General features: G+C 39.6%; 56 protein-coding genes and 1 pseudogene (1 of these 57 running past the window's edge). 36 read left to right on the forward strand and 21 right to left on the reverse strand.

Annotated elements, in window-relative coordinates:
* Positions 1-65: 65 nt before the first annotated feature.
* Both T391_RS08790 and T391_RS08700 read left to right on the forward strand, forming a co-directional pair.
* Positions 66-140, forward strand: a pseudogene (locus T391_RS08790) (hypothetical protein); the annotation flags it as partial.
* A gap of 2 nt (positions 141-142) precedes the next feature.
* Positions 143-292, forward strand: a complete 150-nt coding sequence (locus T391_RS08700; RefSeq protein ID WP_244874350.1) for a hypothetical protein — start codon at positions 143-145, stop codon at positions 290-292.
* 237 nt (positions 293-529) lie between these two features.
* Here the strand turns inward: T391_RS08700 and uvrB are convergent, their stop codons facing one another.
* Positions 530-2,494 carry an excinuclease ABC subunit UvrB gene (uvrB, locus tag T391_RS0104190; RefSeq protein WP_027327277.1) on the reverse strand — a complete coding sequence of 655 codons (1,965 nt, stop codon included), beginning with the start codon at positions 2,492-2,494 and terminating at the stop codon, positions 530-532.
* Positions 2,495-2,599: 105 nt separating this feature from the next.
* Here uvrB and T391_RS0104195 point away from each other — a divergent pair, with 105 nt between their 5' ends.
* From T391_RS0104195 to T391_RS08395, 14 genes are read left to right on the forward strand one after another with little or no spacing between them, the layout of a single operon-like run.
* On the forward strand, positions 2,600-2,824 hold the full coding sequence (locus tag T391_RS0104195; protein WP_027327278.1) for a hypothetical protein: 225 nt from the start codon (positions 2,600-2,602) through the stop codon (positions 2,822-2,824).
* On the forward strand, positions 2,814-3,089 hold the full coding sequence (locus T391_RS0104200; protein ID WP_027327279.1) for a hypothetical protein: 276 nt from the start codon (positions 2,814-2,816) through the stop codon (positions 3,087-3,089). Before T391_RS0104195 ends, T391_RS0104200 begins: the two co-directional genes overlap by 11 nt.
* Positions 3,086-4,918, forward strand: coding sequence for a primosomal protein N' (locus T391_RS0104205; protein WP_027327280.1), 1,833 nt, complete (start codon positions 3,086-3,088; stop codon positions 4,916-4,918). Before T391_RS0104200 ends, T391_RS0104205 begins: the two co-directional genes overlap by 4 nt.
* A 34-nt stretch (positions 4,919-4,952) precedes the next feature.
* The gene (locus T391_RS0104210; RefSeq protein WP_027327281.1) at positions 4,953-5,279 is read left to right on the forward strand and encodes a hypothetical protein; all 327 of its coding nucleotides are present in this window, start codon (positions 4,953-4,955) and stop codon (positions 5,277-5,279) included.
* Positions 5,279-5,869 (forward strand): 16S rRNA (guanine(966)-N(2))-methyltransferase RsmD, encoded by a 591-nt coding sequence (gene rsmD / locus T391_RS0104215; RefSeq protein ID WP_027327282.1) that lies wholly within the window; start codon positions 5,279-5,281, stop codon positions 5,867-5,869. Before T391_RS0104210 ends, rsmD begins: the two co-directional genes overlap by 1 nt.
* Positions 5,851-6,360, forward strand: coding sequence for a flagellar basal body-associated protein FliL (gene fliL / locus T391_RS0104220; RefSeq protein WP_027327283.1), 510 nt, complete (start codon positions 5,851-5,853; stop codon positions 6,358-6,360). Before rsmD ends, fliL begins: the two co-directional genes overlap by 19 nt.
* Positions 6,357-6,764 (forward strand): holo-ACP synthase, encoded by a 408-nt coding sequence (gene acpS / locus T391_RS07935; RefSeq protein ID WP_051420599.1) that lies wholly within the window; start codon positions 6,357-6,359, stop codon positions 6,762-6,764. The genes fliL and acpS overlap by 4 nt, the downstream gene beginning before the upstream one ends.
* Positions 6,761-7,045, forward strand: a complete 285-nt coding sequence (locus T391_RS0104230) for a YggT family protein (RefSeq protein WP_027327284.1) — start codon at positions 6,761-6,763, stop codon at positions 7,043-7,045. The genes acpS and T391_RS0104230 overlap by 4 nt, the downstream gene beginning before the upstream one ends.
* An 8-nt stretch (positions 7,046-7,053) precedes the next feature.
* Positions 7,054-8,709, forward strand: a complete 1,656-nt coding sequence (locus tag T391_RS0104235; RefSeq protein ID WP_027327285.1) for a lytic transglycosylase domain-containing protein — start codon at positions 7,054-7,056, stop codon at positions 8,707-8,709.
* The gene (galU, locus tag T391_RS0104240; RefSeq protein ID WP_027327286.1) at positions 8,706-9,536 is read left to right on the forward strand and encodes a UTP--glucose-1-phosphate uridylyltransferase GalU; all 831 of its coding nucleotides are present in this window, start codon (positions 8,706-8,708) and stop codon (positions 9,534-9,536) included. Before T391_RS0104235 ends, galU begins: the two co-directional genes overlap by 4 nt.
* Positions 9,526-9,906 carry a hypothetical protein gene (locus tag T391_RS07940; protein ID WP_034583834.1) on the forward strand — a complete coding sequence of 127 codons (381 nt, stop codon included), beginning with the start codon at positions 9,526-9,528 and terminating at the stop codon, positions 9,904-9,906. The genes galU and T391_RS07940 overlap by 11 nt, the downstream gene beginning before the upstream one ends.
* The gene (locus T391_RS0104250; protein WP_027327287.1) at positions 9,903-12,041 is read left to right on the forward strand and encodes a heavy metal translocating P-type ATPase; all 2,139 of its coding nucleotides are present in this window, start codon (positions 9,903-9,905) and stop codon (positions 12,039-12,041) included. Before T391_RS07940 ends, T391_RS0104250 begins: the two co-directional genes overlap by 4 nt.
* A 2-nt stretch (positions 12,042-12,043) precedes the next feature.
* On the forward strand, positions 12,044-12,247 hold the full coding sequence (locus tag T391_RS0104255) for a heavy-metal-associated domain-containing protein (protein WP_027327288.1): 204 nt from the start codon (positions 12,044-12,046) through the stop codon (positions 12,245-12,247).
* A complete protein-coding gene (locus T391_RS08395; RefSeq protein ID WP_027327289.1) occupies positions 12,234-13,196 on the forward strand; it encodes a glycosyltransferase family 2 protein in 963 nt (320 codons plus the stop codon). Before T391_RS0104255 ends, T391_RS08395 begins: the two co-directional genes overlap by 14 nt.
* On the opposite strand, the gene T391_RS0104265 is transcribed toward T391_RS08395, so the two are convergent.
* The 8 genes from T391_RS0104265 to T391_RS0104300 are packed head-to-tail and all read right to left on the reverse strand — an operon-like array spanning position 13,179 to position 21,515.
* Positions 13,179-14,735: a glycosyltransferase family 2 protein gene (locus tag T391_RS0104265; protein WP_034583836.1), complete on the reverse strand. Its 1,557-nt coding sequence runs from the start codon at positions 14,733-14,735 to the stop codon at positions 13,179-13,181. The two genes, T391_RS08395 and T391_RS0104265, sit on opposite strands and share 18 nt — an antisense overlap.
* Positions 14,716-16,008 (reverse strand): O-antigen ligase family protein, encoded by a 1,293-nt coding sequence (locus T391_RS0104270; RefSeq protein WP_027327291.1) that lies wholly within the window; start codon positions 16,006-16,008, stop codon positions 14,716-14,718. The genes T391_RS0104265 and T391_RS0104270 overlap by 20 nt, the downstream gene beginning before the upstream one ends.
* Complete coding sequence (locus T391_RS0104275) at positions 15,980-16,708, reverse strand: glycosyltransferase family 25 protein (RefSeq protein ID WP_027327292.1); 729 nt, start codon at positions 16,706-16,708, stop codon at positions 15,980-15,982. Before T391_RS0104275 ends, T391_RS0104270 begins: the two co-directional genes overlap by 29 nt.
* Positions 16,689-18,344, reverse strand: a complete 1,656-nt coding sequence (locus T391_RS0104280) for an ABC transporter ATP-binding protein (protein ID WP_027327293.1) — start codon at positions 18,342-18,344, stop codon at positions 16,689-16,691. Before T391_RS0104280 ends, T391_RS0104275 begins: the two co-directional genes overlap by 20 nt.
* An 8-nt stretch (positions 18,345-18,352) precedes the next feature.
* Positions 18,353-19,939 (reverse strand): arginine--tRNA ligase, encoded by a 1,587-nt coding sequence (gene argS / locus T391_RS0104285; protein ID WP_034583838.1) that lies wholly within the window; start codon positions 19,937-19,939, stop codon positions 18,353-18,355.
* On the reverse strand, positions 19,939-20,163 hold the full coding sequence (locus T391_RS0104290; RefSeq protein WP_027327295.1) for a twin-arginine translocase TatA/TatE family subunit: 225 nt from the start codon (positions 20,161-20,163) through the stop codon (positions 19,939-19,941). Before T391_RS0104290 ends, argS begins: the two co-directional genes overlap by 1 nt.
* 42 nt (positions 20,164-20,205) lie before the next feature.
* A complete protein-coding gene (gmk, locus tag T391_RS0104295; RefSeq protein WP_027327296.1) occupies positions 20,206-20,808 on the reverse strand; it encodes a guanylate kinase in 603 nt (200 codons plus the stop codon).
* The gene (locus T391_RS0104300; protein ID WP_027327297.1) at positions 20,805-21,515 is read right to left on the reverse strand and encodes a hypothetical protein; all 711 of its coding nucleotides are present in this window, start codon (positions 21,513-21,515) and stop codon (positions 20,805-20,807) included. Before T391_RS0104300 ends, gmk begins: the two co-directional genes overlap by 4 nt.
* Before the next feature lie 77 nt (positions 21,516-21,592).
* Between T391_RS0104300 and T391_RS0104305 the strand changes: the two genes are divergently transcribed.
* A complete protein-coding gene (locus T391_RS0104305; protein ID WP_051420600.1) occupies positions 21,593-22,123 on the forward strand; it encodes a phospholipase D-like domain-containing protein in 531 nt (176 codons plus the stop codon).
* Here the strand turns inward: T391_RS0104305 and fliR are convergent.
* From fliR to T391_RS0104320, 3 genes are read right to left on the reverse strand one after another with little or no spacing between them, the layout of a single operon-like run.
* Positions 22,120-22,896 carry a flagellar biosynthetic protein FliR gene (gene fliR, locus T391_RS0104310; RefSeq protein ID WP_027327299.1) on the reverse strand — a complete coding sequence of 259 codons (777 nt, stop codon included), beginning with the start codon at positions 22,894-22,896 and terminating at the stop codon, positions 22,120-22,122. The two genes, T391_RS0104305 and fliR, sit on opposite strands and share 4 nt — an antisense overlap.
* Before the next feature lie 39 nt (positions 22,897-22,935).
* The gene (locus T391_RS0104315) at positions 22,936-24,918 is read right to left on the reverse strand and encodes a methyl-accepting chemotaxis protein (protein ID WP_027327300.1); all 1,983 of its coding nucleotides are present in this window, start codon (positions 24,916-24,918) and stop codon (positions 22,936-22,938) included.
* Positions 24,919-24,951: 33 nt separating this feature from the next.
* On the reverse strand, positions 24,952-26,055 hold the full coding sequence (locus T391_RS0104320) for a DegT/DnrJ/EryC1/StrS family aminotransferase (protein ID WP_027327301.1): 1,104 nt from the start codon (positions 26,053-26,055) through the stop codon (positions 24,952-24,954).
* 91 nt (positions 26,056-26,146) lie between these two features.
* Here T391_RS0104320 and htpG point away from each other — a divergent pair, with 91 nt between their 5' ends.
* The 5 genes from htpG to T391_RS0104345 are packed head-to-tail and all read left to right on the forward strand — an operon-like array spanning position 26,147 to position 32,152.
* Positions 26,147-28,000 (forward strand): molecular chaperone HtpG, encoded by a 1,854-nt coding sequence (gene htpG / locus T391_RS0104325; RefSeq protein ID WP_027327302.1) that lies wholly within the window; start codon positions 26,147-26,149, stop codon positions 27,998-28,000.
* 43 nt (positions 28,001-28,043) lie between these two features.
* On the forward strand, positions 28,044-28,790 hold the full coding sequence (locus T391_RS0104330; protein WP_027327303.1) for a hypothetical protein: 747 nt from the start codon (positions 28,044-28,046) through the stop codon (positions 28,788-28,790).
* Positions 28,790-31,171, forward strand: coding sequence for a heavy metal translocating P-type ATPase (locus T391_RS0104335; RefSeq protein ID WP_051420601.1), 2,382 nt, complete (start codon positions 28,790-28,792; stop codon positions 31,169-31,171). Before T391_RS0104330 ends, T391_RS0104335 begins: the two co-directional genes overlap by 1 nt.
* 43 nt (positions 31,172-31,214) lie before the next feature.
* Positions 31,215-31,799: a phosphatase PAP2 family protein gene (locus tag T391_RS0104340; RefSeq protein WP_027327305.1), complete on the forward strand. Its 585-nt coding sequence runs from the start codon at positions 31,215-31,217 to the stop codon at positions 31,797-31,799.
* Positions 31,800-31,804: 5 nt separating this feature from the next.
* Positions 31,805-32,152, forward strand: a complete 348-nt coding sequence (locus tag T391_RS0104345; protein WP_158654542.1) for a fluoride efflux transporter FluC — start codon at positions 31,805-31,807, stop codon at positions 32,150-32,152.
* 15 nt (positions 32,153-32,167) lie between these two features.
* Here the strand turns inward: T391_RS0104345 and lpxD are convergent, their stop codons facing one another.
* A complete protein-coding gene (gene lpxD, locus T391_RS0104350) occupies positions 32,168-33,127 on the reverse strand; it encodes a UDP-3-O-(3-hydroxymyristoyl)glucosamine N-acyltransferase (RefSeq protein WP_027327307.1) in 960 nt (319 codons plus the stop codon).
* Between the two features lie 57 nt (positions 33,128-33,184).
* On the opposite strand from lpxD, the gene T391_RS0104355 reads away from it, so the two are divergent.
* Both T391_RS0104355 and pdxA read left to right on the forward strand, forming a co-directional pair.
* Positions 33,185-33,961, forward strand: coding sequence for a pyridoxine 5'-phosphate synthase (locus T391_RS0104355; protein WP_027327308.1), 777 nt, complete (start codon positions 33,185-33,187; stop codon positions 33,959-33,961).
* Positions 33,958-34,893, forward strand: a complete 936-nt coding sequence (gene pdxA, locus T391_RS0104360; protein WP_027327309.1) for a 4-hydroxythreonine-4-phosphate dehydrogenase — start codon at positions 33,958-33,960, stop codon at positions 34,891-34,893. Before T391_RS0104355 ends, pdxA begins: the two co-directional genes overlap by 4 nt.
* Here pdxA and ccsA read toward each other — a convergent pair.
* Genes ccsA through T391_RS0104380 form a run of 4 tightly spaced genes read right to left on the reverse strand, consistent with a single transcriptional unit; the run spans position 34,883 to position 40,488 of the window.
* Positions 34,883-37,627, reverse strand: a complete 2,745-nt coding sequence (gene ccsA, locus T391_RS0104365; RefSeq protein WP_027327310.1) for a cytochrome c biogenesis protein CcsA — start codon at positions 37,625-37,627, stop codon at positions 34,883-34,885. The two genes, pdxA and ccsA, sit on opposite strands and share 11 nt — an antisense overlap.
* Positions 37,624-38,217: a thioredoxin family protein gene (locus tag T391_RS07950; RefSeq protein ID WP_051420602.1), complete on the reverse strand. Its 594-nt coding sequence runs from the start codon at positions 38,215-38,217 to the stop codon at positions 37,624-37,626. Before T391_RS07950 ends, ccsA begins: the two co-directional genes overlap by 4 nt.
* On the reverse strand, positions 38,214-39,167 hold the full coding sequence (gene hemH, locus T391_RS07955; RefSeq protein WP_051420603.1) for a ferrochelatase: 954 nt from the start codon (positions 39,165-39,167) through the stop codon (positions 38,214-38,216). Before hemH ends, T391_RS07950 begins: the two co-directional genes overlap by 4 nt.
* Before the next feature lie 46 nt (positions 39,168-39,213).
* On the reverse strand, positions 39,214-40,488 hold the full coding sequence (locus tag T391_RS0104380) for an adenosylmethionine--8-amino-7-oxononanoate transaminase (protein ID WP_104692895.1): 1,275 nt from the start codon (positions 40,486-40,488) through the stop codon (positions 39,214-39,216).
* A 128-nt stretch (positions 40,489-40,616) separates the two neighbouring features.
* On the opposite strand from T391_RS0104380, the gene T391_RS0104385 reads away from it, so the two are divergent.
* From T391_RS0104385 to ftsZ, 3 genes are read left to right on the forward strand one after another with little or no spacing between them, the layout of a single operon-like run.
* Positions 40,617-42,068 (forward strand): peptidylprolyl isomerase, encoded by a 1,452-nt coding sequence (locus T391_RS0104385; protein WP_027327312.1) that lies wholly within the window; start codon positions 40,617-40,619, stop codon positions 42,066-42,068.
* Between the two features lie 43 nt (positions 42,069-42,111).
* On the forward strand, positions 42,112-43,461 hold the full coding sequence (gene ftsA, locus T391_RS07960; RefSeq protein ID WP_084340122.1) for a cell division protein FtsA: 1,350 nt from the start codon (positions 42,112-42,114) through the stop codon (positions 43,459-43,461).
* Positions 43,462-43,485: 24 nt separating this feature from the next.
* Complete coding sequence (ftsZ, locus tag T391_RS0104395; protein WP_027327313.1) at positions 43,486-44,625, forward strand: cell division protein FtsZ; 1,140 nt, start codon at positions 43,486-43,488, stop codon at positions 44,623-44,625.
* Here the strand turns inward: ftsZ and T391_RS08400 are convergent.
* The 4 genes from T391_RS08400 to recO all read right to left on the reverse strand — a co-directional run bounded on the left by T391_RS08400 (position 44,607) and on the right by recO (position 49,235).
* Complete coding sequence (locus T391_RS08400) at positions 44,607-45,749, reverse strand: CCA tRNA nucleotidyltransferase (protein WP_051420604.1); 1,143 nt, start codon at positions 45,747-45,749, stop codon at positions 44,607-44,609. The two genes, ftsZ and T391_RS08400, sit on opposite strands and share 19 nt — an antisense overlap.
* Positions 45,742-47,073 carry an adenylosuccinate lyase gene (purB, locus tag T391_RS0104405; protein WP_027327314.1) on the reverse strand — a complete coding sequence of 444 codons (1,332 nt, stop codon included), beginning with the start codon at positions 47,071-47,073 and terminating at the stop codon, positions 45,742-45,744. Before purB ends, T391_RS08400 begins: the two co-directional genes overlap by 8 nt.
* Before the next feature lie 108 nt (positions 47,074-47,181).
* Entirely contained in the window at positions 47,182-48,534 is a 1,353-nt protein-coding gene (gene gdhA, locus T391_RS0104410) for an NADP-specific glutamate dehydrogenase (RefSeq protein ID WP_027327315.1), read from the reverse strand.
* Between the two features lie 80 nt (positions 48,535-48,614).
* A complete protein-coding gene (gene recO / locus T391_RS0104415) occupies positions 48,615-49,235 on the reverse strand; it encodes a recombination protein RecO (protein ID WP_027327316.1) in 621 nt (206 codons plus the stop codon).
* Between the two features lie 212 nt (positions 49,236-49,447).
* Between recO and accD the strand changes: the two genes are divergently transcribed.
* The 9 genes in view from accD to T391_RS0104460 are tightly spaced (at most 53 nt apart) and all read left to right on the forward strand, a layout consistent with a single transcriptional unit that may run on beyond the window.
* A complete protein-coding gene (gene accD / locus T391_RS0104420) occupies positions 49,448-50,323 on the forward strand; it encodes an acetyl-CoA carboxylase, carboxyltransferase subunit beta (RefSeq protein WP_027327317.1) in 876 nt (291 codons plus the stop codon).
* Positions 50,289-50,738, forward strand: a complete 450-nt coding sequence (locus tag T391_RS0104425) for a 23S rRNA (pseudouridine(1915)-N(3))-methyltransferase RlmH (protein WP_027327318.1) — start codon at positions 50,289-50,291, stop codon at positions 50,736-50,738. The genes accD and T391_RS0104425 overlap by 35 nt, the downstream gene beginning before the upstream one ends.
* Before the next feature lie 11 nt (positions 50,739-50,749).
* Complete coding sequence (dksA, locus tag T391_RS0104430) at positions 50,750-51,103, forward strand: RNA polymerase-binding protein DksA (protein WP_027327319.1); 354 nt, start codon at positions 50,750-50,752, stop codon at positions 51,101-51,103.
* A gap of 7 nt (positions 51,104-51,110) precedes the next feature.
* Positions 51,111-52,088 carry a LapA family protein gene (locus T391_RS0104435; RefSeq protein WP_027327320.1) on the forward strand — a complete coding sequence of 326 codons (978 nt, stop codon included), beginning with the start codon at positions 51,111-51,113 and terminating at the stop codon, positions 52,086-52,088.
* A gap of 53 nt (positions 52,089-52,141) precedes the next feature.
* Positions 52,142-53,176, forward strand: coding sequence for a hypothetical protein (locus T391_RS0104440; protein ID WP_027327321.1), 1,035 nt, complete (start codon positions 52,142-52,144; stop codon positions 53,174-53,176).
* Entirely contained in the window at positions 53,173-54,009 is an 837-nt protein-coding gene (locus T391_RS0104445) for a hypothetical protein (protein ID WP_027327322.1), read from the forward strand. The genes T391_RS0104440 and T391_RS0104445 overlap by 4 nt, the downstream gene beginning before the upstream one ends.
* Complete coding sequence (mshL, locus tag T391_RS07970) at positions 54,006-55,562, forward strand: pilus (MSHA type) biogenesis protein MshL (RefSeq protein ID WP_051420605.1); 1,557 nt, start codon at positions 54,006-54,008, stop codon at positions 55,560-55,562. Before T391_RS0104445 ends, mshL begins: the two co-directional genes overlap by 4 nt.
* The gene (locus tag T391_RS07975; RefSeq protein ID WP_051420606.1) at positions 55,540-56,949 is read left to right on the forward strand and encodes a GspE/PulE family protein; all 1,410 of its coding nucleotides are present in this window, start codon (positions 55,540-55,542) and stop codon (positions 56,947-56,949) included. The genes mshL and T391_RS07975 overlap by 23 nt, the downstream gene beginning before the upstream one ends.
* A protein-coding gene (locus tag T391_RS0104460; protein WP_027327323.1) for a type II secretion system F family protein crosses the window boundary here: on the forward strand, positions 56,939-57,671 show its 5' portion. It continues 440 nt past the right edge of the window; only the first 733 of its 1,173 coding nucleotides appear in the window; the start codon lies at positions 56,939-56,941; its stop codon lies beyond the right edge, outside the window. The genes T391_RS07975 and T391_RS0104460 overlap by 11 nt, the downstream gene beginning before the upstream one ends.

The raw sequence follows: 57,671 nt of genomic DNA on the forward strand, positions 1-57,671 counted from the left end.
AACACTTATGGACTTATCCTAGAAGTCCAAAGCAAAATGCTCACAATGAAAGATTTAATAGAACAATACAAGAGAGTTTCATTCAATACAACCAAGATTTACTCTTTAAAAAACCAAAAAGATTTGAAGAGAAGTTGAGAGAATGGCTAGAGATTTACAATACAAAAATCCCCCACAAGAGTTTGAACTACAAGACACCAATGGAGTGTGTGATAGAATGGCAGAATTCAATGGAGAAAAAGTGTCAAAGGTTATGAACTTTTACAATTTATTGAAACTTTGGCTAGATTGAGTATAATGCCTCTTGTTTTTGAAAAATCGAGCTATTAAATTAGCTCAAGAAAGGCTCTTAGAAGCTCAGCCAAAGCGACTAAGAGCTTTATGATGTGGATAAATAGATCCATAGTTACCACCTCCTTTCACAAGGAAGCGTCCTTCTTCAACACTCGCTTAAATTATCTCATTTTTTGTGTTTCTTTGTAATTATTGTGTATTTGCTGGGCAATATCAGATTTAGCTCTCAAAAAAATTAGCGTAGTCTTGCAATCTCATCTCTCAGTCTTGCTGCCTCTTCAAACTCTAGCTTTTTGCTAGCCTCAAGCATCTTGGCTTTGAGCTCTTTGATGATAGCTTCCTTCTCAGACTTGGGAATCTTAGCTTTTTTGGCATAGATACTTGCACTGCTTTCAAGCTTGAGCTCATCTTCTACTTCACGCTTGACACTTGTGGGAGTGATTCCATGTCTGGCGTTGAACTCCATCTGTTTTGCTCTTCGATAGTCTGTTACTTCGCAAGCTCGCCTAATAGATCCTGTCATTTTTTGAGCATAGAGAATGACTTTTCCATTGAGGTTTCTAGCTGCCCTCCCCATAGTCTGAATCAAACTTGTCTCACTTCGCAAAAATCCCTCTTTGTCCGCATCCATAATCGCCACTAAACTCACCTCAGGAAGATCTAACCCTTCTCTTAGAAGATTGATCCCTACAAGCACATCAAACTCTCCAAGTCGCAATGATCTGATCAAGTGATTGCGCTCAATTGCATCGATTTCGCTGTGCATATATTGGATCTTGATCCCTTGGTCTGCATAATATTTGCTCAGCTCTTCAGCCATTTTTTTGGTCAAAACTGTGATCAATACTCGCTCTCCTCTATCAATCACGCTTTTCATTTCTTCTAAAAAGTCCAAAACCTGATTTTGGCTATCTCTGATCTCATAAAGCGGATCAAGCAAGCCTGTGGGGCGGATGATCTGCTCAGCGATATTTTCTCCACTCAAATCTAGCTCAAGTTTAGCTGGAGTGGCTGAAACAAACAAAAAATGAGAAGGTTTGTTGATAAATTCATCAAATTTGAGCGGGCGATTATCTAGCGCACTAGGCAGGCGGAATCCATACTCCACAAGCACTTCTTTGCGACTTCGATCTCCTGCATACATCCCACCAAATTGGGGCAAACTCACATGAGATTCATCGACGATGACAAGATAGGGTTTGTTTTTTTGCTCAAAGTAATCTAGGAGAGAATAAGGGGTCTCACCCTCTTTTTTGCCCGTCAAATGTCGTGCATAGTTCTCAATCCCTTTGCAAATCCCACTTTGAGCGATCATCTCTAGATCAAACTCTGTGCGACTTTTGAGCCTTGAGTGTTCCACCATTTTGCCTTGAGCTTCAAACTCACTCAATCTCTCTCCTAGCTCATCTTCGATATTTTTAATTGCTTCTGCAAGCCTATCTGCTCCTACGATGAATTGATTGGCTGCATATAGCACATAAGAGGGGATCTTTTTGAGTGATGTATTGCTCAATGATTCCATTACGCAAATTTGCTCAATCTCATCTCCAAAAAACTCGATACGGATATATTCACTTTCATTGTAGGCTGGAAAAATATCAATCACCTCGCCATTTACTCGAAAGTTTGCCCTCTCAAACACAGTATCATTGCGTGTGTATCCCATCTCGATCAATTTGCTAAGAAGCTGCTTTTGGCCGTATTGTTTGCCTACTTCAAGCTTTTCTATCATCTGTAGATATTCACTTGGATTCCCAAGTCCATAGTTGGCTGAAACCGATGCCACCACGATCACATCATCATAAGCTAGAAGTGAGGTCGTCGCACTAAGTCTCAATCGCTCTAGATCTTCATTGATTGAGCTGTCTTTTTCGATAAACAAATCCCGTCTTGGGATATAAGCCTCAGGCTGGTAATAATCAAAGTGAGAGATGAAATATTCCACATGATTGTGAGGGAAAAATCCCTTAAATTCACTATAAAGCTGGGCAGCTAGAGTTTTGTTGTGCGTCATAATGAGTGTAGGCATATTGAGCTTGGCGATAATGTTTGCCATCGTATAGGTTTTCCCACTCCCTGTCACTCCCACAAGTGTCTGGTAGCGATGAGCAGAAAGGATCGAATCTGTGATCTGCTTGATGGCTTGAGGCTGATCACCAGAGGGGGAATATTGAGATACAAGCTGAAAGCATTCTTTCATACATTTAACCCTTCATCAAAAAATTCTCAAAATTTTACAAGATAATTCCTGTATGTGGTAAAATCCAAGCTCTACAATCAAGGCCACTCTTATGAAGGATCGACAATGTCAGCTTTAGAAAAACTAATTGAAAAAATCGATGAACTTTGCCAGAAGATTGATTCACAAAAACAAGAGATCAAAACACTCAAAGAGAAGACTCAAGAACTTGAACTCTCTATCCTTCAGAAAGATCAGGAAATCTCTGAAATGTTGGCCAACCAATCTAGTGGGGAGCAAAAACTAGAAGCTCTATTTAGCAGAATGGAGCGAGCACTCAATGACAACTGACAAACTTCAAGCCACGATCAAAACAAAGGATGGTGTCAGGGTTTTCAATCTTGGGCTCACTCATGTCTCACAGCCCACTCAGGATACTCTCAAAAATTTCTTTACCCAAAAAGACTATGTGAGCTTAGAAGAACTCCTTTCTTTTTGCATTACTCAAACTGAAAAAATCAGTCAACTTCAAGGACAAAACAAACTTCTAAGAGATGAGTCACAAAAACTACAGCAAGAGATTGAAAAACTTTGTGCCAAGCTTGAAAGCCTTTGAATCATTATCTGATCGCCCCACTCAAACACACTTCACTTCTCACATATAGCTCTGAACTTCCACTGCAAATCGGTCAAGTCGTCCAAATCGAGATCAAAGATAAGATCTATGAAGGGATCATCTGGGAAGAATGTGATCAACCCACTTTTGAGTGCAAAACTGCTAAGCCGCTCCATTCTTTTCTCTTGCAAAACCAAATCATTCTTGCTCGCTTCATCGCCCAATATTATTGCACCTCACTCAACAAAACCCTCTCTCTCTTCACTCCATCCTCCATCCCCTCTCCATCCCCCTCCCCCATTCACTTCACTCATCCCCTCACCCTCTCCTCACATCAGCAGGATGCATTCAGATTCATCACAAAGCATTCTCTCTCTTTGCTTTTTGGCGAAACCGGAAGTGGCAAAAGTGAAGTCTATATCCAACTCATCATCCAAACCCTTGGCCATGGACAATCAGCACTCTTGCTGATGCCTGAGATCTCACTCACACCTCAAATGCAGCAGCGACTAGAGAGAGTATTTGGCTCTTATGTAGGAATCTGGCATTCCAAAATGAGTGAATCTCAAAAAAAACGCATCCTTAGTGGGATAGAAAGTCAGGAGATACGCCTAATCCTTGGTGCAAGAAGCGCTCTTTTTTTGCCTATCCCAAACTTGGGAATCATTATTGTCGATGAAGAGCATGATGATGCTTACAAAGCACAAAATTCTCCAAGATACAATGCTAGAGACTTAGCCATCTATCTAGGAAAGAAGCAAAAGATCCAAATCCTTCTTGGATCAGCAACCCCAAGTGTGACATCCTATCAGCTCACTCGCAATCTTCAAGCAATCTTTAGACTCCAAAAATTCTTCCCATCTCAAAGCCAGCTTTTTACCCTCAAACAACCCTCAGAGCTCTCCCCAACAATCCTAGAACATATCGACCTAACACTCAAGCAAGACAAACAGATCATCATCTTTCTCCCCACGAGAGCAAATTTCAAATACCTCATCTGTCTTTCTTGTGGTCATGGAGTGAAATGCCCATTTTGCAGCATTTCGATGAGTTTGCATCGCAATAAAAATATGATGCTCTGTCATTATTGTGGATTTGCCCAGCAGATTCCGATCTCTTGCCCAACTTGCTCTGCTCAAAACTTCCAATCCCAACGAATCGGCACAGCCCAAATCGCAGAGGAATTGCAAAACCACTTCCCACAAGCTAAACTCTCCATCTTTGATCGTGATCACATCAAAACTCAAAAACAGCTAGAAAATACTCTCAAATCTTTTGCAGAGCACAAGACTGATATCTTGGTCGGCACACAGATGCTTAGCAAAGGACATGATTATCACAATATCACCCTTGCTGTGATTTTTGGACTTGATGAGATTTTGCATTTTGGAGATTTTAGATCAAGGGAGAAAGCTATGTCTCTTTTCTTCCAGATCAAAGGAAGAGTGGGACGCAAGAGTGATGGAAATGTCTTGCTACAGACTCTTAATCCAAGCTTTTTTGATTGCCAAGATTATGAGGAGTTTTTGCTCAGTGAATTGGAGTTTCGTCAAGATCTATATCCTCCATTTGTGCGTCTAGCAACCCTCACCTTTACCCACACAGATCCCAAAAAAGCAGAGCAAAAGATGCTATCTGCCATTCAAGAGCTGCAAAACTTCAAAGAGATTTGGATCGTGGGAGGTGGCAAAGCAAAGATAGAAAAAATCAATTCAAAATACCGCTATATGATCCTTTTGCGCTCCAAGCAAGTCAAGCCTCTTTTGCTCGCCCTTCATTCTCTCTCCATACGCTGTGAGATTGATGTAGATCCTCTAAATATTGTGTAGAATCTGGTATTGATTCTCAATAAGGACAAAGACTATGAAAATCACCCTAGAGTGCAAATCACTCCTTTTGCAAGATAGCTTGCATCATTGCCTTTCGCAGTATCTTTGCAATCTAGAAGATTGCGACTTTATTGTGAGTGATTATCTCAAAACAGCCTCTAAGCCTGTGTATTTTCTATCCTTCAAGCAAAAAACTCTGCCTTTCATTCCAGAGCAGTTGATCCAAGATTTGCAAGCCTTTCATCATCATCTCAATCACGCTACACCAAACCCTCAGGATGATGAACTCAAAAGTGAGATTCAGGGGCTTTTGATGGAATTTGCTGATCGTTTTCTGCAGATTCTCAAAAAGTATCGCTAATGCCATCTCTTAAAGTCATCGGGGGGAAATTCAAAGGATTGAAGCTTGAGATGCTTGACCTCCCCATCACACGCCCCACAAAAGCAATCCTCAAAGAATCGCTATTTAATACACTTCAAAATGACATTGTGCAATATGGATTTTTTGAAGCATTTGGGGGAAGTGGATCTGTGGGGATTGAAGCACTAAGTCGTGGGGCAATAGAGGCGACCTTTATCGAGGCAAATCCTCAAAGTTTTGAAGTCCTTAAGCACAATCTCTCCAAACTTCCAAGCACAAACTATCGCTTCTTTTTGGGAGATAGCTTCACCCTTTTGCCCAAGCTATTGGCACAAAGCAATCTGCCAAGCATCCTCTATCTTGATCCTCCTTTTTGCATCAGAGAAAATATGGAGGATATTTATCAACGCTGTTTTCATCTCGTCCAAGAGATCTCTAATCCCCTGATTCAAGTCGTCATTTTTGAGTATCTCAGCACCCTTGAGTTACCAAAAAGACTGGGGAATTTCTGTATAATCAAGCAGAAAAAATTTGGAAAAAGCTCATTGGGCTATTATATGAAGGAAGATCAATGTCAGAGGAAGAAGTAATCACTGAGAAAAAGGGTGGAAAGGGGCTTTTGATCGCAATTATTGGGGTCCTTATAGCGCTGATTGTTGCGATTGTTGTGATCGTGATTTTGCTATTGGGAGAAAGTAAAGAAGAAGATCCCTCAGCCTCTCAATCTCTCCAGCAAGAACGACCAAAGGTCGATGCACGCTCTGATTATGCACGACCAGGACCCATCTTTGCTATTCCAGAATCATTTGTCGTCAACCTCATGGGACAAAGCGGAAGACGATATGCCAAGACTTCCATTTCGCTTGAGATGAGCTCACCAGAACTCCAAAAAGAAATCAGCACAAAACTTCCTTTGATCAAAGATACGATCATTCGCACACTTTCTTCAAAAACCTTTGAAGAGATCTCGACACCCAAAGGCAAAGACAAACTCAAAGAAGAGATTGTCCAAGAACTCAATGCTTTTATGGTGGATGGGTTTATCAAGAGCATATTTTTCACAGAGTTTGTGATCCAGTGATCGGGATCGATGTGATCAGCATCGATCGCATTCGATCTTCATGCGATCGCTTTGGATCCAAGTTTCTCTCTAGATTTCTCTCCTCAAGTGAAATACAACTTTGCCACAATCAAGATCAACCCAATTTCCAGCGTATCGCAGGCTTTTGGGCTTCAAAGGAAGCGATCTCCAAAGCACTTGGTGTCGGGATCGGAGGGGATTTGGGATTTTTGGACATCTGTCTTAGCAAGGATTCCAAAGGCAGACCTCAAGCCTGTCTTATATCTAGCAAATCCGATCTTTTTGGGATTGAGAGCATTCATCTTAGTATCACACATGATCAAAATCTTGCCATTGCCACGGCATTGATTGTGCAAAAATCAAGTAAAATTCAAGCTCACATCCTCAAAGAAGGGAAACTATGATTATCTCAACCTTTTTAAACTCGATCTTGCAAATTGCTAGCATGATTCTTAATGCATACATTTGGATGATCATCATCTACTCTTGTATCTTGCTTTTTGCCCCAACCTTTAATCATCCCATTATGCAAATCTTTGACCGCCTCACAAGCCCTGTGTATCAAAAGATAAGAAAAATCATTCCAACAGTTTTTAATCAGATTGACTTCACGCCACTACTTCTCATCATCATTCTAAAATTTATCGATCTCTTTGTGATCAGACTCCTATCTCAAAGCCTTTAAGGATGACTATGAAACGACTTTTGCCCCTTTTGTCTTTGGTTTGTTTTCTCCATGCACAAGAACAAATCACACTTGATTTTCTCAAATCTAAGCCTAAAGGAATCGCGCGCGATTTCTACATCTGGCAATTTCTGCAAGATCCCAAAACAAGCTTACAAGATTCGATTCAAGCCTATGATCTTGTGTTTCGCAAAAATGACAAAATCGAAAAACTCGTCACTCAAAAAGGTTACATACACGAGCTTCCCAAAGATCTCAGATGCAAAAATCTTTCATTTGATAAACTCAAAGAAGAAGATGCAGAATGTATCGGATTTGGTCTCAAACTTTCTACTGTCCCCTCTCTTGCACCCCAAGAGATTCGTCATCTACTCAAAAAGCTCTCCACAGATGATCCAATCTTGGCTCAAGAAGTAGAGATCCTAAGCTCCAAAGATCCTCTCAATCAAGCACTCAAAAGCAACAATGCACAAGTCTTCAGTGAGATTTTTTATGGACTTAATTTGGAGCAAAGACTCCATATCTTCAATCACTCAATCAATCCTAGTCAGCTTCAAGCTCTAGCTGATCAAAACCATCCTAATTTCAACAAAATGTTGCAATATGTTTTGCTCTCTGATCGCTTCTCGACCCTCCAAACCTCTATCCTCAAAGCACGCATCACTCAAGCAGATGAGAGAATCCTCTTGCTTCTAGGTGTTGCCCAACTTCAACATCACAATACCACAAAGGCACAGGATTATTTCCGCCTCACACTTCAGAAGGCAAAATCCCCACTCATCAAAGACAAAGCACTCTTTTGGCTCTATCTATCCACCCAAGACAAATCCTATCTTCAAGAACTTGCCAAAAGCGACACACTTAGCATCTATAGTATCTTTGCTACCCAAACCTTAGGAGTTAAGCCCAAATACTCTATCATCTCTCAACTCCAAGAACTCAAAAAAGGCCAACCCAAGTTTGATATCAGTGATCCCTTTGCTTGGCAAACCCTCAGAAGCAATCTCATCAAAATCCCCTCAGGAGATGAGCTCAAAGCAGTCCTAGATCAACATCTGGCCTATCAAGATTCATCTCCTCATATGGCAGTTATGCTCACACGAATCAAAAAATTTAAAAATAATTATTTTTTGATGCCTTATGCTAATCAGCTCACTTGGCAAGATGACCATCAAAAAGCCTTGACCTATGCAGTCGCTCGTCAAGAAAGCAATCTGCTCCCAGCACTTGTCTCCACCTCTTATGCTTTGGGGATGATGCAGATTATGCCCTTCAATCTCGCCCCAATCGCTAAATCCTTGGGCAAAAAAGATATGCAGCTTAGCGATCTTTTCAAGCCTCAGGTTGCCTTAGAGTTTGGAAGATTTTACTTACGCGAACTTGAGGATGAATTCAAACATCCCTTGTTTGTGGCTTATGCTTACAATGGCGGCCCAGGATTTTGGAGAAGAACTCTGAAGAAAAAAACTCTCTTTATCCAAGGGCGTGCTTATGAACCTTGGCTCAGTCTTGAGCTGATTCCTTATGAAGAATCCAAAAATTATGGCCCTCTTGTTTTGGCAAATTACATTATCTATCAAGAACTTCTAGGAAATCCCATCAATCTTGATAAACTACTCTCTCAAACACTGGTCAATTCCAAACCCAAGAAGGAGAAACAATGATCCAAAAATGCCTTTTTCCCGCAGCAGGATATGGAACGAGATTTTTGCCTGCGACCAAGGCAATGCCCAAGGAAATGCTTCCTATTGTCAATAAACCACTTATCCAATATGGAGTAGAAGAAGCCTTTGAGGCTGGATGCAATCAAATCGCTATCATCACAGGACGCAATAAAAGAAGCATTGAAGATCATTTTGATATTAGCTATGAGCTTGAGCAAGAAATCAAAGGGACAGATAAAGAATATTATCTTGAGGGGATTAGAAAGATTATGGATCGATGCTCCTTCTCCTATACACGCCAAAATGAAATGAAAGGCTTAGGGCATGCAATTTTGACAGGAGAGACACTGATTGGAAATGAAGCTTTTGGAGTAATCTTGGCAGATGATTTATGTCTCAATGAGCAAGGCATGGGAGTGCTCTCACAGATGAGCGAACTATACAAGCGCTATCAATGTGCGATTGTCGCTATTGAGGAAGTGCATCCCTCACAAGTTGATAAATATGGAATCATCCAAGGAGAAAAGCTTGAGAATGGGATCTATCAAGTCAGCTCTATGATTGAAAAGCCAAGCATCCAAGAGGCACCAAGCAATCTTGCTATCATCGGGCGCTATATTTTGATCCCAGAGATTTTTGACATCCTCAGAAAAACACCTGCGGGCAAAAAAGGAGAAATCCAAATCACTGATGCGCTCCAAACCCTTGCACACCAAGGTAAAGTCATCGCCTATCAATTTCAAGGCAAGCGCTATGATTGTGGAAGTGTAGAGGGGTTTGTAGAAGCTACAAATGTCTTCTATCAAAGAAGTCAGAATGCAAACTAGCATCGCTCTCTTTTTGTATGTTTTTTTGCTTCTTTTCTCAATCCCTATTGTGATCTTGGGTTCGCTTCTCAAACCCAAGATTCAAGCCAAACCAACTCATTCTCCCCCAACTCCAGCAAAACTCTCAAAACAAATCAAAAAAGGAGGCAAGCACACCCAAAAAGCACTTCAGACATTTAGGCAGTTTTTTCTTGATGCGACCTCTTGTGAGCAAACCCAATGGCTTGAGCTTATCAAGGAACTCTCACTCTCTCCATCTCTTGAGATCAAAACCATCACAGAATTCCAAGAAGAACTCAAGCAAGCCAATCCATCACTTTTCAATGAAATCGCACTGACTATCAGTGTGGCACTCAAGAATCGCAAATGAAAGAATATTTCTACATCCAAGGTATGAGCTGCACTGCCTGCTCATCAGGTATCCAATCAGCACTGAAGCGCAAAAAAGGAGTAAAACAAATCCAAGTCGATCTTCTCAATCATTGTGCATACATTGAATTTGATGAAAGCCAAATCACACTTAAAGAAATTTTTGCTTTTATCACAAAGCTTGGCTACAAGCCCCAAAAACAAGGTGTGATAGAAAAACTAGATGCTGCTTTTTTAACCCCCAAAAGACGCATTTTCTTGGCTTGTTTTTTCACTCTGATCACAGTTGCTCTAGCAATGATTCCGATGCTCATCCCATTTCCCCCTTGGTTTGATTTCAAACTCAATGCTTCCTTGCAGATTCTCTCCACACTCATTGTGATGCATATGGGAAGGGATTTTTATCTCAAAGGCTTCAAAACGCTCATCGCCCTCCACCCCACAATGGATACACTTGTAGCTCTTGGGAGTGGAAGTGCATTTCTTTATAGCTGCTATTCACTTTTTACGCAGGATCCATATCTTTATTTTGAAAGTGTTTGTGTGATTCTCACCTTTGTCCTCATTGGCAAAACCATCGAAGAAAAAGCCAAAACAAATGCTCAAAACTCACTTCTCACACTTGCAAAACTCAAAGAAACCTCGACAATCAGAATCAAAGAAAAACAAGAAGAGCAGATTTTGGCACAAGACATTCAAGTAGGAGATATCCTCAAAATCACTCCCCAATCCCTCATCCCAGCAGATGGTATCCTCATCCAAGGCTCTGCTAGTCTCAATCTCTCAAGTCTAAGTGGAGAAAGTCTTCCTATCCACAAACAAGAAGGGGATTCCCTGCTTTCTGGGGCACTCAACCTCAACACAACTTTTTTGATGCAAGTCACACAGAGTCCCCAAGAAAGTGCTTACTGGAAGATCATTGATCTTGTGCAAAACACTCTGATCTCTAAACCACCTATTGCCAAAGTGGTCGATAAAATCTCATTTTATTTCACACCCTCAATCATTATCCTAGCCTTACTAGCAGGAATATTTTGGATCATCACAACTTCTGATTTTTTATTTGGTGTTCAGGTTTTTTGCAGTGTTTTATTGATCTCCTGTCCTTGTGCTTTGGGATTGGCCACCCCTCTTGCCCTCAATATTGCAAGCAACCTAGCTAGTCAGAAGGGAATCTTTTTTAAAGATGCGGGGATTTTAGAGCGCCTAGGAAAGACTGAAATAGCCTTTTTTGACAAAACAGGCACACTCACAGAACAAAATCTCCACATCCAAGACATTATCTCTCTCTCTTCAAATTCTCCAAAATCACTTCTTGCACTCGCTGCCTCTCTTGAAGTCCAAAGCCAGCACATCATCGCTCAAAGCATCCTCTCTTATGCACAAACCCATCAAATCCCTATCCAATCCGCTCAGAATCTTTGCACACTAGAAGGATTGGGTGTCTCTGGAGAAATTGCAAATAAGCGCTATAAAATTGGCAATGCCAAAAGCTTCACAGCACCCATACAACACATCCCTCAATCCTTGAGTGTTTTTGTCGGGGAAGAAACTCCCCAAGGAGATAAGATCCTAGGATATATCACCTTTGCAGAAACAATACGCCCACAAGCCAAGGCATGTATCCAAGCCCTCAAAAATCAGCGCATCACCCCAATTTTGCTCAGTGGAGATTCTCAACACAATGTCCAAAAAATTGCTCAAAGCCTAGAGATTGATTTCATCGCTGGTGCTTTGCCTCAAGATAAGCTCAACACAATCAAACAAAACGCTCATCAAAACACAATGATGATCGGAGATGGGATCAATGATATGCCTGCGCTATCTTGTGCGGATGTCAGTGTCGCTATCGGCGAGGGCAGTCAGGGTGCGATTGCAAGTGCTGATCTTGTGATACTCAACAACCATCTATCCAATATCCCCTATTGCATCTCTCTTAGTCGCGCCACACTGGCAAATATCAAGCAAAATCTTATATGGGCATTTGGATACAATGTGATTATGATTCCCATCGCTTGTGGGATACTTGTCAATTTTGGTATCTTGTTTTCTCCAATGCTTGCTGCAAGTGCTATGACCCTTAGTAGCCTAAGCGTGGTTTTCAATGCTCAAAGATTGAAAAAATTCAAAGGATGAATATGCAAACACTGATCTTAAAGATTCCTCAAATGCACTGCAATCACTGCATCAAGAAGATCAAAACCTTTGTCTCTGAAGTCAAAGGAGTGGAGGAGATAAACTGTAATCTAGATTCTAAAAGCGTAGAAATATCTTTCTCATCTCCAGCCAATGAGGAAAGCATCAGAGAAGCGATCGAGGATTGTGGGTTTGAAGTGTGCTAAAACTCCATTTTTCTCTGTCATTCTTCCAATTTATAATCGTGAGAAGTATCTAGAGGACACATTAAAGTCCCTTGCACATCAAACCTTTCAAGACTTTGAAGTCATTGCCATTGATGATGGATCAGATGATCAAAGCATTGCAATCATGCAAAATTCTGCCCATCTTTTTGCCAATCTCACTCTCATCCAACAAACTCGACTTGGTGTAAGTGAGGCGAGAAATGCTGGATTGAGAAAAGCTCAGGGGCAATATATCTGCTTCCTAGATTCTGATGACCTACTGCATCCCTCATATCTAGAAGATTTTTATCAAGTGGTTTGCCAAACTTCAGCAGATATCATTAAAAACGCTTCAACAATCAAGTTTTCAGACTACCCCAAGACTAAGACTTCATATCCTATCTGTAATATCAAACAAATGTCTTTCAATCAAGATAATATCAAGCTAGGGGGCACCATTTGGAGCTATTGTATCTGCAATCAGTTTCTTCAATCAATTCAACTCACCTTCTTGCCCAAACGCATCATGGAGGATGAAGCCTTTATACTCATGGCACTTCCCCTCTCTTCCAAAACGATTTTCTTTGAAGGTTCTCCCTATCTTTACCGCCAACACTCTCAATCAATCGTAGCGACAACTCCCATTCCATTTGATAGGCTTACAAACTTCAAAGATATCATTGCTTGGTATCGCGCTCATGATGTGATCCATTCTTTTCCAGTGCCTTTTTATATCCTCTATGATATCGGCATCAAAAATACTCAATACTCCCAATATCTACAAAAGGCTCAAAAAATATTACAAGAGCTTGAATTAGAATCCTATCTTGATCAAAATCACCTTGCCTATACCCTTCGATATCAGACAATCCAAACCTTTATCTATGAACATCAAAAATCAAGAGGGAAGCTCAAATACTATCTTAGGAGATTATTCCATCTGCTGTAGTCCAGCATCACACCAAGTTTTTTGGTGTTTGAGACAATTTGAATAGATTTGATGATTCTCTTCAAGCATATCTCGAGAGTTTTCCTCATGATGGAGATGATAAGCCAAAGCGCGGAATTTCAACTTTTTCATTTTTCCACCCGCATATAAAAATCGTGCAACAAACTCACTATCTTCTCGCCCCCATCCTCTAAAAGCTTGATTGAAGCCATTGATTCTTTGTGCATCTTGCTTATAAAAAGCCATATTGCATCCTCGCACAGAGAGTATGACATCACTTCTAAGATGTGTTTTGGTCTTTGCACTTAGGGCAAAAATCAATCTAGATAAACACTTGAGGCGATGATTTTTGATGCTCTTTTTTTGCAAGACTGCACTCAGATCTTTTGTCTGCATCACACTATCAGTTTCTTTGGAATCAAGGAGGATTCTCCCTCCCTGCACAAAAACACCTCTTGTGGCAAATGCAAGATGATCTTCAATAAATCTAGGATGTAAGATCATATCTCCATCTACAATCACTAGATATTCTCCATTGGCTCTGAGTATCGCTTGATTGCGGCTTTGGGCGAGGCGATAGCCTAGATCTTCTTGCCAAATATGCCGAATTGGGATAGGAAAGCTTTTTTGATATTTTTCAATCATTGTTTTTGTATCTTCTGTGCTTCCATCATCAGCGATCAATACCTCAAAAGGCAGCACTTTTTGATTTTTAATCGAATCTAGGACAAGGGCTAGGCGCTCTTTTTGGTTATATGTCGTGACAATAAGAGAGACTTTGGGGGTGGCTTGTGATTCTTCATAGAGTTTCATATATTTGAAAAAGGCTCCCAAACCATTACAAACACTGATCACAAATCCCCTATATCCATACAAAAATCCTCTTTTGAAAAAATAATTTCTCACAAAAGTCCAGCTCCCCCTCATCACTGCCTTAAAAGGCGAGGATGATTTGTGTGAATTTTGCATCGCCCATAAAGATGAGTAGCGCTGTAATTTTTCAAGTAAATCAGAAATATTAAAAAAAGAATAATGCAAGATCCCACCCTGCCTGAGCCTGACTTCCTCGCATCCACCCAAGATTAGCCCCTCATGTACCAAAGCATCATCAAACCTAATCTCATGCTTATAAAAAATCCTCTTCACCCAATCTGGATGCCATCCACATCCTTTGATCCACACTCCCCTATAATGATTTTTTCTCAAAAATGAATAATACTTCCCTTTGCAAAACTCCATCTCTCTAATCTCTTCAAGCAATGCTCTCTCAAGTACCTCATCACTATCAAGAGAGAGAATCCAGTCATTTTTGGCATAACTAATAGCAAGATTTTTCAAAGCACCAAAGCCGATAAACTCACTCTCATAGATTTTGACATTTGGAAATTCTTTTGCAATCTCTTGAGTTTGATCTGTGCTTTTGTTGTCAAGCAATATCACTTCATCAAACTCTCTCACACTCTCCAAGCACTCTCTTAGAGTGCTTTGGGCATTTTTGGCAAGAATAGTGACAGAGATTTTAGAAAGCACGATTTTCATCCATCCAAATCATCTTCCAAAACACGGAAATCAAGATCAACATCAAGGGCAAACTGACATTTGATTCCCACGGCTCACCGGTGAATGAGTTTGGAAAAATAAAATAAAAAATCATAGACAAACCAAGAAGAGAAATCATCATAGAATCAGATCTCTTCAAATAAGGAAGAAAAAGTTTGATAGAGGCAAACCAAACAAGCAAAATCGCAATCACTCCGACTATCCCTCGTTTTGCCGCTTGATTGAGGATCTGATTGTGTTTTTTGCCAATTGCATCATTATATGTTGATCCCCTCGCAATGAGGCTGCCACTTTTTTGCTGAATCTCTTGCATCCTTTCTTTGATCTCTGCTGTACTTAGACCAAAGAATGGAGCCATTTGAAACATCGTAACAGCTTCTTTCCACATCTCAAATCTCGCTCCAATGCTATTACCCTCAATTTGACCTTTTTGATATTTGTGCAGATCACTCTTTGCAATCTCAATCCTCAACGCATCTTGACCACTTGCCTGAAGAGAGCCGACTCCAAAACTCAAAGCTCCAGCAACCAATCCCATCAAAAACAAAACTAGGAGTGATCTCCTCTGCCAAATGATCACCACTCCTATCATCAAAAAAGTCAAAATCATCCCAAGCATTGCCCCCCTTGTCCCAGTCAAGATCGCTGCCAAGCAACCCATAAAAATGGCACAAAAATAAAAAATTCGCTCTTTTTTGGACTCTGCAAACATAAACAAAATGAGTGAAAAGATTCCAAGCAAAGCAGAAGCATCAGCCATCTCAGCAATCCCACTCCATCCATCAACGCGTCCATGACCCATGATATAGCGCTCATAAATAGCCAGACTTCCATTGATCATCGCACCTCCTGCGATCGCATAAAAAACGATCCTTCTTGGGATCTTAAAATCAAGCTTGACAAAAAGAAAAAACAACAAAGCTCCAAGAAGATATTTTGAGGGCAAATCAAGATCGGTAAATGAGGGCATAGAAGGATTACGCGAGCTTTTGAGCTCCCATCCACTCCCTGTGATATAGGAGAGTAAAGCACTCACAAAGAAAAACAAAAAGGCAAAAATAAAAAGCTTTTCATTTTTTTTGAGGATGATGATCGTCTTTGGAAGCACAAACCAAGCGATACCCAAAATCACAAGCATCAAAGCCATAATAATCATACTAGTGTACCGATAAGCAGTCCATAGGCAAAGCAAACAACACAGTAATGCAATGATCAAATCAAGTTTATTTCTTCCATAGGTTTGTAATAACATAACAACTCCTCCACACAAACTCAAGAGCATTCAAACACTCTTTTGAAATTTTGTATCCAAAAGCAATGGGCGACTTCCTATCTCCACCCTCAGAATCAACACAAGATTGAAATTCTTGATTTTCTGAAATAATTGGAGGCTGACAAAATAGATTTTTCACTCCATGCAAGTAGGATTTATCAAGATAATTATCCACAGGACAAAACCAAATTTTGGCCATCTTTAGAAAAGATAAAGCCGCTCTTGGCCTCAGAAAATACCCCTGTGTCCCACAAATACTTTCAAATGATCGTGCAATCCCATCACAAATGGGAAAATATTTTTTTTGAAAAAGTGGCATCAATCGCACAAAATCTAATTCTTGATTTTGTGTAATCTTAAGAATTTTTTCCCTAAAATCTGGCACAAAAAGAATATCATCTTCCAAAATCAACATTTCTTCATGCGATTGGACACATCTCTCCCAAAGTGCATAATGTGAGGCAAAACATGCCTTTTCTCCCCAAGTCAATTCTCTTCCCCGATAAAGCTTGGTCAAAAGATTCCAATTCCAATATGAGCGATATTTTTCAAATCTCTCATCGCGATAAGAAATCGCATCAAAGAAAACAAAATCAATCCCTTCAATTAGGGAGATTTCTTGCTTTAGGCGTTGCTTGCGCTCACTTGCAGAAGGTAGATTAATGATGTAGGCCTTCATTGACAATCCTCCCCTCCTCTATGTAATACACTTGATGCGCAAGTTGGATCGTGCTTGGACGATGTGCGATAATGATGATGATTTTTTCATGCGCAATTGATGCGATAATATCTCTAAACGCCTCTTCTGTCTTTGAATCTAGTGCACTTGTCGCTTCATCCAAAACAAGCACTTGAGGATCGCGATACAAGGCTCTAGCAATCGCAATCCTTTGACGCTGGCCTCCACTAAGATTTGTCCCAAATTCATCAAGCTTGCTATAGATTCCCTGTGGGAGTGTTTGGACATAATCCCAAATCAAAGCTTTTTTCAAAGCCCAAACTATCCTTTCTTCATCAAACTCTCGACCATAGGCGACATTGCTTGCAATCGTGTCATTGAAAATAAAAATACGCTGATTCACAAGGGCAATATGATCACGAAGATCTGAAATCTTTAGATTGCGATAGTCTTCTTGATTGATAAGGATTTTTCCACTTCTTGGCTCATAAAGTCGCATCAAAAGCGCGACAAGTGAGCTTTTGCCACTTCCACTCTTACCGACCAAAGCAATGATTTGATTTTTGCTCACCTTGAGTGAAATATGATGCAAGATATTCTCCTCATCATAGCCAAAACTCACATCTTCAAACTCCACTGTATCAATACCTGATTTTAATCCCTGATTCCCATCCACAATCTGTGGATTTTGCTCAATCACAGCATGAATACGATCACTTGCTACGATGGCCATCTGCATACTTACAATGCAATTGATCAAGCGTTTAATAGGTGTGTATGCCATAAATAATGCAGTCAAAAATGAAAAAAATGCCCCAGCACTCATCTCACCATCAATCACGCTTTTTCCACCAACGATGATCACCCCACCCATGATCAACGCACCCAAAACTTCCATGATCGGATTGTTGAGTTGATTGATCAAAAAGGCTTTCATATTGAGTTTCAAAAACTCATGATTTTCTTTCTGAAAACGCGTATTTTCCAACCCTTCACCATTGCCCGCTTTGATCGCCTCGATATTGTTAAAAATCTCATTGAGTCTTGAAGTGATGTCTGCATTTTTCTCTTGGACTCTAGAAGAAAGCTTTTTTAATCGTTTGATCAGAATCAAAATAGGAAAAATTGCTAGAGGGATAATGATAATGCCAATGAGTGCTAGCTTGGGACTTTGATAAATGACCACACCAATCAAGGCAATCGCAGCAATCCCCTCCCGCACAAAATCAGCAATTGTCGTAGAAACCGCATTGCGAATAAGCCCGATATCATTGGTGATCCTTGCTAGAAGCTCGCCATTGCGATTTTTGTTGAAAAAATGAAGATCAAGTCTCATCATTCTCTCAAGCATCAAATCACGAATAGAGCGCACAATATCTTCCCCAATATAGCCCATACAATAAGTCTGGATAAAGGCACCAATTGCTTTCCCAAAATACAATAGCACCAAGAAAATAGGCAGAATCTTGAGCATCAAAAGATCTTTGTTGATAAAGATTTCATCAAGCATTGGACGGACAAGATAGGTAATGCCCGCCATACAAAGAGCTGAAACAACCCCTCCAATGATTGCAATAAAAAATAATGAATAATATCCTTTGAGATAGGGCAAGAATTTTTTGAAAAATTGGATCATTATCTAGCCTACATTTTCCTTTGGGCTTTGATTCCCAAAAGTTCAAGCCCCTTTTCCAAACTCATTGAAACACACAAAAGAACCTTGAGAATCAGATCTTGATGCGAATCGCCCAAAACTTTTGTCGCATTGTAAAAAGTATGAACCTCAGAAGCCAAATATTTAAGAAAATCACACATTTTCAAAGGAGAGCGATCTTCAAAGGCACTCAAAGCAATACTGCTCACCTGTGAAGCAAGGAAGATTAGATGAGCAAGCTCTGGACTAAGATGATCAACTGGAGCTAGCATCACCTCTTCTAAGCTTTTTCCACTTTTTTCGATCAGAGTATGGATTCGTGAGTTTGCATAGTGGATATAAAAGATAGGATTTGAGCTATCCTGCTTTTGTAAATCACTGATGTCAAACTCAAGTCCAACATCAGGAGTCTTTGAAAGGAAAACAAAACGCAGTGCATCCGCACCAATCTCTTGGATCACATCCTGCATCAAAATAAAATTTCCAGCCCTTTTGCTCATCTTGTAGGGTTCGCCATTTTTCAAAAGCTTGACCATCTGAGAGAGCAATACTTCCAATTGTCTAGAATCAAAGCCTAGAAACTCGATTGCAGATTTTACTCTTGCGATATATCCATGGTGATCAGCTCCCCAAATATTGATATAGTGGTCAAAATGACGCAAAAACTTATCTTGATGATAGATAATATCTCCTGCCAAATATGTAGGCTCACCATTCTCTCTGACAACAACGCGATCTTTTTCATCTCTATATTTTGTAGAGTTTAGCCACAACTTTTCTTCGCTCTCATAGATTCCTTGATTGCCCTTCAAGCTCTCTAGGACTTTCTCCCATCGTGCATATAGAGATTTTTCACTCACATAAGAATCAAACTCAATACCAGCAGAAGACAAATTGCTTTTGATTTCTTCAAGCATAAGATTCTTGCCAAATTCTGCCAGTCGCTCAATATCCTCAGAGACAAATACACTTTCTCCAAGCTCTGCAAATGCCCTGCGTGCAAGATCAACAATATATTCCCCTCGATAATACTGATCAGGATATTCTACAGGGATATGCAAAATCATCTCTTTTCCAGCAAGCAAGATTGAAAGCCCAAGCATAGAAATTTGTGCTCCAGCGTCATTGATGTAGTATTCACTCTGTATGTCATATCCGACAAATCTTCCAAGTCTCAGCAATGCATCCCCATAGACAGCACCACGCGCATGTCCGATATGTAAAGGTCCAGTTGGATTGGCGCTGACATACTCAAGCAAGATTCTCTTCCCTTTGGATGGAAGCATCTCTTGATACGAACCAGCTAGCATAGCTTCCAAAGCACTAGAGATTAAATCCTGTGAGAGCGTAAGATTGATATATCCATTGAGAGTCTCAACCTTTTCAAACAAGGCCAAACCTCTCAATTTCTCAGCAATTTCCTCACTTAGTATTTTGGGATTTTTTCTCTCGACCTTAGCAAGCACAAAAGCAATAGGCGTCGCAAAATGTCCAAAATCCTTATTTTTTGGACGCTCTAGGACAACATCACATGCAAGAATCTTATCTAACTCATATTTGACCTTGAGATAAAGCATCAGCTTTGCTTTTCTTCAAATTTAGAAGTTGTTTTGATCCCATCTTGTACTTTATTTTCGACATTTTTAGCCATAACTTCCTCTTCTTCATCTTCTCTCATGGCTTTTTTGAAATTCTTGATTCCACTTCCCATTCCCTTAGCCAATTCAGGGATCTTTTTTGCCCCAAAAAGTAAAATCACAATAAGTAAAACAATCAAAATCTGTGTCGCACTTGGTGCCATAACTCACTCCTTGTTGTAGATTTGAATCAATTATACCCTCACTTATATAACCCATTCTTTTAAAATCTTTTGGGTTCTATTAGGATTCTGGACATAATCCAAACTTTTGACAATTGCCAAAATCGCCTCTTTTGCCTGCAAGATATCATCATTGATGATCAAAAAATCAAACTCATCAATATGCTGCATTTCATTATAAGCATGCATCAAGCGCATCTCAATCACTTCATCATTATCCGTTTTTCTCCCCTTGAGGCGATCGGCCAAAACTGCTTTGCTAGGCGTTGTGACAAAGACAGATGTTGCAAGTTTGCCATAATGCTTTTTGATACTATGATGTCCTTGGACATCGACATCAAATATGACAAGTTTTCCCTCTTCAAGAGCTTTTTCCACAGGTTTCAGAGAAGTTCCATAATAATTTGTATGCACTTGAGCCCATTCAAGAAAACTCCCCTCTTCTATCTCTCTCAAAAACTCTTCTTGAGACAAAAAATGATAATCCTTTCCGTTTTTTTCTCCTTCTCTAGGTTTTCTTGTGGTCGATGAAATCGAAAAATAAACATTGGGAATGTGCTCCATGATCGCTGAACATAGAGTGCTCTTGCCACTCCCACTTGGACCAGACAAAATCAAAACGCTCATTGGTCATCCTTTTGGGGGAAAGAAATATTGATTGTAAGCTGCATACCATTGAGCATATGTCTTAGTGACTCGGTATTTCCTGATCGCAAAATCCGCTCAAGCAGCATCAACCCATCTTGTTGCGAAGATTTTGTATTGTCTTTGTGATCTTCCTCATGCAATAAAGTTTTGATTTTGGCAATCTCATTGAGATCCAATACACCCCCACTTGATTCCTCTAGTCTTGGTGAAGGATGCTCCTCTTCTCTAGCGATAAATTCTTCTTGATTCTCATGGCTTCCTTCTGTCGTGATATCATTTTGCGTTTCTGATTTGATGCTTTGGATCTCAAGATCTTTTAAGAGTTGATTAAACTCTTCATCTTCTTCCATATTTTTAGAAATCAATGCTTTAGCCTTAAGCAAAAGATCCAGTAACTCATTGGGCAAAAAAGGTTTTCTAATCACAAAAGGAAACAAAGCTGCTGCCCACTCTTGGGTAGAGACCAAGGCAAGTGTTTTGCTCTTAGGTAAAGCAGAAATCATCGCCGAATCTGCACCAACCAAAACATCATCATCGACAATCACCAAATCAAGCCTATCCAAATTTCTAAGCTGCTCTAAATCCATCAGAGATTCGATGACTTCAAGCTCACACTCAATTTTTTTTGATGTCATTTCAACAAGTTTTTGAACGACTGGATTTGTGTTGATCAGCAGAATCTTCACGCAAACTCCCCAAAGTTAAAATTTTTCTCAGATTATAACTGCTAGAATTTTAAGATATTTTTCAAAAGGATCCAAGCTTGATTTTTTTAAAGAAAAAATGCCTACTCCTTCTAGCCTGCATCACACTCTATGCTAATGAGATTTTATATTTTATGCCTCAAGAAAATAAGCAAGCCCTCAATCATCTCATCTCGCTCATCCATGGAGCAAAAGAAAATATCAATATCTCAATCTATAGTTTTACCAATAGAGAGATCGCAAAAGCTCTTAGAAAATCAGCATCCCGTGGCGTATCAGTCAATATTATCTATGATAAATCAAGCAATTATAAGAATCCTAGCTCCACAATTGGCTTCCTATCCAAATACAAAAATATTCATACATGCCTACTTGAGGGACAACCCTCCCCAAATAAAAAATACAATGGCCTCATGCATCAAAAAATGGCGATCATCGATCGCACTGTTCTTATCATTGGTTCGGCAAATTGGAGCAAGAGTGCTTTTGCCCAAAACTATGAAACACTTTTTATGACCTCCAATCCTCAAAGCATCCGAAAAGCACTCAAAAATTTTTCCCAAATGTTTTCTAGCTGCACACCCTACTAATTCACAGACCAAAACATCATCTTGATGAATTCAAATGCCTCACTCGTTTGCAACTTGAAGTGATACATAATCGATCCCACAATCATCATCAACACAACAAAACCAATAGCGATCTTGATTGGAAATCCAATCGCCAAAAGATTAAACTGAGGATTTGTCTTCATAATCATTCCAAAAATCACATCACTTAAGAGCAAAACAGCCATCACAGGAAACGCCATTGCCAAGCCAACAAGCATCATACTTCCAAAAGCATTCACACAATATTGGACAAACTGATCTTGCAAAGCAAATGTTCCAAGAGGTAAAGCATGGAAACTTTGAGCGACCAAAATAAACAATCCATGATGAAAATCCAAACTCAAAGCAAGGACCAATGCCAAAAGCGCAATCACTTGAGCAATGATTGGCTTTTGTACTCCACTCACAGGATCATAAGCACTTGCCATCGTCAATCCCATCGAAAAGCTCATCAAATCTCCCCCAAAAGTGATCGCACTAAATACAAATTGCAACACCATACCCACACAAAAACCAAGCAGAATCTCCATCCCACCAGCAATCATAAATTCCACCAAGGTCCAATCATATTGCATAGGAGGAACAAGAGGAAAAAATAAAACTGCACAAAAGAAAACAAGTGCTCCTTTGATATTTGTAGAAATCAATTGATTATCAAAAAAAGGAAAAAAAGCAAACAATCCAGCAAATCTTAGAAGAAGCAACAAAAATGCGGCGATATTATTTTGAGTGAGTTCACTTAGAAATTCCATTAGCCCTCCTCGTGCAAATCTTCTTCTCTCAGATCTGTCTCACCAACGCTTAGAAATAGATTCTCCCACAATCTGATTGGCCATATCTGCGACTTCTTTTGCGATTTTTTCAGTCTCATTGGCAACTCTTGCATTTTGCTTCGTGACATTTTCAAGTTTTGAAATCGCATCATTGATGCTTGAGATTCCATTTGCTTGCTCTCTAATTGCAGAGCTCATCTCATCAATAGCTTGAGTGAGAGTATTGGTATTGGCCTCGATTTTACTCAGTGATTTTTGTGTCCGCTCAGCAAGTTTTCTGACCTCATCAGCAACGACAGCAAACCCTCGCCCATGCTCTCCAGCTCTTGCAGCCTCAATCGCAGCATTTAATGCCAAAAGATTAGTCTGCTCAGCAATCTCACTGATAATATTGACAATGTCACGAATATCAGCTGAATATCGGGTGACTTCTTGTGTCTTATCTTTGACCATTCCCATCGCCTCATGGATCTTTCTCACTGTCATTGCACTTTCTTGAAGTGAGTTAGATTGCTCAGAACTCCCATCAAAAAGTGTTTGAACAGAATCTTTGAGGATAAGAGATTTACTCTGCAAATCCTGTCCTTGAGCAAGAGAGTTTTCAAGCATCAATGCCAATGAATCTCGTAATGCATTGATATTTTGCACCAAAACATCAAAAGCCCCCTCACTTCGGATTCCTCCCAATCTGAGCTTGTTGGTGTAATTATAGGCACTATATTCTCTGAGGGCTTGATTTGTCTCCTCAAAATGTTTCTTAGTTGCACTAATCATTTCATTGACACTTTGTTTGAACTCTTCAAGTGAGGTATTGGTTGTGGAGTTTTGGATCAAAGTATCATAATCCCCCATTCTCACTCTATTGGCCACATCCTTTGCCTCAGCGATCAAAGCATGATCTGATTGGAGTTGAGTTTGAATATTTTGCATATTGTTATTGATCACTCTTGCCATCATGCCAAACTCATCTTGTGAATTGATGGAGATCTTGGATGCCTTCTTGCTCTTTCCGCCAAGATATGCAAAAAACTCAAGAAGTCCATTTTGGATCGATCGGATTGGTGCTAGCAGATAGCGAATCAAGAAAAACAAAACAGCAGCAATCAAAGACACAAAGCATAAGGTTAGAATAATTTGTTTTTTAAACAAAGCTGACAATTTAGATGCATAGTCACCCTCAGCCAAAGAAGAACACACAACCCATCGACTTTCTGGCAAAGATGCACACATTTTGCTCCGTGAATCTCCTCCTATGATGCTATAGCGAAATGGCACACCCTCTCCAGCCTGCTTATAAGCCTCCATCAAGCCCAAAACACCCTCATTTTGTCGAAGTAATAGATCTTTTTGGGGATAGACGATCAAAAAGTTGCGACGATCGATCAAAAAATCATAGGAATTTGGAGACATTTTGCTTTTGATAAGCTCCTCTCTTACGCGCTTAAGAGGCAAATCCCCTCCAAGAACTGCCACAAGTTTCCCATCCACAATCAAAGGGATAGAAAAGGTGACAACAATCTCATTAGTGAGATGATCGATATAAACCTCACCCATTTCTACCTTGCCCCCAGATCGATAAGCAAGCTGATACCACTCTCTTTTTCTTGCATCAAAACGAGCATTCTGCATCGTCAAATAACTAGGCTTCTCACTTTTTTGACTCACCACAAGAGAGCGTCCATCTTCTGCAAACCCGATAAAAACATTGCTAAAATCTGAAGCGTTATAGAAAGCTAGGAGCATATTTTCTAGCATCTTTGAATCAAAGATGACACCTGATTCTAAATTCTTGGCAAATCTTTGAAAATCATATTGAACTTGACGAATCTGATCTAAGATAAAAAATTTATTGTTTTCAATTTTTTGGCGTTGAGCTTCAATAATCACATCAAACATACGATCTTTTGCCTCTCTATATGAGACCCAAGAAAAACTCACAAAGCCAACCAAAGCCAACATTCCCATCAAGAAAGTCGTCTTCCATATCATACTTTTAAACATAATTCCTCCAAGCAAAAGCCATAACCTGTAATTTTAGCTCAAACGCTTTTTATTGAGAAAATCTTTGATATTTTTCACCACCCACTCAATGTCTTCATCCCTCAAATGCTCTCCCATTGGCAATGATAAAATCTGCCCGCTCCACTCTCTAGCATTTGAGCTTTCTTGATCTAAGCACATAGGATAATGTATCCCACACTCTATAGACTGCCCTCGGAGATATTTCATAAACTCATCTCTGCTCAATCCACTTCTCAAACGCACAACATACAAATGCCATACACTCCTCTCCCAGTCATCTATTTTTGGGGTTATCACACTGTCTTTGAGTTCTTCTAAGAGTTGGTTATAGAGCTTGGCACACTGGCGCCTACGCTCATTCCATTCTTGAATGTATCGCAATTTCACACTCAAGATTCCCGCCTGAATCCCATCCAATCTCGAATTACGCCCGATACGCAAATGTTCATACTTATCAATCCCTCGACCATGGTTGGCTAGAGATTGAGCCAATAGATATACCTCTTGCCTAGAAGTGACAATCGCCCCTCCATCCCCATATGCTCCAAGATTTTTCCCAGGATAAAAACTAAAACATCCTACATCTCCGATGCTTCCAGCATATCTTTTCTCACCAAATACAGAGATCCTAGCCCCAAAGCTCTGTGCACAATCCTCAATCACTCTCAAACCAAAATCACTGGCAATTTTCATAATCGATTCCATATCACACATACGACCATACAAATGCACTGGCAAAATTGCTGAAGTCTTGGCTGTAATACGAGATGGAATCTGTCCCACATCCATACAATAATCTTCGCCACAATCCACAAACACAGGATGCAAGCCTGCATTGACTACCCCCTCAAGTGTCCCAAAAAATGTATTTGCTGGGATGATCACTTCACTTCCCTTGGGCAAATCCAAAGCCCTTAGAGCCAATTCAATCGCATCTGTCCCATTCCCTACACCAAGCACAGATGAGATTCCTAAAAATTTCGCAAGCTCCCCCTCAAAGCGCTCCACATACTCTCCTCCGACAAATGCTCCCTTATCCATAATCTCTAATATAGTTGAGCAAATCTCATCTTTGATCCCCCGATATTGAGACACTAGATCCAAAAATTTGACCATTTTATTCCCTCGTAACAAACTCATATCATAAGGCAATTATAGGATTTGTTATAAAATTCCGTTTTCAAAATCAAATCCAAAGGATGACCTTATGGCAAAGCATACTTTTCAAACTCAAATCACCCAATTACTTGATTTGATGATTCACTCTCTTTATTCCAACAAAGAAATTTTCTTGCGTGAGCTCATCAGTAATGCCTCAGATGCCCTAGATAAGCTCAACTATCTCACCCTCACAGATGATCAGTACAAAAACATCTCTTTCTCACCCAAAATCAACATCAGTTTTGAAGAAAACAAAAGCATCACAATTGCTGATAATGGGATTGGGATGAGTGAGCAAGATTTGATTGATAATCTTGGAACAATCGCCAAATCAGGCACCAAAAGCTTTTTGGAATCTCTAAGTGGAGACAAAAAGAAAGACTCTGCTCTCATCGGTCAATTTGGAGTAGGCTTCTACTCAGCCTTTATGGTCGCTGAAAAAATTATTGTCCAAACCAAAAAAGCTGGAAGCGATCAAGCCTATGCGTGGGTGAGTGATGGCAAAGGAGAATTTGAGATCACACACTGCATCAAGGAAGAAAGTGGGACAGAGATCACCCTCTATCTCAAAGAAGAAGAAAAACACTTTGCTTCAAGATGGGATCTTAAAAACATCATTGATAAATATTCCGATCATATTGCATTCCCAATTTTTCTCAAATACACTCAAACAAAAACTGAAGAAAAAGATGGCAAAAAAGAGGAAATTATCGAAGAGAAAAATGATCAAGTCAATTCAGCAAAAGCACTATGGAAGCAAAGCAAAAGTGAACTAAAGCCTCAAGATTATCAAGAATTTTACAAATCCCTCACTCATGACAACAACGATCCTATGGCTTGGATCCATACAAAAGTAGAGGGTAACTTAGAATACACAACCCTCTTTTACATCCCAAGCAAAGCTCCATTTGATCTCTATCGTGTGGATTACAAATCTGGCGTGAAACTCTATGTCAAGCGTGTTTTTATCACAGATGATGACAAAGAGCTTCTTCCTACTTACTTGCGCTTTGTGAAAGGAATCGTCGACACGGAAGATCTCCCCCTCAATGTTAGTCGCGAGATCATTCAACAAAACAAAATCCTCTCCACAATCAAATCCGCATCCACTAAGAAAATTTTGAGTGAAATTGCAACACTTACAAAAGATGAGGAAAAATACAAAGAATTCTATGCTCAGTTTGGGAATGTTCTCAAAGAGGGACTTTATAGTGATTTTGAACACAAAGACAAAATCTTAGAACTCCTACGCTTTTACTCAGTCAAGCAGGGTCAAAACATCTCTCTTCAAGCCTATAAAGATTCAATGCCCAAAGAACAAAAAAGTATCTACTATCTCTTGGGAAATGATTTGGAGATCCTCAAGCACTCTCCAGCTCTTGAAAAATACACCAAAAAAGGCTTTGATGTCTTGCTTCTAACTGAAGAAGTTGATTCATTTGTGATGCCAAGTGTAAGTGAGTTTAATCAATCACCAATCAAAGACATCACCTCTACAGAGGCATTGCAAGAAGTGCAAGAAGAGATCACAGAGGAAATCACAAAAGAATTCCAATCACTCATTCAAACTTTCAAAGAAGCTCTACCAAGCGAAGTCAAAGAGGTCAAATTGGCTCAAAATCTTGATTCTCCACTCTGCCTTCTCTCTCAAGCAAGCAATCCGATGATGGCAAACTTAATGGCCCAAATGGGACAAAAAATGCCTGATGAAAAAATCCTTGAGCTCAATATCTCTCACCCCATCATTCAAGGACTAAAAAATATCCAAGACTCAAGCAAGCAAAAAGATTTCATCACTCTTCTCTATGGCAATGCCAAACTTCTTGAGAGTGGCAATCTAGGTGATACAAAAGAGTTTTGTGAAAAACTCAATCAGCTCATTTTGGATAATTTAAACTAAATAATTTTTCAAGTAAAATGAGATTTTAGCTAAAGGAGAAAAAATGAAAAAACAAGCCCTGCTATTGCTAGCATCAGCCTCATTGATGCTGGCTACAAGCCAAACCTACAAACAAAAAGTCGCTGATCTTTTAAGCAAAAAGACTCAAAGAGATATTCAAGTCAAGGAAGTTTTGGATCTTGATGGAAGCAAAAATCTCAAAGTTGTGATTCTCAATGATAAAAAAGATAAAACTGAGATTGCCGCTTTGGCGACAGAAGATGGAAATATCATCATTGGTCTATCCAATATCTTTCTCTCCAAAAGTGACAAAGACTTGGCTATCCTTGCACAAGCCTATCAATCCACACAACCCAAACCTACTCCACCCAATCCTGAGGCTCTCAACAAATTCTTCCCCTCCATTGCACAGGATCGCTTGATTTCTCTCAAATCTACAGCCAAAAAACCCAAACAAACTTTCTATCTCGTCTCTGATCCTCGATGCCCAGGGTGCAGAAAAGAACTTGACACTATTCAAGACAAGCTCAAAGAAGGTGATGTAAAAATCTTACTTGTTTCATTTTTGGGTGAAGAATCTGCTTATAAAGCAAAGCTGATCTATGACAAAGTTGCAAAACTCAAAGATGATCGCCAAAAGCTCAAAATCCTCCAAGAAGTTTTCAATCCTGACTACAAACTCACACCCAAAGACAAAACACAAAACATCAAGATGATCCAACAAAATAGCGAAGATGTCTCAAAGGTAGGAATCCAATCTGTTCCTTTTGTGCATAGCATTCAAAAATAGTGCAAAAGTGTAGCCATTGCCAAAATCTCTTTTCACCTGATGCATTGGAGAGATGCATCAGTGATGGCAAAGAGCTGTATTTTTGTTGCAATGGTTGCAAGAGTGTTTATTTTCTACTTCAAGAGTGCGATGTCCAAGCCTTCTATAGCAAACTCCATGACACCAAACTCTCTCCACCACTTCAAAACATCACAAACTATGACTATTATGACACGCCAAACTTTGAGCAAAAATACATCAAATCCCAACCCAATCAGGCCCAAATCACAATCCTCATTCACAATATTCATTGTTCTGCATGTATTTGGCTCAATGAAACAATGCTCAATAAACTTGATGGGGTTTTGGAAGCCTCTATCAATTACACCAATCATCAAGCAACCATCATTTGGAATCCCTCCAAAATCAAACTAAGTCAAATCATCCAGACAATCCATTCTCTTGGATATGGCATCAGTGTGGGGGAGCAGATGGAACAAAAAACAAAAGAAGAAAATCGCTTATTTTTCACCAAGCTAATCGTGGCTGTTTTTTGCACAATGAATATTATGTGGATTGCTGTTGCTCAATATAGTGGCTATTTCCAAGGAATCGCATCAAGTTACTCCCTGCTTCTCAACTCAGCCTCTTTTCTCCTCTGCACACCTGTTGTGTTTTTTAGTGGAAGTATTTTTTACACCAGTGCCATAAGAGGACTTAGAGTGCGGCGAGTGGGGATGGATCTCCTTGTTTTTAGTGGTAGTTTTATGACTTATTTGTATTCAATTTATGCCACTTTTATTGATCATGAAACCTATTTTGAATCTGTGAGCATGATCTTAACTTTTGTGCTCTTGGGTAAATTTTTGGAAAAGAAAGCTAGGGCACATGCTGCACAAACCCTACAATCTCTTTCCCTAGAGATCCCTCAAACAATCCGAATCAATGGAGAATTCCTCCCTCCTCAATCCATCCCAATTGGAAGCAAAATCGATGTATTTGTCGGTGAAAAAATCATCATTGATGGTATCTTGTGTTCCTCTTATGCACTTGTTGATGAATCCTCTTTGAGTGGAGAATCAAAACCCATTACCAAAAAAGCAGGAGATCCTATCCTCTCAGGCAGTATCAACCTCACACACAATATCCTCTATCAAACCACACAAACATTTGAACAAAGCACGCTTAACACGCTAATCGAGCTTGTCCAAAAAGCTCAAAACTCCAAACCCAAAATTCAGCAGGTCGCCAATGCGATCTCTTCAAGATTCTCAAAAATTGTCTTATTGATTGCATTTTTGACTTTTTGTTTCTACCTTTATCATCACACTCCATTTGATGAAGCACTCAAAATCGCTGTGAGTGTTATCATCATCGCTTGTCCATGTGCACTAGCTCTTGCTACACCTATTGCCAATACAATTGGACTTAGTCATGCCTATACCCAAGGGATCATCTTCAAACAAGGATCGCATCTAGAGGCATTGGCACAAATTGATACAATCTGCCTTGATAAGACAGGAACGCTCACACAAGGGCAACCCAAGCTCATCCAAGAATTTCAAATTGCACCCTATGACCCTGCTTTGCTGATTGGATTTTTACAACAAGATCTTCATCCTATTGCCAAAGGTATCCTTGCATCACTCACTCTACTCCAAACTCATCCTACACCCAAGATCACAGATTTTGAGCACATCCCCTCACAAGGGATTAGAGCCAACTCGCCTCAAGGTGAGCTTGTGGGTGGAAGGATTGAATTTTTGCGCTCTCTTGGGATTATGATTCCTTGCCTACCTCCTCATCTAGAGGGAAGTCTTTTTGCATTTGCCATAAATCACCAATTATGTGCCATTTTCGTCCTTCAAGATTCTCTCAAACCCAATGCCCAAGAAGTCATCCAAGCACTAAAATCCAAAAATCTCCATCTTTTTATCCTCAGTGGAGATGAAGAAAGCGAAGTCAAAAGAATCGCAAAAGAACTTCAAATCTCAACCCACTACGCCAAACAAACACCACAACAAAAAGCTCAAATCATCGCTTCTTTACAAACTCAAGGCAAAAAGGTAGCAATGATTGGAGATGGTTTCAATGATGCTCTTGCTCTCAAAAACGCACAAGTTAGTCTCACGATGGCAGATAAAAGCGACCTTGCTCTTCAAAGCAGTGATGTCATCTTGCTTCAAGATAAACTCAATGGAATCCTCAAAGCTATCCAAATCTCACAAAATACCTATCAAACAATCAAAGCCAACATCATTCTATCCATTCTCTACAATGCACTCACCATACCACTTGCCACCCTTGGATATATCTCTCCAATTTTTGCAGCGCTTAGTATGAGTGCAAGCTCCTTGATTGTCGTGTTTAACTCAATGCGTATCAAAAAAATCAATCCATAATCATCAAAGAGATTATAATTTCGCTTTTGCCCAAAGGAAAATCATGAAAATATTGCGTATTTTGATCTTGATCACTCTTTTGCTCTCTCCTCACGCATATGCCAAAAAAAATGGATTTGAAGAGTTTGGAGATCTCTTTAGACTGATGCCCCTTTATGTCGCGATCGCTACTATTTCGATTCAAGATTGGAAGGGATTGCTTCAGCTTGGTCTAGGGACTTTGGCCACACAACTCACAAGTGAAGGGATCAAATCACTCAATGAATGGTATGCACGAAAAGGCAATGAAGCGAGTATGATGTGGGCAAGACGCCCAGGATTTAATGACTTCAAAGGCATGCCAAGTGGGCATAGCTCTGGTGCATTTTCAGGAGCTGCTTTTGTTTATTATCGCTATGGTTGGAAAGCCGCAGTTGCTCCCATCATTCTAGCTAGTCTCACAGCAGCCTCAAGAGTCTATGCCAAAAAACACTCTATTCTACAAGTGAGTGTAGGAGCAGGAATTGCATGGGGATTTGCCTATCTTTTCACCGCACCTTACAAATCTAGTTTCTGGATCTCTCCAATCTTTGAGAAAGATTCTCAAGGAGGGGACAAAGTCGGTCTCAATCTTTCTTATAACTTCTGATGTTATTGCAAATTTTTTATGTGGGTTTGGGAAGCTTTGCTGGGGGTGTTTTGCGATTTTTAAGTTTTTATTTCCTCCCTTTTGGAATCTTAGGAAATCTCTTATGGGTCAATGTCTTGGGAAGCGTGTGCATAGGATTTCTTTCTCAAATACTTGTCTCTCAAGAGATGCGATTAGTATTTATTATGGGATTCCTAGGATCTTTTACAACCTTTAGCACTTTTTCTTTAGAGCTTTTTGAGCTCTTTTCTTCTCAAAAGTTATTGCTTGCTTTTTTGTATTTAGTGGCAAGTGTGATTTTGGGAGTTTTGGGAGTTTGGGGAGGTATCATCCTCTTTAGATGGATACTTTAACTCCACACAAGATGCTCAAGCTTTTTTCTTGAGCATCCTTCTTAGATTCACATAAAACTTCATCCACTCATCAAGCTCCATCAATGGATGTCCTCCCCACTTTGTATTGGGTGGGAGATTTTTACCCACAGCCCCTCTTCCTGCAATTTGCACAAAATCTCCGATATGGATATGTCCTCCAGTTCCAGCTTGTCCCCCCATCACTACATTGCGTCCAGTCGATGTCGATCCCGCAAGTCCGACTTGAGAAACCAAAATCGTATGCTCACCAATCACACAATTATGTCCAATCTGCACAAGATTATCAATCTTGCTCCCCTTCTTGATGCGTGTCTCTCCAAATACAGCACGATCGACTGTGCAATTTGCGCCAATCTCTACATCATCTTCAATCTCAACCACTCCATTATGAAAAATTTTAATATGCTTTCCATCTTGGGTATGTGCATATCCAAACCCATCACTTCCAATCACGCTCCCTGCATGAATATAGACACGATCTCCAATCACTGTGCGAGCATAAATCACAACATTTGGATAAATTTTGCAATCCTTCCCAATCTTAACCCCATCCCCAATCACAGCACCAGCCATCACAATGCTTCGCTCTCCAATCTCCACATCACGCCCCAAATACGCACCATCCATAACCACAGCACCTGCTTGAATCTTGGGATCTCTACCTTGTGAAGCAAAATTATCATAAGCAAAAAAACTTGAAAGATAAGCAAAAGCCAAATGAGGATTTGGCACGATAATTCCCTGCATCCCTGAGGGCACATGAGATTTATTTTTTTCTGCAATCAATACAGCTCCAGCCTGTGAATTTGCCAATCCTTCTAGATACTTATCCTGATCGATATATACCAAATCACATGCTCTAGCATCTTCAAGTGTGCTCAAAGATTCCACTTCAAAGTCTCTAAAACCCTGCGAATCAATTCCCAAATATTTCAAAATCTCAAACAATCTCATGCTATTTCCTTCACTTCTCAATCGTGCTATTTTATAATAAAAAGAAAAGGAGTTCTTATGTTGCTTGGAGTGAATATCGACCATATCGCCACCCTTAGAGAAGCGCGCAAAATCCATGATCCCAACCCTCTAGAAGCTGTATTCATCCTTCAAAATGCTGGAGCATCACAAATCACGCTTCATCTAAGAGAGGATCGCCGTCATATTCATGAAGAAGATGTAATCAATATTTGCGCCAACAGCCCACTCCCCATCAATCTAGAATGTGCATGCTCTCCAGAAATCATCGAGCTTGTCTGCTCCATCAGACCTCATCGCGTCACTCTTGTCCCAGAAAAAAGAGAAGAAGTCACGACAGAAGGAGGATTGAATCTTCTCTCCCCTCATCTCCTATCTTCTATCACCAAGCTCAAAAAACATGAGATTGATGTCTCACTCTTTCTTGATCCATGCGAGCAAACAATTAACAAGGCATATGAGATGGATGTGGATGCAATCGAATTGCACACTGGAGAGTGGTCCAATCTATTTCTAACAGCCTATAGCAATCTCCCACGCATGCACAACGCCATCTCTTCTATGCCTCAAAATCGATCAATACTCACACAAGAACTCAAAAGATGTCTTGAGAATCTTCAAGCTTGTGCTAAGCTTACCTCAAATCTTGGCCTCAAAGTCTATGCAGGACATGGTCTCAACTATCAAAATGTGATCCCTATTGCAAAGATTCCACAGATCAGTGAGCTTAATATCGGGCATAGCATTATCGCACGCTCAATTTTTGTCGGACTTTTTGAGGCGACAAAAGAAATGCTTAGATTGATCCAAAAATGAAAAAAATTGCTATTAGCTGCGGGGATCTCAATGGGATTGGACTTGAGATTCTTATCAAAGCTCACACGCTCATCTATCCCCATATCACACCTATTTATTGTGTGCATTTTGAACTCCTCAAACAAGCAAGCGAACTTCTCAATCTCCCCCTCCCCGAAAATCTCACACTCTCTCACTGCCTCCCTCCATCTATATCTCCTCCACCAATCAAGGCAGGCACCATCACACAAGAAAGCGGACAATACAGCTTTGAGAGCTTTATTCTTGGCTGCCAGCTCTGTGAAGACAAACAAGCACACGCACTCTGCACTCTACCTATTCACAAGAAAGCTTGGAATCTAGCCAATATTCCTTATCTTGGACATACTCAAGCTCTATCACATCGATATAAGACAGAGGCGATTATGATGCTGGGGTGTGAGGAAATGTTTGTTGCCCTCCTAAGCGATCACATCCCACTTGCACAAGTCCCAAGCCTCATGCAAAGTGAGAGAATTTATGATTTTTTTATGAGACTTTATGCACTCTACCCTCAAGAGCGCTATTGTGTGCTTGGAATCAATCCGCATTGTGGAGATGATGGAATCATAGGAAAAGAAGATCAAGAGATACAAAATGCCATCAAGTATGCCAATCACACTCTTCAAGCTCCAATATTTTGCGGACCATACCCTAGTGATTGTGGATTTATTCCCTCAAAACGACAAGAGTTCAAAACTTGGATTGCCATGTATCATGATGTAGGATTGGCTCCACTTAAGGCACTTTATTTTGAAGAAAGCATCAATGTTAGTCTTGGACTCCCTATCCTTAGAGTCTCAGTGGATCATGGCGTGGCATTTGATATCGCCTATCAAGGGAAAGCAACGATTCTTAGCTACCTCAATGCGATCAAGTTTCTCACACACCCCCTCTTTTCTATCAAGACTTGATCTTCTTGAGTGGAGGGAATGCTAAGGTGCGCTTGGGAAATGCTAAGAGGATCAAAATTGCAATTCCAGCCACCAAAAAATACACAAAAAGCGGAACAGGGACAGGATCTCCTGCAGCATAAGAATGCATACCAGAGAGATAATAATTCACACCAAAATAAGTCATAAGAATTGAGAAAAACCCAACAGAACTTGTCACAGCTAGAATATAGGGCATATTTTTTAAGCCCAATAAGCGCAGATGCAAGATGATCGCATAAATCCCGATAGAGATCAAAGACCAAGTCTCTTTGGGATCCCATCCCCAATATCTTCCCCAAGATTCATTGGCCCATACTCCACCCAAAAAATTCCCCATCGTCAGCAGAAAAATACCAAGCATCATCGACATCTCATTGATCGCACTCAATGATAGGATCGTCTGATCAACCTGAGGTTTATGTGCTCCCCTCAACACAAACATCACAAGCGTAATCAATCCAAGCATAAAGCAAAGCCCCAAGAATCCATAGCTCGCTGTGATCACAGAGACATGGATATTGAGCCAATAAGATTTAAGAACAGGCACAAGATTCCCAATCTGAGGATCCATAAAGCCAAGATCAGCGACAAAAAGACAGATACCTGCTAAAAATAAAGCAGCAGAGATCGCAAGACATGAGCGCCTAAAAAACAATAATGCAGAAATAGAAGTTGCCCATGAAATATAAAGCATCGATTCATAAGCATTGCTCCAAGGTGCATGATCACTGATATACCATCGCAAAATCAAAGCCCCACTCATCACCAGACTCAAAATCGCAAGGATGCTATAAAAACTATTGACATAGAGAGGGGCAATGCTTTTGTTTTTGAACACATAAAAAAGCACGATTCCAAAAAGTAGGAGCCCACTCAAAATATAGGGGAGTATCAAATATTTGAAGAGATTGTGCTGGTTGAGAAAAATCTCTGCTTTAATCTTTGTTGGACTAGGAATCAAATTGGGACTATATTCCTTTTGATATTGCTCTATTTTATCTACCGCTTGGATAGCCTGATCCCATTGATTTTGCTCTAATCCCATACTAAACCCCTTCACATATTGCTGCAAAACCTGACCAATACGCAAAGCTTCATCCTTATATCCTTGCGTAACAGCAGCTTGAATCGCTTGCAATGGCTGTCTCCAAGTATTAGAGCCTGATGGATCAGGGAAGACTTTAAATACCTCTCCTGTATAAATCAAGTAAGCAAAATTGATACGCTCATCTACAGCAATCACATCTTTATCAAAAGTATCGCGTTCTACGGGTTTTTTGAGATTAGCTTCTTCGACATAATTTTGCAGGATATAAATCCCCTCTGGTGTAAATACCTCCCTAAAAGAAACATAATCCCCATCAATTCCAAAGATTTTTTTGAGTTTTGGAGTTGAGACTTTGATCATACGAAGTTTCTGGAATTCTTCAGAGAGCATCATCATTCCCAAAAAAAGCTGAGTATTACTAAAGCCCAAAAAACCATCACTCTTGGTGATTTTATGAATCGCATCTGAAGCGAGTGTATTGATGGGTTTGATTCTTCCCCCATAATCTTGCACAAGCAAAGAATCAAAGTGTTTTGAAAAATCCAAAGATTTTTCCTTGAGATTGGCCAATAAGCGTTGAGTTTCCTGCATCTCCTCTTGAGCATGTGCTGGATACAAACTCAAAGCCACAAAGAGTGCAAGTGAGAGGATTTTTTGAGATTGCAAAAATGCTCCAAGACGCCTAAAACGACTATTGGGATCCACAAGCAACCAAATGCATCCCAAAATCAATAAGGCATAGCCCAAATAAGTCATATTTTTACCTGGGTCATTATTGACAGACAAAATTGTCCCTTTTTCATCAGCATCATAGGAGGATTGAAAAAATCTAAAACCATCATAATCCAATACATGATTCATATAGATTCTAAAAGGCTTACTGATCTGGACACGATCATCGATCAACTCAACTTCAGATGCATAAGATGAGGGACTCATAGACCCTGGATAACGCTCGAGCTGAAAGTCTTTAAGTGCGATTGAGAAAGGGAGCATAATTTTTTTCACACCCCAAGAAATCAAAAGTGTCTCATCTTGAGATTGAAGCATAACAGGTTTCCCCTCAATGCCAATACCTCCAATCAGCTCTATCTGCTCCTCTTGCCCATGCATCTTCAATGAAAGCTTCATACGCGAATTCATATCTTTTTTGTTATTGGTCATTTTTGTGATTTCTTCTACCTTAAGCTTGATGGGATTCCCAAAGATAGAAAGCGTTTCAGTGAGCGTTTGCCCTGCGATGAGATGAGCAGGAATATGGAAATTTTCTTGATGATTGCCCTTTTGGGCGATGATGTTAAGATAGGTCTCGCTTGAATAGATAAAATCTGATTTCTCACCCTCACGGATATGCATAATCCCCTCAAAACCAAAATATCGCGTGATTCCAGCACCCAAAATAATCACAATAAGCGATAGATGAAAGAAGAAACTTGCATATTTTTTGCGTTTCAATGTCTTAAATGTCAATAAACATCCAATCAAAGTGATCAATAAATAAGCATGCAAAATATCAAACCAAAGCGTGTTATAGACCAAAGTTTTCGCCACAGCAGTGCCATAATCATTCTCAATAAAGGTCGCTATAGCACAAGCAGTGATGTATAAAATCGTCAATGGAATCGCACTCCACAATGATGCAAAAGCCAATCTTAGAAATTTCATTCAACCTCCTTAAGCTTAGCACTCAATGCTGCAAAAAACTCTTTTGGATCTTTGAATTGCTTATATTCTTTGTTTGCAATAAACTGCAAAATCACCTGCATTTGTTTTTGAGAAAAATATCCAGGCCAACCAAAAATCACATTACCTTGAGGATCGATAAATATACTTGTTGGTGTTGGACGAATATCATATTCTCGTGCAAGCCTTGAGGTTTCTGCTTGGCTCTTTTTCCCATCAAAATCTAGTTGATGAATCTTGGAATAACTCAGATTGATGTAATAAGTTTGAAAATCCTTTTGCAACATCTCTTGTGTTTGTTTATTTTCTCCTATCTCTTCTTTGAGACGCTCACACCATTGACATCCATTTTTTCCAAAAATCAATAATACAAATTTACCATCAGAGGCGATGCGTCCAGTGTCTTTGAAAATATGCTCCAATCCCTTATAAGATGCTTTATCAAAATGCTGAGCTTTTTCAATCTCTGCTTGAGAAATATTGGACTTTGAAGCAATATTTTGAGCATCAAGATTCTCACTCTTGCAACCTGCTAAAAAAATCAAAGCAATCGCTAACAATATATGTTTCATTCTCTCTCTCCTTTAACTAAATCCAAAATAAGCTCGATAAATTCCTCGCTATCATTGGGACATGCACAGACCAAAAATTCTCTAACTCCCACTTCTTTGGCCATCTGACGCAGCTCAATCTCTAGCTCAAAATGTGTTTCAGAATTATCAATTGTAAAGGCTAGAGGATAAATAAGTATCTTTTTGTTTTTCATTTTTTTGACAATACTCTCTGTTGAGGGACCAATCCACTTCATGGGTCCAAGACGCGATTGATAAGCCAAAATCACATCCTCAAACTCCAATCCACTTCGCACAAGATACTCTCTAGCCAAAGCGACATTGTGCTCACACTCTCTCTGATATGGATCCCCCTCATCAATAATGCTTTGTGGCAATCCATGTGCAGAAAAAATCAACACATAATCTGAGGCATCTCTTCCTGCAAGTGTCTCCATGATCCTAGCTTCAATGCATTTCAAAAATAAAGGATGCTCATAAAATCGCTCGATAGTTCTTATTTTGGACTTCAGACCAAGTGCGTGAGCAGAATGCTTAAAATCTTCGATGGAAGAGAGGGTTGTGGTCGTTGAATATTGCGGATAAAGACTTAATAACAAAATTTCCTCGATACCTCTTTGCTGCAACTCTTTGATCACCATCGAGGCATAAGGGGGTGTATATCGCATCGCATAGGTAAAGAAAATCTCGGAATCTTTTTGCTTAAGATGTTCACACAAAGAAAAAGTAATAGGTACAATCGGAGATCTTCCACCAATCGCCTTGTAATTTTCCTGAGCATGCTTGAGGCGTTTATTGACAATCACACTCCCTACAAGTTTGCGCACAAAATTACTTTTGATTCTCAAAATATGTTTATCATAGAACATATTTTTAAGAAAAACTTCAACCTCAAATAGATTGGATGGACCACCCATATTTAACAAAACAACGGCTTTTTTGATAATCAATCCTTCTTAAGAATTTATGCAGAAACATAATCATATAGAAAGAAAGTTAAAAATCTTTTAAGATTTGCCCAACTTCATAAGCCACCCTCTCAATCTCTTCATCAAGTATCACATAAGGAGGCATAAAATAAATCGTATCACCCAATGGCCTAAGCAGTAAACCTCTCTGAAGTGCTTTGAGATAAAACTCATATCCAGCTCGATCACAATTTACCTTGAGATCAAAAGCTAGTATCATCCCCTTCTGTCTTAGATTGCAAACTCGCTCATTCTCTCTCAATCCCTCAAAAGCATGCCAAATCTTGCGCTGTGTCATGGCATTTTTAGCAAGAAAATTTTCTCTCTCAAACAAATCCAATGTTGCATTAGCACATGCAATCGCAAGAGCATTTCCTGTGTAACTATGAGAATGCAAAAATGCCTTGTATTCCTTATAATCCCCATAAAATACATCAAACACATCATTATGCGTCATCACAACCGATAAAGGCAGCATCCCCCCCGTAATCCCCTTACTAAGACATAAAAAATCTGGAATCAAATCACATTGCTCAAAGGCAAATAAACTCCCTGTGCGTCCAAACCCCACAGCAATCTCATCAAAAATCAAATCAATTCCAAATTCTTTGCACTTCTGGCACGCCTGCTTTAAGAACTCAATAGGATACATATGCATAGATCCAGCACATTGCACCAAGGGCTCAACAATCAAAGCACAAATCTCCTCCCCCTCTCGCTCCAAAATCTTTTCAAGCTCACAAAGTGCTAAATTTACAGCTTCACTATCCTTGGGTGTTGGTGTAATCAAAACTTCAAACAAAAGAGGGCGATAAGCATCTTTGTAGATTCCCACATCTCCCACACTAAGTGCTCCAAGTGTTTCACCATGATAAGAATTCCCCAAAGCCAAAAACTTAGAGCGCTTTGTGCAAGAAGAAAGCAAAGCATGCTTATGGAAACTCATCTTAAGCGCAACCTCAATCGCACTTGAGCCATTATCAGCATAAAAACATTTATCAAATACTCCACCTGTTGCTTTAAGCAAACGCTGTGAATACACGATGATCCCCTCATGCGAGAAACCTGCCAAAAGTACATGATCAAGTTTTTGGGCTTGATGGGTGAGCTGCTGGATGAGATAAGGATGAGAATGACCAAAGAGATTGACCCACCAACTACTAATGCAATCCATATATGCCCTACCATCACAATCATACAAATACATCCCTTGCGCTTTAGAGATCGGAATAGGAGGGAATCTCTCATGATCTTTATGCTGTGTGCATGGATGCCAAATGCACCTCATATCCAATTCTCTCATCACCTGATTGCTCACTTAAAGCTCCCGTTTTATTTCTATATTTTGCACTCACACGATATAATCGCGCAATTATAATTCTTCATTGAACACTTGGGGAAAGAATTAAATCAAACACTTTGAGGTAAATTATGATTGAGTGGATGCAACGACACAAAAAATGGCTAGTCATTACAATCTGGATCAGCACCATCTCCTTTATCGCAGCAGGTATGGTGGGCTGGGGATCTTATAATTTTAGCCTTGATGAAGGCGTTGTCGCCAAGGTGGGGAATCTTGAAGTCACGCAAAAACAATTAGAAAACCGCTATCGACAGCTCTATGCTCAATACAATACAGATGGTCAAATGGATGATCAAAAGGCTAAAGCCTTGGGATTAGAGGATCTTGCACTCAAAGGATTGATCGAGCAAACTTTGCTTCTTAATCTTGCACTCGATCTTGGTTTGCGTATCTCTCATCAAGAAGTGATTGACAAGATTGCAGAGTTGGATTATTTTCATAAAGATGGGAAGTTTGACCCCTCTCTTTACAAAGAATTACTCAAACAAAACAATATCAGACCTGCTGAATTTGAAGAAGATGTACAAAATGATCTATTGATTCAAAAAATTGTAAGTGTTGTTCCCTTTGGTGAGATCACAAAACTAGAGAAGCAAACCTTTTCTCTTCCGCTATCCATCCAAGATAAGGTCCAAATCAAGATTCTCACTCACAAAGATGCACGCACACAACCCACACAAGAACAACTCCAAGAATTCTGGAAACAGAATCAAACACAATTTCAATACCCAGCAACAACAAAAATTGAATATGTCCTAGTCAATGCAGATTCTCAAAAACCTACAGAAGAAGAACTTCAAAAGCTCTATGAAGACACAAAAGGCAAATACATCGATCAAGATGGAAACATCAAAAATTTCAAACAAGTCCGACAAGAAATTCTCTCTCAACAAAAAGAGATCTTGGCCGAAGATAAGGCATTGCGAGAATATGTCGCCCTTAAAAAATCAACAGGAAACTATGGTCAAGAGAAAATTCTATCAGAAGGAGATAAAACCTTTGGACTTGAGGTGCTAGAAGCCTTGGAACAAGGAAAAATAGGAGAAACTTTCAAGCCCATCAAAACTACTTCAGGATTTATTATCTTTAAGATTTTGGATAAAACTCCCAAATCTCCTAAGAGCTTTGAAGATGCCAAACAAGAAGCCCTAGTCGCGCTAAGCGCACAAAAAGCTCAAGAAGAAATTGAAGATCAGGCTAAAACTCTAGTCAAAAAGGGATTTGAGGGAATTAACCTTGGATTTATCACACAAAATACAAAAATCAAGGGACTTTCACAAGAGGAAAATCAGATCGTGTTATCACAGATCTTTACCTCAAACAAAAAGCGCAATTATATATCCTTGCAGCAAAAGATTGTTCTTTTTGAAATCACACAACAAAAGCTTGCAAAGACTTCGGAAAAACCACAAAATATCGATCAACTTGTGAGTTTTTACAAAGGACAAGTGATTTCTAAAGAGTTTTATAAATATCTTCAAAATCAGTATAAAATAACAACTTTCAAGAAGGAGAATTGATGCTCCTTGCGACTTGCGATTTCTCAATCTTAGGGGTTAAAAATTGAAACAAATAGTCATGGCCGTCGATATCGGCTCTTTTAGTATTTCATGTGCAATTGCTGAGGTCACAGATGGGATTCCTAAAATTATTGGAGTTGGCTTCTCCAAATCACAAGGGATCCGCAAAGGAGCGATCACCAATATCGAACAAGCAGCACGATCGATCAAAAGTGCAATCTTGGATGCCAAAAGAATGTCTGGTGCAGAAACCAATCGTGCCATCATCTCTATCTCCGGTGTTTATGTCAAAAGTCGCAATAGCTCCGGAGTCGTCACAGTCCCTGGAGGAGAGATCGGCTACAAAGAGATTCATAGAGTCATTCAAGCTGCACTTCACAATGCCACAATCCCAGCAGAATATGAGGCCATTCACATTCTTCCCTATCAATTTATGGTCGATGAACAAGAGTTTGTTGATGATCCAAGTGGGATGAGTGGAAGTAGGCTCAAAGCCCTAGTTCATATCGTCACAGCCCAAAAAACAGCTCTTGAAAATCTCAGACGCGTTGTCAAAGCAGCTGGGATTGAAATCGAAAATATCGTTCTATCTTCCTATGCTTCTTCAATCGCTGTTTTAAGTGATGATGAGAGGGAGCTTGGTGTTGCTTGCATTGATATTGGTGGAGACACTTGTGATGTTATGATCCATAGCGGGAATTCCATGTGTTATGATGGAGTTTTGCCAGTTGGATCTAATCACATCACCAAAGATATTGCACATGCTTGCAACACATCCCCCAATGTTGCAGAAGATCTTAAAATCGACCATGGGGATATAGCCATCATTTATGATCATGAAAACTCTCAGACTTTTGAGATTCCAACAATTGGAGGAGAGAAAACCCAACAGATTCCAAGCAACCTCGTTGCCAAAGTGATTTATGCACGATTGACAGAAACTTTTGGAATCCTCTATGGAATGATTGATCAAAATGAACTCAAAAATCAAATCAGTGCAGGAATTGTTTTCACAGGTGGTCTAACATGCCTTAGGGGATTAGAAGATCTCATCAATGCTTTCTTTAAGGATTATCCGACAAGGATTGCCCTCCCAAGAGAAGTCGAAGGGATGCCTGAAGAACTCAAAAATCCTATGAGTTCAACGGTTGTCGGATTGATTTTATATGGATCTGGGAGATTTACAAACTATGAGATGGATTCTGAAAAGCGCCTCAAAACCAAAAAAAGTAAGCTTTTGATGGAAGAAGAAGATCAATTTGGCTACCCTCAAACCGAATCTAAAGAAGAAGAAAAACTAGATCTTTTCAAAGAAACTCTTATGGAGCAACCACATCAAAAATCAGAAAGCCTGATCAAAAAAGCAAAAAGCAAGCTTGCCAAGTTATTCTAGGATAAGAAAAGGAGATCAATCATTATGGAACATATTGTTGAAGAAGTTCAGCCTATATTTGGTGCCAAGATCACAGTTATTGGTGTAGGAGGTGGGGGATCCAATGCAATTGCCAATCTTGTCCAATCTGAAGGCATCGCACAATGCATCAAAATCATTGCTGCCAACACAGACAAACAACATCTTGATAGTTCTCCAGCACCTTACAAAATCCATCTTGGAGGAGGGACGATTCAAGGTCTTGGTGCCGGTATGAATCCTGAAGTTGGACGCGACGCAGCATTTGAAAGCCAAGATCAGATTCGAGAAATGCTAGAGGGTTCTCATATCGTTTTCATTGCCACTGGTCTTGGAGGTGGGACAGGGACAGGAGCATCACCTGTGATCGCCCAAATCGCCAAAGAGCTTGGAGCACTCACTGTCTCCGTGGTGACAAAACCCTTCAGAAGTGAAGGACAGAAAAAAACAAGAATTGCTGATGCTGGACTTAAAAACTTGCGTGAAGAAAGTGATTCCATCATCGTCGTCCCAAATGATCGTCTGCGCTCTGTCATTCCTCCAAGAGCTGGAATCAAGGAAAGCTATCGAGTTGTAGATAGTGTTTTGATGCAAGCTGTCACAGGAATTGCTGGAGTGATGCTCAATTATGGTGAAAATGATATGAATGTGGATTTTGCTGATGTCAAAACAGTGATGGGTCACAGGGGATTGGCACTCATGGGAATTGGTGAGGCAGAAGGAGATAATGCTGCAAGTGAAGCAGTCAAAAACGCTCTCTCTTCTCCCCTCCTTGATAGTGTCTCCATCGTCGGTGCGATGGGGATCCTAGTCAATTTTGAGATCAGTGAAGATTATCCATTTTTGGAACTTGAGGATGCATTTACAATTATCGAAGAATACGCCAACTCAGAGGCTGATGTGAAATTTGGAACGATGACTAAAAATGTCGGTGGTGACAGAGTGCGCGTCACCATCATCGCAACAGGCTTTGAAAAAGAATTGATGAAGAGTGAAGAAGAAAGCATCAAAGAAGAAAAACAAACTCAAAAAGCGATGCAATCAATTAAGCATGAGATTGATGTCAAAAGTTTTATTCGAAGAGATTTTGATCGAGAAGGTGTAAATCTCGATCTTGATGCCCCATCTTATATGCGTGAGAAATAAATCGCTCTTTGTCGCAATGCTTCCAAAGTATTGGGGGTCTCACCCCTAATCACCTCTTCAAGCAAACACTCCAAAATCTCTCCAATTTTCACTCCACTAAACCCCATTTTCTGAAGTTCATATCCCTTGATCTTAAGATCTTTAAGACAAAAACATTCATCATCAATCATAATTTGCTGAGCAATCCTATAAAACATCTTGATCTCTTCACCCAAAAGCTTTTTGAGTTCAATGAGAGCCATAAAATAATCATAACCAATATCGCGAAGAAGCAATTTAATCTCAATAGAGTCAGCAGAAATCTTATGTCTCTTATACTGAATCAAAACCCGTGCTCTTTTCTTTTGTTCTTTATCAAGACACAAAAGATCAAGCACAGAATCTTCATCAAACAAATAAGCCAACAAAAGAGATAAGTTTCTAATTTTGCGTTTCTTGGGTTTTCTAAGCTTGGGCAAAACTTCTGCAAAAATCTCACAATAAGTCTCAAAAAATTGATCCAAAAATTCTCCCTGCAAAATTAAGAGTAATTCTTGAGAGATGCGTTCTTTGGCGAGATTTCCAATCAGTGTGCGATGATGAATTGCCCAAGATAAAGTGTGGGATTGTGGAGAAAATCCAAGCGTGCAAGAAAAGCGCACAAGACGCAAAATACGCAATGCATCTTCTTGAAATCTCACACCCCCATCTCCCACACATCGCAAAACTTGATTCTGCAAATCTTGCACCCCATCAAATAGATCGATTATCCCCTCCCTAGGGTGATATGCCATCGCATTGATTGTGAAATCTCTTCTCTCTAGATCTGTTTGCAAATCTTGCACAAAACTCACTTCTGGATGACGAAAGTCTAGATATTTCTCTTCTTGACGAAAAGTTGTCACCTCAACAATCCCTTCTTCTACTTTTACGCCGATTGTCCCATAACGCTCACCCAAAGCGATATGGGAGGGAAAAATCTCTTTGGTTTGCTCAGGGAGAGAGGATGTGCAGATATCCCAATCTTTGGGAATCTTATGCATCAATAAATCTCGCACAGACCCTCCCACCAAATAGGCACGATGTCCAGCCCTCTCTAAAGCCTCCAAAATCTCAAGCACAGAGCTTGGAATCAAATCAATCACCAAAGACCCTCTTAAGCAAAGCATCGACATTTTTTGTGTAATACCCAAAATCAAAGCATGCCTTGAGCGCTCCTTCATCAATCTTTTGTTTCAACTCTTCATCTTGGAGCAAATATTGCAAAAACAAGCTCTCTCCCCGATCATTCATTGCATGCTCACCATTTTGCAACGACTCCCATACCTTCATTGCATTGCGTTGGACAATCTTGTAGCTCTCCTCTCTTGACAATCCGCGTTTGGGGAGCTCAAGCAAAACTCTCTGAGAAAATACAAGTCCACCAGTAAGATTGAGATTTTTGAGCATATTTTTGGGATAAACCACAAGATTTTGGATGAGATCAGTGAGGCGTGCAAGCATAAAATCTGTCGTAACAAAAGCATCAGGCAAAATAAAGCGCTCTACAGAACTATGACTGATATCTCGCTCATGCCACAATGCGACATTCTCCATCGCAGGTATTGCAAAAGAGCGAATCATACGACACAATCCAGTGATATTTTCACTCAAAATAGGATTGCGTTTATGAGGCATTGCCGAACTTCCTTTCTGTCCAGCTTGGAAAAACTCCTCTGCTTCATAAACTTCTGTGCGCTGAAAATGCCTGATTGCAACAGCAATCTTCTCACAAGTAGAAGCCAAAAGTGCTAGATCGCTCATAAGGCGCGCATAGCGATCTCTTTGAATCACTTGATTACTCAAAGGCGCTGGAAAAAGACCAAGATCCCGACAAACTAGCTCCTCAAGCTCTATGGGTGTATGAGCCATATTTCCCATCGCACCACTCATCTGTCCAACACTCACAAGTCTAAGAGTCTGCTCAAGCGCACCCAAGTGGCGTGCAAGCTCATCATACCAAATCCCAAGCACCAAGCCAAAAGTGATAGGTTCTCCGTGGATTCCATGGCTTCTGCCAACCATCAATGTATCCTTATGCTCCAAAGCTCTCTTTTTGATCACTTCTTGCAAAGTCTTGACATTCTCAACAATCAACAATAAAGAATCGCGTATCTGAAGAGAGTTGGCTGTATCAATACAATCACTGCTTGTAATGCCATAATGAATCCATCGCCCTTCTTCTCCCAAAGAATTTGCCACAGAGGTAGTAAAAGCAATCAAATCATGTTTTGTGATTTTCTCAATTTCCTCGATTTCTTTGAGGTCATAAGAGGCATGATCCAAAATCTTCTGACACTCATCATCTCCAATAAGTCCCAATTGATTCCAAGCCTTGATCAGAGATTTTTCAACCTTAAGCCAAGCATCATACTTTGCTTTGACACTCCATTTACTAGCCATAATTTCACGAGAATAACGCTCAACCATCTTGTTCCTTTCAAATAGATTAAAACCAAAATGCTATCCAAAAATAAAGTTCATTGAGCTAAGACCCCCCTCCCCCAAACACCCCCTTGTTCAAGATTGCATCCCAGATTAAACAACACCTTGTTCAATCATTGCCATTGCAACCTTTCTAAATCCTGCAATATTTGCCCCAAGAACCAAGTTTTGTTCTTGCCCAAACTCTTTGGCAGTTTCTTGAGCATGTGCAAAGATTCCTCTCATAATCTTGAGTAATTTTGCATCTACTTCCTCAAAACTCCAAATACTCATGCTTGCATTTTGAGCCATCTCAAGACCACTTGTTGCAACACCTCCAGCATTTGCCGCTTTTGCAGGACCATAGCAAATCTTAGAATCAACAAATAGATTTGTAGCCTCAAGTGTGCATGGCATATTTGCTCCCTCACTTACACACTGACATCCATTCTTGAGCAATTCTTGCGCATCAGCAAGATTAAGTTCATTCTGTGTCGCACTTGGGAAAGCTGCAAAACAAGGGATGCTCCAAACCTGATTGCGTCCTTGAGGATATTCAGAGACAGGGGTATAGATCGCACTCTTTTTTTCTTGCGCATAAGCCTGCAAGCTTTCGCGTCTATTTTCTTTGATCTCTTTAAGTAGAGCAAGATCAATCCCTTCTGCATCATAAATCATTCCCCTAGAATCACTTGCAGTCACAGGCTTTGCACCTAATGCATAGAGTTTTTCAATCGTGTAGATCGCGACATTTCCACTTCCAGAAACACAACAGATTTTCCCCTCAAGACTCTCTCCTCTCGCCTCTAGCATCGCTTGTGCAAAATAAACACTACCATACCCAGTAGCCTCTTTGCGCACCAAAGAACCGCCCCACTTAAGTCCCTTACCTGTCAAGACACCATCAAAACGATTGCTGAGTCTTTTGTATTGTCCAAACATATATCCCACTTCTCTTCCCCCCACACCAATATCTCCGGCAGGAACATCAGTCCGATCTCCAATATGGCGATAAAGCTCACTCATAAAAGACTGGCAAAATCGCATAATTTCATTTTCACTTTTGCCCTTAGGATCAAAATCACTTCCACCTTTTCCTCCACCCATATTGAGTGTAGTTAGTGAATTTTTGAGAATCTGCTCAAAACCCAAAAACTTGATCACATCCTCATTGACACTTGGATGAAAACGCAATCCTCCTTTATAGGGACCGAGAGCCGAGTTAAATTCAATGCGATACCCTTGATTTACCCTTGCCCGTCCCTCATCATCAATCCATGGAACTCTAAATGCGATGCTACGCTCTGGCACCACCAAACGCTCCAAAATCGCATTCTTCTCATAAGAAGGATTACGATCAATCTCTGGTTTCAATGATTCAAAAATCTCCTTAAGCGCTTGCAAAAAATAAACCTGATGAGGAAATTTTGCTTCACATTCCTCAATCACTCTTTGGACATATCCCATATTGACCTCCTTGAAAATACTTAGCTTAAAAACTAATGTGTAAAAATTATCACATTTTTAGAAAAATTTTTCTTTACTTTTTATAAACCAAGTGAAAAAATTCTCCACAATCGCTCCACTTCATCATCATCGAGTGCCAAAGTCGAACACCGATCCAAAAAATCAAATATTTTTACTTTTTCAAATCGCTCTCCTCCGATACACTTTGGATGAGCAAACAAAAATGCACGCCCAAGCCCAATCTCATCACTCAAATCTTCATCACACAAAAAACACCGATTGTGATGGATTCTTGCATTTCTTCCCTCATGCATAATCAATGCTGCACTCATCTCAAGTGCAACACGCATGGGATTTTGTCTTCCAAGTAATTGTGCCCCTCTCTCTAAAAGTGCGAAATAAAAACCATCAAGATCACTTACATCCCTCAAGTGATCCAATAAAAGTTTGATAAAAATCTGCCACACATAAGTCCGAGCATAATCCTGCTCCCATGGATATCCAAACTCAAGGATATTTCGCATTTTAGGCATAAATAAGCCATCATATTGAATATCAAAATCAACTTTTTTTCCCACAGAAAGAATACTATGTCGCACTCCATAAAAACGATACAGATCTAAAATTTGAGAAGAGGTGAGAATCTTCACAATCAAGTCTTGATTCTTAATGATTTGAATTGAGAGTATAAAACCTTGCATAGATCATACTTTCTTGGGTTTGATGACCCAATATTCTAACAAAGCAAAACCTCAAATCCAAATCAATCAATAGAGATTTTGAACCCTACTTAAGAATAAATTCCACTTGCCAGATCTTTGGCATCCAAGCAAATCATGTCAAGAAAAAAATAAAAACTAGAATGTTTTGATAAGATTCCGTCCCATAAAGTAATTTACCTCAAGGATAATTGATGGGCTTGGAAGATTTTTTCAAAAAAATTACAATTGGCGCTTCAAGGGCTTCCAAAAGCGAAGCACCAAGCCATTGGATCAAATGCCCAGCTTGTAGTGCTATTGTGTATTACAAAGAAGTTTTAAGTCAGCACAATGTCTGCCCCAAATGTGCATATCATTTCAAAATTTCAGCTCAAGAGCGTATCGCTCTCCTTTGTGATTCTTTTGTCGAACACGATAAAGAACTGGCCCCCACTGATCCTTTGCAATTTGTTGATAAAAAAAGCTACAAAAAGCGTATCGAAGAGGGCGTTGCCAAAACTGGGCGTCCAAGCTCTGTCATCAGTGGGGAAGGAAAAATCAATGGTGAGAGTCTTCAACTTGTTGTTTTTGATTTTGCTTTTATGGGTGGAAGTCTAGGGAGTGTTGAGGGTGAAAAAATCTTGCGAGCCATCAAGCGTGCAATCGATTCAAAACAAGCTCTTATCATCTGCTCTACAAGTGGAGGGGCTAGGATGCAAGAATCTACTTTTTCATTGATGCAGATGGCCAAAACAAGTGCAGCACTCAACATCTTGGCTGAACATAAACTCCCTTTTATTTCACTCCTTACTGATCCGACATTTGGTGGAGTAAGTGCAAGTTTCGCATTTTTGGGAGATGTGATCATCGCTGAACCTGGAGCAACGATTGGATTTGCTGGACCACGAGTCATCAAGCAAACAATAGGCACTGATCTACCTCAGGGCTTTCAGACAGCAGAATTTTTGCTAGAACATGGATTGATTGATATGGTTGTCACACGCAAAAATCTCAAAGACACTCTCTCAAATCTCATCAGAATTCTAAATCCAAATTATGAAAATCAATGTCTTCTCAATCGCCAAAAATGACCCATTTGAGGCATTCTATCATTCATATATCAGACAATGCAGAGGGCTTGGGATCATTTTGGAGCTTAAAGACCTTTTTCCTTCCAATATCTCCAAGGCACAAAAGATCTCTCCACAAGAAGCCCAAAAATCCTATACTCAAACATTTCTCCCCCATCTCTCTCAGCATAACTTCGCCCTACATCCCCTTGGGCGCACAATGGATTCTTTTAAGTTTGCGCAACTCCTATCAGGTAAGCATGAAGTTTGTTTTTTTATCGGTGGAGCCTATGGATTTGAGGAAGACTTTTTGAACAAAACACACAATATTTCTCTAAGTCCACTCACTTTTTCACATCAAATTGCAAAACTTATTCTCTGTGAGCAAATCTATAGAGGAGCAAGTATCAATATGGGACACCCATACCACAAATAGGAGCAAAGTCAATGAATCCAAAAACACTTGAAAAATTCAAACAAACCCTAGAGGAAAGACTGGCTGTCTTGCAAAATCATATCCATGAGGCCAATACTTCTCTCCTTGAACTCAATCATCAAGCTGGAGGAGATCAAGCAGATATGATTTCTGCGAGCACTCAAGGTATGCTCAATACTTCTCTTATCTATCAATATGAACTTGAAATCAGAGCAATTCAGCGATCTTTGCAAAAGATTCAAAGTGGATCATTTGGAATCTGTGAGATGTGTGGAGATGATATCGATGAAAATCGATTATGGGTTAAGCCTCACGCACAATACTGTATTATTTGCAGAGAGACCTATGAAAAAGCTCAAAAGTGAGGAATAAATGCGACATTATTTTTTATTTTTCTTTATTTTCACCCTTTTGATTGGGGGTATCCTCTATGTATTTCATCCCTCTGATATTTCCCTCTCACTATTTCAGCACACTCTCTCTTTTCCACTATCACTATGGGTCATTCTTGTTCTTTTTGCTTTTTTTATTGGATCGCTTTTCTTCTTTGCAAGTGATTGGGTCAAAAAATTTTGGTTTGAACGCCATCTTAAAAAAGATCTTGAAACTCTAATTCAACAAATTTCAAATCAATTGCTCAGCAAGCACTCTACTAGCTACACTTTTAAAACACAATCATTTCAAACTCTCTCCAAAATCCTTTCCAAAGCACAGCTTTCACCCATTCTTGGGACACCTCCAAGTCAAGAAAATAGAATTGATCAATTATTCTCTGAACTTGAAGAATTGGAGAAGGGAAATGTACTTAAGGATGTTTATGAGCCCAATTCTCACGCTTGGGAAAAAAATCTTCACAACAAAATCAATTCTGATCCCAAATTTGCCCTAAAAGTAATCGAAGAAAATTACCCTCAAAATCTCAAAGAATACGCGCTCAATACTTTGCTTTCTCAAGATAATTTGCAAGAGAAAACCATCCAAAAACTTATCAAAAAAGATTTTGATTCCAAACACACTGCTAAGATCATCGAATTCTTTCTTCAAAAAGGATATAGGCTTGGACAAGAAGATTTTGCAAATCTTTTATACAAGGTAGATGCTCCCTATATTTTAGGACTTCTCAAGCTATTCAAAAGCCAATTTGATCCAGATTTTTGTATCTCACTTTTTAGAAAACTTGCGCAAGATTCCAAATTTCATCAAGCTTATGCCTATCTTTTGCTTGATTATTCCATGTTTGATCAAGCAAAAGAATTTATTTTTGAACATGAAAATCTCATGCTTCCAAAAGCTTATATCAGGCTCAAAGAAGAAGGTGAAGATTATCCACTAGAATTATTTTTTCATTGATATCAATTCTCCTTTGTGATAAGATAATTTAACTTTTGTCACAAAGGAGAGTGATGAAACAAACTTTTTTCTCTACTCCAGATGGCACTCCTATCCGCATCATCTCTCCTCATTTTCTACAATCTCTCCATTCCAAACTCCCCAACCTTTCAGACCAAGAACTCATCGCTCATGCTTATCAGTCTAAACTCTTAGATCTCAATAAGGCTTATTTTTCATTTTCATGCTATCAAGAATGGCTTCAGGATTATCTTAGTTTTTTTACAGAATCATATACAGATACCACACCTTGCACATTTGACATCCTCTTGCCACTCCAGTTCAATCAACCTATGGCATGTATTTTTCTTACCCCCAAACAAAATCTATTTTGCTTTTATCACGATTGCAAACTTCTATTTTGCAAAGAGTTTGAAGATGATCTCCAAACTTGCCTCAAGCATGTGCAAGTCCTATTCTCTCAAAACATTGAGATACTCTACTGTCTCTCTTGCGTAGAGAAAAGCGACATCCTCCTCAAACTCAAAGAACAGCATCCTATCAAACCCTTTCTTACACTCTTTTGTCAAGAATTGGATTTCACTCTTAGCTCAATTTCAACACCAATCAAACTTGATCATTTCCACAATATCAATCCCAACCAAAACATAAAACAATCCAACCACTTTAAAATTTTTCTTGCAAGTCTTGGAATCTTTATTTTGATTTTTGTAGGTCTAAATTTAGCACTCATAGGTTATCACTATTTACTCCTTCAAGAACTTGATGAGATCCAACAAAGCACACCCACCAAACTCCCAGCCTCTATCGATGAAATCCAAAAACTTGATTCTCAAAATCAATCCTATCTCGCTGCACTTTTTAACTTCTCACACATAGAAGAACAAAAACTTCTCATACTCTCACGGCTTTTGCCCTTCATCAATCCCGATGATATCCTCTCTATCAGCTATGATCAATTTTTCACCTTTCATCTTCAAAATTCTCCAGACCTCACACTTCTTTTTTCATTTTCCAATGCCCTTGGCTATCGCTGCAAAACATCCAAGGAGGGAGAAACAACAATCTTGGAGATTTCAAAAATATGAATCTATACTCTAGGCTCAATGATTTATTTTTACAAAGAAGCAAGCGTGAGCGATTTTTATTCTGGATATGCTTAGCTCTTGGAATCTATTTTGGATTCTTTCATCCCCAAATCCAAAATCACCTAGAAGAAATCCAAGCCAAACAAACACAACTACACAACTACAGACTTTATCTCTCTTCTCAGCCAACATCCAATCTTCAAAATCTTCAAGAAGCTCAATCGCTCAATCAAAACCTAAAGCTGCTCATTCACACGATCAACAACATCTCTATTTCATGGAGTGATGCACTTCAAAAAATCCATCAATATGCACTCAAACACCAAATCTCACTTTGGATGATCGATCCACAAAATGAAGGGGGGAATTACTCCATCTCTATCAGCGGCAATACTGATTTTCAAAACATACTTTTATTTTTGGATTTCATCGAGCAACTTCCACTGATTCATCTTCGATCTTTTCAAATTCTCCACAATGGCAACTTTTCTCTCATCCTTCAAAACCACAAAATCCTCTCCTTTCCTCCAAGTAAAGAAATTTTAACAAGCCAAGAAGTGCTCTCCTCTCTCAAAAATTTTCTTACAAAAGAGACTCCACAATTTATCATCACATCTCCATCCATCCCCTCTCCCTCTACTCCAGATACACAACACATGCTCAAGCTAGAAGCCATTCTCAATCAAAAAGCAAAAATCAACGGAAAATGGCTACAAGAAGGAGACTGGATTGATTCTTTCAAACTGATTTCCATTCATAAGGATTTCGTCATTCTTAACAGAAATCACACACAGCTCAAACTTTCTCTACCATCAAAAAGGATTTTTGAATGAAATCTTTTTTGATTATTTTATTTTGTTTCTGTATCCAAACATATTCCATGCAATGCCAGAGATTTACTCTCAAAACACAAGAAAAACTCACTTCTCTAGAAATCCTAGAAGAGATAGCACAATCTTGCAAACTCAACATCATCTACACTGATTCATTTGCCCACACAATCCTCTCCAACAATAAACCCAAACTCCATATCGATAATCTTGATTTTCAAACACTCATTGATCTTTTGCTTGATGAATCTCACTTGCACTACACCTTGCAAAACAATATCCTCAAGATTGCCTTTCTCTACACCAAAACCTATGAGCTCAATTATGTTTCTACCTCCAGAATGGGTTCATCTAGCACCGATGTCATCCTCTCTCCCAATCCTTCTTCATATGAAATCTATCCTTCTTCTCCAATGTTTCAAACCTCAAATTCTGCACCAATCCTCAGTGATAATGCAAGCATGGGAAATACAGGACGAAGTGGGACCAAAATTCTCTCAGTGGATGAAAATAATTTCTGGGGTGAGATTCACAAAGAACTCACAGAGATTGCGTATCGCCCAGAAGATCGATTTGTCGATCAATTTCCAAAATCTATCACCATCAATAAAAATGCAGGGCTTCTCACCATCACTGCAAACAAAATTCAGCATCAACGGATTCAGTCATACTTAGCCCAACTCAACGCAAAAATGCATGCTCAAGTCCTCATTGATGTCCATATCTTGCTGATCAAGCATGAAAAATCCAACACTTCAGGAATCAATTGGAATGAGTTTTACAACCTAGGTAATCTTGCTATTCCTGCTCCAAGCCTACAAGGAGGATCAAGTTTCATACAAATTGGAAATAATGGAATCAATATGGAACTCAATATCCTTTCTCAAGGCACAACACTTAATCGCATCATCGAATTCCTCCAAACTTATGGCACAACACGCTCTTTGAGCAATCCAAAAGTTCTCACCCTCAACAATCAGCCTGCAATCATTTCTGTCGGCAGTGTTTTGCGCTATATTCAAAATTCCGTCTATCAAAGCTCATCTCAAGGATCCAATATCCAAAACTCCACAGAAAACTATCCAAGTATTTTTGCTGGTGTCCTTCTTGATGTCACGCCTTCTATTCAAGGAGATGAAATCATTCTCAAAATCAATCCATCCATCACTCGTGCCAAAAATGCTGCACTTGAAAATGAACCCAATGCACTCAAAACTCCCCCCAATCTATCCACCAATCAACTCTCCTCACTTGTCAAAGTCAAAAGTGGAGAAAAAATTGTTCTTGGAGGACTAATCTCTGATCTAGAAAGCAAGAAAGAATTTAAAATTCCTCTGCTAGGAGATATTCCAATCCTTGAGTATCTTTTCAAATACAAATGGAGCAATCATTTTAGTGAAGAGATGGTGATCATCATCTCACCCAAAATCATCCAAACCCCACAAAAACAATCCTCCAACCCCTCAACATTCTCCCAAGATTTCAAATCACTCCTTAAAGAAGCACGCCTTCAAGCCCTAGAGGAAAAACTCAATGAATCAAAAACTTCCAAATAGTCTAAAAATCTCTCCTCTCATCCCACTCAATATTTATGAAAAACTCTCATGTTTTGTCTTCTATAATTTGGATCAACAGCTCTACATCGCCTCATCAAATACACAAAATGTCTCCTTGCTTTATGATTTTTTACCTCATACCAAGCACACTATTCCATTGATTGAAATTTCTCAAGAAGAATTTACATATCACATCCAATCTGCACAAGCTCAAGACACCCTCACTTCTCTCATCAATCAAATCCAACAAGATGAAGATCTAGCGATCCAAAAGCTTCTAGATTTTATCCTCTTGCAAGCTATCAAGCAACACTCAAGCGATATCCATCTTGAAAATACCCATACTGATGCACAGATTCGAATCCGTATCGATTCGCTTATGCAAGAGCTTTGCACAATTCCCTCCAAGCATTTTATGCTTCTTAGCTCAAGCCTCAAGCTTGAATGCTCTCTTGATATCCATGAAACTCGCAAACCACAAGATGGAAGATTCTCGCGAATCTTTGATGATATCTCTTATGATTTTCGCTTCTCCTCACTCCCCACAGCCAAAGGCGAATCTCTTGTGATTAGGATTCTCTGCAAAGAAAATCAAAGCTTTGATCTCCCCTCTCTTGGTTTTCCAAACAATCTTCATTTTGATTTTCCCTATGGACTTGTATTTGTCACAGGTCCCACAGGCAGCGGCAAAAGTACAACACTCTATGCGATCTTAGAATCTCTTAAGGGAGTGGAGAAAAAAATCATTACTCTTGAGGATCCAATCGAATACGATCTTGATCTCCTCACACAAGTTGCAATCAATGAAAAATATGGCTTTGGATTCCCTCAAGCTCTAAGATCAATTTTGCGACAAGATCCAGATATCATTATGGTCGGTGAGATCAGAGACACAGAAAGTCTCTCTCTTGCAATCCAAGCCTCACTCACTGGACATCTTGTTCTATCCACACTGCACACAAATGATGCTCTAAGCACGATTGAGCGGCTTTTGGATATGCAAGCCAAACCATTTCTAATCGCCTCTATTCTTCATCTCATTATTGCACAAAGACTTGCTCGACGCCTATGTCCTATTTGCAAAATCCCCAATCTCACTCCACCACTTGATCTTATTCCATCCAAATTTCACACTAGCACTTTTTATCAAGCCCAAGGTTGCCCACAATGCAAATTCAAAGGATACAGTGGCAGAATCTTGCTTTATGAGACACTCCATCTCTCCAAACAACATAGAGCCCTGATTTCTTCACAAAGCACAAAAGAAGAATTTTTAGAGCTTCTAAAACAAGAGGGATTTATGTCTCTTTTTGAATATGGGATTTGGCAAGCTGCTCTTGGTGCCACCAGTCTTGAAGAAGTCTTTAGGCTAACACATGAGATATAAGATCACAACACTCAAACACACATCCATACACCGCTATACAATTTGGGCCAAATCCAAGGATGATGCTTGGCAAAAAGCAATTCGCAAAGATGGAATTCCTCCCCTCCAAGTCGAAGAAAGTCTTCTCATCTCTCTTCCCATTTCATCTCAAGATACCCTCATTTCTCTCAAGCAGCTTCATATGATGATTGCTGCCAATATTCCCATCCAAGAATGCCTAGATTCCCTCACAACTCACACGCACAACACAAGACTTGCTCAAGTTTTTGCAAAGATCTCTCACTCTCTTGAAAACGGCTTAAGTCTATATGAAAGCTTTGCTCCCTATGAAAATATTTTTGGAAAGCTAACTTTAGTGATGATTGAATTTGGTTCTCGAAGTGGAAAACTTGATCTATGTCTAAAATTACTTTTAGATGAATTAAACAATCAAGAAAAAAGCAAAAAAGCGATCAAAAAAGCCCTATTCTATCCGCTCTTTGTCTTGCTCTGCACAATAGCCTGCTTTATGATTCTTATCCAAATGGTTGTGCCTCAATTCATCGAGCTTTTTGCCCAAAATAATCTTGCTCTCCCTATCTATACAAAGATTCTCATCGGGACCCATACCCTCATCGCACAATATGGGCACTTAATCCTCCTAGCTATGGCGATCCTCATTCCATCGCTATGGATTCAAATCAGCAACAAAGGAAAGCTCTATCAACTCTTGTTGTCATTCA

The sequence above is a fragment of the Helicobacter pametensis ATCC 51478 genome (genome assembly GCF_000518225.1).
In the GTDB taxonomy this organism is placed as follows: domain Bacteria; phylum Campylobacterota; class Campylobacteria; order Campylobacterales; family Helicobacteraceae; genus Helicobacter_G; species Helicobacter_G pametensis.

Excerpts from the sequence above, each read along its gene's own strand:
- T391_RS08700 (WP_244874350.1), top strand. The coding sequence starts at position 143 with ATGGCTAGAGATTTACAATACAAAAATCCCCCACAAGAGTTTGAACTA.
- uvrB (WP_027327277.1), bottom strand. The coding sequence starts at position 2,494 with ATGAAAGAATGCTTTCAGCTTGTATCTCAATATTCCCCCTCTGGTGAT.
- T391_RS0104195 (WP_027327278.1), top strand. The coding sequence starts at position 2,600 with ATGTCAGCTTTAGAAAAACTAATTGAAAAAATCGATGAACTTTGCCAG.
- T391_RS0104200 (WP_027327279.1), top strand. The coding sequence starts at position 2,814 with ATGACAACTGACAAACTTCAAGCCACGATCAAAACAAAGGATGGTGTC.
- T391_RS0104210 (WP_027327281.1), top strand. The coding sequence starts at position 4,953 with ATGAAAATCACCCTAGAGTGCAAATCACTCCTTTTGCAAGATAGCTTG.
- rsmD (WP_027327282.1), top strand. The coding sequence starts at position 5,279 with ATGCCATCTCTTAAAGTCATCGGGGGGAAATTCAAAGGATTGAAGCTT.
- fliL (WP_027327283.1), top strand. The coding sequence starts at position 5,851 with ATGTCAGAGGAAGAAGTAATCACTGAGAAAAAGGGTGGAAAGGGGCTT.
- T391_RS0104230 (WP_027327284.1), top strand. The coding sequence starts at position 6,761 with ATGATTATCTCAACCTTTTTAAACTCGATCTTGCAAATTGCTAGCATG.
- T391_RS0104235 (WP_027327285.1), top strand. The coding sequence starts at position 7,054 with ATGAAACGACTTTTGCCCCTTTTGTCTTTGGTTTGTTTTCTCCATGCA.
- galU (WP_027327286.1), top strand. The coding sequence starts at position 8,706 with ATGATCCAAAAATGCCTTTTTCCCGCAGCAGGATATGGAACGAGATTT.
- T391_RS07940 (WP_034583834.1), top strand. The coding sequence starts at position 9,526 with ATGCAAACTAGCATCGCTCTCTTTTTGTATGTTTTTTTGCTTCTTTTC.
- T391_RS0104250 (WP_027327287.1), top strand. The coding sequence starts at position 9,903 with ATGAAAGAATATTTCTACATCCAAGGTATGAGCTGCACTGCCTGCTCA.
- T391_RS0104255 (WP_027327288.1), top strand. The coding sequence starts at position 12,044 with ATGCAAACACTGATCTTAAAGATTCCTCAAATGCACTGCAATCACTGC.
- T391_RS0104265 (WP_034583836.1), bottom strand. The coding sequence starts at position 14,735 with ATGAAAATCGTGCTTTCTAAAATCTCTGTCACTATTCTTGCCAAAAAT.
- T391_RS0104270 (WP_027327291.1), bottom strand. The coding sequence starts at position 16,008 with ATGTTATTACAAACCTATGGAAGAAATAAACTTGATTTGATCATTGCA.
- T391_RS0104275 (WP_027327292.1), bottom strand. The coding sequence starts at position 16,708 with ATGAAGGCCTACATCATTAATCTACCTTCTGCAAGTGAGCGCAAGCAA.
- T391_RS0104280 (WP_027327293.1), bottom strand. The coding sequence starts at position 18,344 with ATGATCCAATTTTTCAAAAAATTCTTGCCCTATCTCAAAGGATATTAT.
- argS (WP_034583838.1), bottom strand. The coding sequence starts at position 19,939 with ATGCTTTATCTCAAGGTCAAATATGAGTTAGATAAGATTCTTGCATGT.
- T391_RS0104290 (WP_027327295.1), bottom strand. The coding sequence starts at position 20,163 with ATGGCACCAAGTGCGACACAGATTTTGATTGTTTTACTTATTGTGATT.
- gmk (WP_027327296.1), bottom strand. The coding sequence starts at position 20,808 with ATGAGCGTTTTGATTTTGTCTGGTCCAAGTGGGAGTGGCAAGAGCACT.
- fliR (WP_027327299.1), bottom strand. The coding sequence starts at position 22,896 with ATGGAATTTCTAAGTGAACTCACTCAAAATAATATCGCCGCATTTTTG.
- T391_RS0104315 (WP_027327300.1), bottom strand. The coding sequence starts at position 24,918 with ATGTTTAAAAGTATGATATGGAAGACGACTTTCTTGATGGGAATGTTG.
- T391_RS0104320 (WP_027327301.1), bottom strand. The coding sequence starts at position 26,055 with ATGGTCAAATTTTTGGATCTAGTGTCTCAATATCGGGGGATCAAAGAT.
- htpG (WP_027327302.1), top strand. The coding sequence starts at position 26,147 with ATGGCAAAGCATACTTTTCAAACTCAAATCACCCAATTACTTGATTTG.
- T391_RS0104330 (WP_027327303.1), top strand. The coding sequence starts at position 28,044 with ATGAAAAAACAAGCCCTGCTATTGCTAGCATCAGCCTCATTGATGCTG.
- T391_RS0104340 (WP_027327305.1), top strand. The coding sequence starts at position 31,215 with ATGAAAATATTGCGTATTTTGATCTTGATCACTCTTTTGCTCTCTCCT.
- lpxD (WP_027327307.1), bottom strand. The coding sequence starts at position 33,127 with ATGAGATTGTTTGAGATTTTGAAATATTTGGGAATTGATTCGCAGGGT.
- T391_RS0104355 (WP_027327308.1), top strand. The coding sequence starts at position 33,185 with ATGTTGCTTGGAGTGAATATCGACCATATCGCCACCCTTAGAGAAGCG.
- pdxA (WP_027327309.1), top strand. The coding sequence starts at position 33,958 with ATGAAAAAAATTGCTATTAGCTGCGGGGATCTCAATGGGATTGGACTT.
- ccsA (WP_027327310.1), bottom strand. The coding sequence starts at position 37,627 with ATGAAATTTCTAAGATTGGCTTTTGCATCATTGTGGAGTGCGATTCCA.
- T391_RS07950 (WP_051420602.1), bottom strand. The coding sequence starts at position 38,217 with ATGAAACATATATTGTTAGCGATTGCTTTGATTTTTTTAGCAGGTTGC.
- T391_RS0104380 (WP_104692895.1), bottom strand. The coding sequence starts at position 40,488 with ATGAGAGAATTGGATATGAGGTGCATTTGGCATCCATGCACACAGCAT.
- T391_RS0104385 (WP_027327312.1), top strand. The coding sequence starts at position 40,617 with ATGATTGAGTGGATGCAACGACACAAAAAATGGCTAGTCATTACAATC.
- ftsZ (WP_027327313.1), top strand. The coding sequence starts at position 43,486 with ATGGAACATATTGTTGAAGAAGTTCAGCCTATATTTGGTGCCAAGATC.
- purB (WP_027327314.1), bottom strand. The coding sequence starts at position 47,073 with ATGGTTGAGCGTTATTCTCGTGAAATTATGGCTAGTAAATGGAGTGTC.
- gdhA (WP_027327315.1), bottom strand. The coding sequence starts at position 48,534 with ATGGGATATGTCCAAAGAGTGATTGAGGAATGTGAAGCAAAATTTCCT.
- recO (WP_027327316.1), bottom strand. The coding sequence starts at position 49,235 with ATGCAAGGTTTTATACTCTCAATTCAAATCATTAAGAATCAAGACTTG.
- accD (WP_027327317.1), top strand. The coding sequence starts at position 49,448 with ATGGGCTTGGAAGATTTTTTCAAAAAAATTACAATTGGCGCTTCAAGG.
- T391_RS0104425 (WP_027327318.1), top strand. The coding sequence starts at position 50,289 with ATGAAAATCAATGTCTTCTCAATCGCCAAAAATGACCCATTTGAGGCA.
- dksA (WP_027327319.1), top strand. The coding sequence starts at position 50,750 with ATGAATCCAAAAACACTTGAAAAATTCAAACAAACCCTAGAGGAAAGA.
- T391_RS0104435 (WP_027327320.1), top strand. The coding sequence starts at position 51,111 with ATGCGACATTATTTTTTATTTTTCTTTATTTTCACCCTTTTGATTGGG.
- T391_RS0104440 (WP_027327321.1), top strand. The coding sequence starts at position 52,142 with ATGAAACAAACTTTTTTCTCTACTCCAGATGGCACTCCTATCCGCATC.
- T391_RS0104445 (WP_027327322.1), top strand. The coding sequence starts at position 53,173 with ATGAATCTATACTCTAGGCTCAATGATTTATTTTTACAAAGAAGCAAG.
- mshL (WP_051420605.1), top strand. The coding sequence starts at position 54,006 with ATGAAATCTTTTTTGATTATTTTATTTTGTTTCTGTATCCAAACATAT.
- T391_RS07975 (WP_051420606.1), top strand. The coding sequence starts at position 55,540 with ATGAATCAAAAACTTCCAAATAGTCTAAAAATCTCTCCTCTCATCCCA.